At 65.1% G+C, this 57,671-nt stretch carries 51 protein-coding genes (2 of these 51 only partly in view); 29 read left to right on the top strand and 22 right to left on the bottom strand.

The window, feature by feature from the left end:
• The 3 genes from WC729_RS01685 to WC729_RS01675 all read right to left on the bottom strand — a co-directional run.
• A protein-coding gene (locus WC729_RS01685) for a CHASE2 domain-containing protein (RefSeq protein ID WP_372848888.1) crosses the window boundary here: on the bottom strand, positions 1–11 show its 5' portion. It extends 1,558 nt beyond the left edge of the window; 11 of the gene's 1,569 nt are visible here — the first part of the coding sequence; it begins with the start codon at positions 9–11; its stop codon lies beyond the left edge, outside the window.
• Positions 12–168: 157 nt separating this feature from the next.
• A complete protein-coding gene (locus tag WC729_RS01680) occupies positions 169–1,542 on the bottom strand; it encodes a class II 3-deoxy-7-phosphoheptulonate synthase (protein WP_372850975.1) in 1,374 nt (457 codons plus the stop codon).
• Positions 1,543–1,660: 118 nt separating this feature from the next.
• On the bottom strand, positions 1,661–3,091 hold the full coding sequence (locus WC729_RS01675; protein WP_372848886.1) for a carotenoid oxygenase family protein: 1,431 nt from the start codon (positions 3,089–3,091) through the stop codon (positions 1,661–1,663).
• 55 nt (positions 3,092–3,146) lie between these two features.
• Between WC729_RS01675 and WC729_RS01670 the strand changes: the two genes are divergently transcribed.
• Positions 3,147–3,731, top strand: a complete 585-nt coding sequence (locus WC729_RS01670) for a TetR/AcrR family transcriptional regulator (protein WP_372848884.1) — start codon at positions 3,147–3,149, stop codon at positions 3,729–3,731.
• Between the two features lie 67 nt (positions 3,732–3,798).
• Here WC729_RS01670 and WC729_RS01665 read toward each other — a convergent pair whose 3' ends face one another.
• Positions 3,799–4,503, bottom strand: a complete 705-nt coding sequence (locus tag WC729_RS01665; RefSeq protein WP_372848882.1) for a hypothetical protein — start codon at positions 4,501–4,503, stop codon at positions 3,799–3,801.
• Between the two features lie 37 nt (positions 4,504–4,540).
• Positions 4,541–6,136 carry a hypothetical protein gene (locus WC729_RS01660; RefSeq protein ID WP_372848880.1) on the bottom strand — a complete coding sequence of 532 codons (1,596 nt, stop codon included), beginning with the start codon at positions 6,134–6,136 and terminating at the stop codon, positions 4,541–4,543.
• A 247-nt stretch (positions 6,137–6,383) separates the two neighbouring features.
• Between WC729_RS01660 and WC729_RS01655 the strand changes: the two genes are divergently transcribed.
• Positions 6,384–7,424: a helix-turn-helix domain-containing protein gene (locus WC729_RS01655; RefSeq protein ID WP_372848878.1), complete on the top strand. Its 1,041-nt coding sequence runs from the start codon at positions 6,384–6,386 to the stop codon at positions 7,422–7,424.
• Between the two features lie 166 nt (positions 7,425–7,590).
• Complete coding sequence (locus WC729_RS01650) at positions 7,591–8,472, top strand: multiprotein-bridging factor 1 family protein (RefSeq protein WP_372848876.1); 882 nt, start codon at positions 7,591–7,593, stop codon at positions 8,470–8,472.
• An 84-nt stretch (positions 8,473–8,556) separates the two neighbouring features.
• Here the strand turns inward: WC729_RS01650 and WC729_RS01645 are convergent, their stop codons facing one another.
• Complete coding sequence (locus WC729_RS01645; RefSeq protein WP_372848874.1) at positions 8,557–9,768, bottom strand: histidine-type phosphatase; 1,212 nt, start codon at positions 9,766–9,768, stop codon at positions 8,557–8,559.
• 29 nt (positions 9,769–9,797) lie between these two features.
• Positions 9,798–12,350 carry a TonB-dependent receptor gene (locus tag WC729_RS01640; RefSeq protein WP_372848872.1) on the bottom strand — a complete coding sequence of 851 codons (2,553 nt, stop codon included), beginning with the start codon at positions 12,348–12,350 and terminating at the stop codon, positions 9,798–9,800.
• Positions 12,351–12,785: 435 nt separating this feature from the next.
• On the opposite strand from WC729_RS01640, the gene WC729_RS01635 reads away from it, so the two are divergent.
• Genes WC729_RS01635 through WC729_RS01615 form a run of 5 tightly spaced genes read left to right on the top strand, consistent with a single transcriptional unit; the run spans position 12,786 to position 21,115 of the window.
• Positions 12,786–14,900 carry a multicopper oxidase family protein gene (locus tag WC729_RS01635; protein WP_372848870.1) on the top strand — a complete coding sequence of 705 codons (2,115 nt, stop codon included), beginning with the start codon at positions 12,786–12,788 and terminating at the stop codon, positions 14,898–14,900.
• Positions 14,890–16,911 (top strand): tyrosinase family protein, encoded by a 2,022-nt coding sequence (locus WC729_RS01630; protein WP_372848868.1) that lies wholly within the window; start codon positions 14,890–14,892, stop codon positions 16,909–16,911. Before WC729_RS01635 ends, WC729_RS01630 begins: the two co-directional genes overlap by 11 nt.
• A 37-nt stretch (positions 16,912–16,948) precedes the next feature.
• Positions 16,949–19,603 (top strand): LodA/GoxA family CTQ-dependent oxidase, encoded by a 2,655-nt coding sequence (locus WC729_RS01625; protein ID WP_372848866.1) that lies wholly within the window; start codon positions 16,949–16,951, stop codon positions 19,601–19,603.
• A gap of 2 nt (positions 19,604–19,605) precedes the next feature.
• Complete coding sequence (locus WC729_RS01620; protein WP_372848864.1) at positions 19,606–20,022, top strand: hypothetical protein; 417 nt, start codon at positions 19,606–19,608, stop codon at positions 20,020–20,022.
• Positions 20,003–21,115: an FAD-dependent oxidoreductase gene (locus WC729_RS01615; protein WP_372848862.1), complete on the top strand. Its 1,113-nt coding sequence runs from the start codon at positions 20,003–20,005 to the stop codon at positions 21,113–21,115. The genes WC729_RS01620 and WC729_RS01615 overlap by 20 nt, the downstream gene beginning before the upstream one ends.
• Positions 21,116–21,118: 3 nt before the next feature.
• Here the strand turns inward: WC729_RS01615 and WC729_RS01610 are convergent, their stop codons facing one another.
• The 3 genes from WC729_RS01610 to WC729_RS01600 form a co-directional block, all read right to left on the bottom strand.
• Complete coding sequence (locus WC729_RS01610) at positions 21,119–21,925, bottom strand: DUF2189 domain-containing protein (RefSeq protein WP_372848860.1); 807 nt, start codon at positions 21,923–21,925, stop codon at positions 21,119–21,121.
• A 179-nt stretch (positions 21,926–22,104) separates the two neighbouring features.
• A complete protein-coding gene (locus WC729_RS01605) occupies positions 22,105–22,686 on the bottom strand; it encodes a hypothetical protein (protein WP_372848858.1) in 582 nt (193 codons plus the stop codon).
• Between the two features lie 52 nt (positions 22,687–22,738).
• On the bottom strand, positions 22,739–24,019 hold the full coding sequence (locus tag WC729_RS01600) for a hypothetical protein (protein WP_372848856.1): 1,281 nt from the start codon (positions 24,017–24,019) through the stop codon (positions 22,739–22,741).
• Between the two features lie 339 nt (positions 24,020–24,358).
• Here WC729_RS01600 and WC729_RS01595 point away from each other — a divergent pair, with 339 nt between their 5' ends.
• The 4 genes from WC729_RS01595 (at position 24,359) to WC729_RS01580 (ending at position 26,407) form a co-directional block, all read left to right on the top strand.
• A complete protein-coding gene (locus WC729_RS01595) occupies positions 24,359–24,706 on the top strand; it encodes a VOC family protein (RefSeq protein ID WP_372848854.1) in 348 nt (115 codons plus the stop codon).
• A gap of 179 nt (positions 24,707–24,885) precedes the next feature.
• Positions 24,886–25,593 (top strand): helix-turn-helix transcriptional regulator, encoded by a 708-nt coding sequence (locus WC729_RS01590; protein ID WP_372848852.1) that lies wholly within the window; start codon positions 24,886–24,888, stop codon positions 25,591–25,593.
• Between the two features lie 57 nt (positions 25,594–25,650).
• On the top strand, positions 25,651–25,869 hold the full coding sequence (locus WC729_RS01585; protein ID WP_372848849.1) for a DUF4287 domain-containing protein: 219 nt from the start codon (positions 25,651–25,653) through the stop codon (positions 25,867–25,869).
• 136 nt (positions 25,870–26,005) lie between these two features.
• Positions 26,006–26,407, top strand: coding sequence for a DoxX family protein (locus WC729_RS01580; RefSeq protein WP_372848847.1), 402 nt, complete (start codon positions 26,006–26,008; stop codon positions 26,405–26,407).
• Positions 26,408–26,503: 96 nt separating this feature from the next.
• Here the strand turns inward: WC729_RS01580 and WC729_RS01575 are convergent, their stop codons facing one another.
• From WC729_RS01575 to WC729_RS01545, 7 genes are all read right to left on the bottom strand, one after another.
• On the bottom strand, positions 26,504–28,480 hold the full coding sequence (locus WC729_RS01575) for a beta-L-arabinofuranosidase domain-containing protein (protein ID WP_372848845.1): 1,977 nt from the start codon (positions 28,478–28,480) through the stop codon (positions 26,504–26,506).
• A gap of 355 nt (positions 28,481–28,835) precedes the next feature.
• Positions 28,836–30,167, bottom strand: coding sequence for a hypothetical protein (locus WC729_RS01570; RefSeq protein WP_372848843.1), 1,332 nt, complete (start codon positions 30,165–30,167; stop codon positions 28,836–28,838).
• A 346-nt stretch (positions 30,168–30,513) separates the two neighbouring features.
• The gene (locus WC729_RS01565; protein WP_372848841.1) at positions 30,514–31,449 is read right to left on the bottom strand and encodes a D-2-hydroxyacid dehydrogenase; all 936 of its coding nucleotides are present in this window, start codon (positions 31,447–31,449) and stop codon (positions 30,514–30,516) included.
• A 392-nt stretch (positions 31,450–31,841) separates the two neighbouring features.
• Positions 31,842–33,275 (bottom strand): cysteine--tRNA ligase, encoded by a 1,434-nt coding sequence (gene cysS / locus WC729_RS01560; RefSeq protein ID WP_372848839.1) that lies wholly within the window; start codon positions 33,273–33,275, stop codon positions 31,842–31,844.
• Positions 33,276–33,440: 165 nt separating this feature from the next.
• The gene (locus WC729_RS01555; RefSeq protein WP_372848837.1) at positions 33,441–34,343 is read right to left on the bottom strand and encodes an intradiol ring-cleavage dioxygenase; all 903 of its coding nucleotides are present in this window, start codon (positions 34,341–34,343) and stop codon (positions 33,441–33,443) included.
• An 88-nt stretch (positions 34,344–34,431) separates the two neighbouring features.
• Positions 34,432–35,781 (bottom strand): sensor histidine kinase, encoded by a 1,350-nt coding sequence (locus tag WC729_RS01550; protein WP_372848835.1) that lies wholly within the window; start codon positions 35,779–35,781, stop codon positions 34,432–34,434.
• Positions 35,765–36,502, bottom strand: coding sequence for a response regulator (locus WC729_RS01545; RefSeq protein WP_372848833.1), 738 nt, complete (start codon positions 36,500–36,502; stop codon positions 35,765–35,767). Before WC729_RS01545 ends, WC729_RS01550 begins: the two co-directional genes overlap by 17 nt.
• Positions 36,503–36,719: 217 nt before the next feature.
• Here WC729_RS01545 and rpsU point away from each other — a divergent pair, with 217 nt between their 5' ends.
• From rpsU to galU, 8 genes are all read left to right on the top strand, one after another.
• Positions 36,720–36,926 carry a 30S ribosomal protein S21 gene (rpsU, locus tag WC729_RS01540; protein WP_034160206.1) on the top strand — a complete coding sequence of 69 codons (207 nt, stop codon included), beginning with the start codon at positions 36,720–36,722 and terminating at the stop codon, positions 36,924–36,926.
• An 87-nt stretch (positions 36,927–37,013) separates the two neighbouring features.
• On the top strand, positions 37,014–37,607 hold the full coding sequence (locus WC729_RS01535) for an FKBP-type peptidyl-prolyl cis-trans isomerase (RefSeq protein ID WP_372848830.1): 594 nt from the start codon (positions 37,014–37,016) through the stop codon (positions 37,605–37,607).
• A gap of 62 nt (positions 37,608–37,669) precedes the next feature.
• Entirely contained in the window at positions 37,670–38,278 is a 609-nt protein-coding gene (locus tag WC729_RS01530; protein WP_372848828.1) for an FKBP-type peptidyl-prolyl cis-trans isomerase, read from the top strand.
• A 125-nt stretch (positions 38,279–38,403) separates the two neighbouring features.
• Positions 38,404–39,810, top strand: coding sequence for a cytochrome ubiquinol oxidase subunit I (locus WC729_RS01525; protein WP_372848826.1), 1,407 nt, complete (start codon positions 38,404–38,406; stop codon positions 39,808–39,810).
• Positions 39,807–40,814, top strand: coding sequence for a cytochrome d ubiquinol oxidase subunit II (cydB, locus tag WC729_RS01520; RefSeq protein ID WP_372848824.1), 1,008 nt, complete (start codon positions 39,807–39,809; stop codon positions 40,812–40,814). The genes WC729_RS01525 and cydB overlap by 4 nt, the downstream gene beginning before the upstream one ends.
• Positions 40,814–40,933, top strand: coding sequence for a DUF2474 domain-containing protein (locus WC729_RS01515; RefSeq protein ID WP_372848822.1), 120 nt, complete (start codon positions 40,814–40,816; stop codon positions 40,931–40,933). Before cydB ends, WC729_RS01515 begins: the two co-directional genes overlap by 1 nt.
• Before the next feature lie 43 nt (positions 40,934–40,976).
• Positions 40,977–42,062, top strand: a complete 1,086-nt coding sequence (locus tag WC729_RS01510) for an acyltransferase family protein (protein ID WP_372848820.1) — start codon at positions 40,977–40,979, stop codon at positions 42,060–42,062.
• Between the two features lie 105 nt (positions 42,063–42,167).
• Positions 42,168–43,037: a UTP--glucose-1-phosphate uridylyltransferase GalU gene (gene galU / locus WC729_RS01505; protein ID WP_372848818.1), complete on the top strand. Its 870-nt coding sequence runs from the start codon at positions 42,168–42,170 to the stop codon at positions 43,035–43,037.
• A gap of 9 nt (positions 43,038–43,046) precedes the next feature.
• Here the strand turns inward: galU and WC729_RS01500 are convergent, their stop codons facing one another.
• Positions 43,047–44,045, bottom strand: a complete 999-nt coding sequence (locus WC729_RS01500) for an SDR family NAD(P)-dependent oxidoreductase (protein WP_372848816.1) — start codon at positions 44,043–44,045, stop codon at positions 43,047–43,049.
• A 131-nt stretch (positions 44,046–44,176) separates the two neighbouring features.
• On the opposite strand from WC729_RS01500, the gene rfbA reads away from it, so the two are divergent.
• On the top strand, positions 44,177–45,055 hold the full coding sequence (gene rfbA, locus WC729_RS01495) for a glucose-1-phosphate thymidylyltransferase RfbA (RefSeq protein ID WP_372848814.1): 879 nt from the start codon (positions 44,177–44,179) through the stop codon (positions 45,053–45,055).
• Positions 45,055–46,131 (top strand): dTDP-glucose 4,6-dehydratase, encoded by a 1,077-nt coding sequence (gene rfbB, locus WC729_RS01490; protein WP_372848812.1) that lies wholly within the window; start codon positions 45,055–45,057, stop codon positions 46,129–46,131. Before rfbA ends, rfbB begins: the two co-directional genes overlap by 1 nt.
• A gap of 623 nt (positions 46,132–46,754) precedes the next feature.
• Here the strand turns inward: rfbB and WC729_RS01485 are convergent.
• Complete coding sequence (locus WC729_RS01485; protein ID WP_372848810.1) at positions 46,755–47,192, bottom strand: hypothetical protein; 438 nt, start codon at positions 47,190–47,192, stop codon at positions 46,755–46,757.
• 594 nt (positions 47,193–47,786) lie between these two features.
• Here WC729_RS01485 and WC729_RS01480 point away from each other — a divergent pair.
• The 7 genes from WC729_RS01480 to WC729_RS01450 all read left to right on the top strand — a co-directional run bounded on the left by WC729_RS01480 (position 47,787) and on the right by WC729_RS01450 (position 55,866).
• Positions 47,787–49,079 (top strand): sugar transferase, encoded by a 1,293-nt coding sequence (locus WC729_RS01480; protein WP_372848808.1) that lies wholly within the window; start codon positions 47,787–47,789, stop codon positions 49,077–49,079.
• A gap of 38 nt (positions 49,080–49,117) precedes the next feature.
• Positions 49,118–50,359 (top strand): glycosyltransferase family 4 protein, encoded by a 1,242-nt coding sequence (locus tag WC729_RS01475; protein WP_372848806.1) that lies wholly within the window; start codon positions 49,118–49,120, stop codon positions 50,357–50,359.
• 31 nt (positions 50,360–50,390) lie between these two features.
• Positions 50,391–51,167, top strand: a complete 777-nt coding sequence (locus tag WC729_RS01470; RefSeq protein WP_372848804.1) for a metallophosphoesterase family protein — start codon at positions 50,391–50,393, stop codon at positions 51,165–51,167.
• A 204-nt stretch (positions 51,168–51,371) separates the two neighbouring features.
• A complete protein-coding gene (locus tag WC729_RS01465; protein ID WP_372850973.1) occupies positions 51,372–52,298 on the top strand; it encodes a UDP-glucuronic acid decarboxylase family protein in 927 nt (308 codons plus the stop codon).
• Between the two features lie 18 nt (positions 52,299–52,316).
• A complete protein-coding gene (locus WC729_RS01460) occupies positions 52,317–53,798 on the top strand; it encodes an oligosaccharide flippase family protein (RefSeq protein ID WP_372848802.1) in 1,482 nt (493 codons plus the stop codon).
• Positions 53,791–54,870 carry a glycosyltransferase family 4 protein gene (locus WC729_RS01455; RefSeq protein ID WP_372848800.1) on the top strand — a complete coding sequence of 360 codons (1,080 nt, stop codon included), beginning with the start codon at positions 53,791–53,793 and terminating at the stop codon, positions 54,868–54,870. Before WC729_RS01460 ends, WC729_RS01455 begins: the two co-directional genes overlap by 8 nt.
• 81 nt (positions 54,871–54,951) lie before the next feature.
• Positions 54,952–55,866, top strand: a complete 915-nt coding sequence (locus WC729_RS01450) for an NAD-dependent epimerase/dehydratase family protein (RefSeq protein ID WP_372848798.1) — start codon at positions 54,952–54,954, stop codon at positions 55,864–55,866.
• On the opposite strand, the gene WC729_RS01445 is transcribed toward WC729_RS01450, so the two are convergent.
• The 3 genes in view from WC729_RS01445 to WC729_RS01435 are tightly spaced (at most 2 nt apart) and all read right to left on the bottom strand, a layout consistent with a single transcriptional unit that may run on beyond the window.
• A complete protein-coding gene (locus WC729_RS01445; protein WP_372848796.1) occupies positions 55,863–56,699 on the bottom strand; it encodes a glycosyltransferase family 2 protein in 837 nt (278 codons plus the stop codon). The two genes, WC729_RS01450 and WC729_RS01445, sit on opposite strands and share 4 nt — an antisense overlap.
• Positions 56,696–57,277 (bottom strand): putative colanic acid biosynthesis acetyltransferase, encoded by a 582-nt coding sequence (locus WC729_RS01440; protein ID WP_372848794.1) that lies wholly within the window; start codon positions 57,275–57,277, stop codon positions 56,696–56,698. The genes WC729_RS01445 and WC729_RS01440 overlap by 4 nt, the downstream gene beginning before the upstream one ends.
• Before the next feature lie 2 nt (positions 57,278–57,279).
• Positions 57,280–57,671 carry the 3' portion of a glycosyltransferase gene (locus tag WC729_RS01435; RefSeq protein ID WP_372848792.1) on the bottom strand. It continues 784 nt past the right edge of the window, so the window shows 392 of its 1,176 coding nt (coding positions 785–1,176); its start codon lies off the right edge, out of view — the gene reads right to left on this strand; it ends in the stop codon at positions 57,280–57,282.

The raw sequence follows: 57,671 nt of genomic DNA, 5'->3' as shown, positions 1-57,671 counted from the left end.
CTTCTCCGCAATGCTGCAAAGAATCTGTTTCCGACACTGGATTTGTTGGCCCCCACCATACAAATTCCGAATCCCCAATTTCTTGGTTAACGGAACGCAGGCGACTCCACAACTTGGGTGGGGGCGTTATTTTCGAATAAGTCCGAAACGGATACTTCTCCGCGTCGTTTAGGCGGCGGCGCGACGTCTTTCCGCCATTTCGACATTGAGCATCTCCGCCAGCAGGAACGCGAGTTCCAGGCTCTGCCCGGCGTTGAGCCGCGGATCGCAATGCGTGTGGTACCGGTCAGCCAGCGACTGCTCGGTCACATCGACCGCACCGCCGGTGCATTCGGTCACATTCTGCCCGGTCATCTCGGCATGGATGCCGCCTGCGATGCTGCCTTCGGCGCGGTGCACCGCGAAGAAGCCGCGCACTTCGGCCAGGATCCGGTCGAACGGCCGCGTCTTGTAGCCATTGGCGGCCTTGATCACGTTGCCGTGCATCGGGTCGCAGCTCCACACCACCGGATGGCCCTCACGCAGCACCGCCCGGACCAGCTTGGGCAGGCCGGCTTCGATCTTGTCATGGCCGTACCGCGTGATCAGCGTCATGCGGCCCGGGATGCGCGCCGGGTTGAGCGTATCGAGCATGCGCAGCAGCGCGTCCGGCTCGAGGCTCGGCCCACACTTCATGCCGATCGGGTTGCCGATGCCGCGCAGATACTCGACATGCGCCGATCCCTCGAAGCGGGTGCGGTCGCCGATCCACAGGAAATGCGCGCTGGTGTCGTACCAGTCGCCGGTCAAGGAATCCTGCCGGGTCAGCGCCTGCTCGTACTTGAGCAGCAGCGCCTCGTGGCTGGTGTAGAAATGCGTCTCGGCCAGTTGCGGCACCGTTTCGGGGCTGATCCCGCACGCCGCCATGAACTCGAGCGCCTCGCCGATGCGATCGGCGGTCTCGGCGAACTTCTTCGCCCAGGGGCTGCGGCCCATGAAATCATGCGTCCAGCGATGCACCTGCGCCAGATTGGCGTAGCCGCCGCCTGCGAACGCGCGCAGCAGGTTCAGGGTCGCGGCCGACTGGCTGTACGCGCGGATCATCCGCTGCGGGTCGGGCGCGCGGCCCTCTGCGGTGAAGGCGATGTCGTTGACGATGTCGCCCCGATAGGCGGGCAACTCGACGCCGTCCTGCACCTCGGTATCGGACGAGCGCGGCTTGGCGAACTGGCCTGCCATGCGACCCAGCTTCACCACCGGCAGCTTCGAGGCATAGGTCAGGACGACCGCCATCTGCAGGATCACGCGGAACGTGTCGCGGATGTTGTTCGCGCTATGCTCGGCAAAGGACTCGGCACAATCGCCGCCCTGCAGCAGAAAGGCCTTGCCCTCGACGACCTTGGCCAGATCCGCGGTCAGGTTGCGCGCCTCGCCGGCGAATACCAAAGGCGGAAAGCTCTCCAGAGTCGCGGTTGCCGCGTCCAGCGCGGCGGCATCGGGGTAGGTCGGAAGCTGGCGGGCTTCTGCCTGAGTCCAGCTGTCGGGGGCCCATTTGGCGGCCATGATATGCGTCCAGTGATTGCGGAATTGGAGCGCTCCCATGCGGGAAAACGCCTTTTCCCGCAATCAAGGAAAACTTTGGGGGCGTTCCTCCCCGAGCAAGCTCGGGGAGGAGTAGGGGTCAGGCAGCCACCCAATTGCCATGGAACCCCGGCGGCACACGGTGCGGAATGCGGATGCTCGCCACCGGCGCGCTCCCGAAATCCTTCGCATCCAGGATCACCAGATCGGTGGTCTCGTTCGGTAAATCCACGACCAGCCCGATCATCCAGCCTTCGCCCTCAGCCGCTGTATCGGACGCGGGCACGAACACGAACTCGCCCGGATATTTGCCCTCGCCAAAATCATGCACGGTGCGCGCACCGGTCTCCAGATCGTGCTTCAGCAGGAAGCTCTCGCCGATGAACGCCTTGTCCGCATCCGGCAGGCCCATCGTCCAGGCATAGCGATAGGGTTGGCCGAAGCGCCGCTCGTCGGACCGTGGGAATTCCTGCGGCGTGGCGTCGATCGAGCGCCGTTCGACGGTCCCGGCTGCGGGATCGATCGTCCATCGCTCCAGCCCGCGCGACTTCGCGTCGGGCCCCTGCGCGCTGTCGGCGAACATGGTATTGTAGACGCAGGCATCCAGGATCACCTTGCCGTCCGCCGTGTCGAACGCGTTGGCGACATGAAAGATGTAGCAAGGATCGACATTGACCCAGATCGTCTCGTCGCCGCTCCCATTCCTCGGCAGCAAGCCGATCCGCGCCTGATGGTCCGGGTTCCAGCGATAGGGGAAGCTGTGCCCGCCGATCAGCGCCTTCATCGAGAAGGTCACCGGTAGGTCGAGGATCAGCACATAGCGCCCGGTGATTGCGCAGTCGTGGATCGACGGCCCGTGCTTCACGGCGATCGGCTCTTCGCGAGTCACCTTGCCCTCGGGCGAGATCACCACATGGCGCACGACCTCGGGGTTGGTCGCCTCATAGGCGATGGCATGCTGCTCGCCGGTCAGCGGGTCGAGATGCGGATGCGCGGTGAAGCTGCCCGTCAGCGTGTCGTCGAACGGGTTGTAAGTCTGCTCCTCCAGCGTGTCCGACAGCTCGACCGGATAGCTGCCCGCCTCGACCAGCGCAAAGGTGCGCCCACCGATCGCCAGCACATTGGTGTTGACCGTCTCCGACATGCCGTGCCGCGGCCCCGGCGCTGCGGCCACGCCCATCACGGCGGCGACCTTCTTCGATCGAATCCAGCGATTGCGATACCACAGCGCCTTGCCCTGCTTCACCGCCACGCCGTGCACCATGCCGTCGCCGGTGAACCAGTGATGGCCGGCGGGGTCGGGGTCGATCGGGTTCGGTCCGATGCGCAGGTAACGACCATCGAGCGCAGCGGGGATCGTGCCGGTCACGGGCAGGTCCTCGAGCGTCAGCTCCTGGCTCATCGGCTTGTGGATGCCGGTCAGGAAGGGATGGTCGGTCACCACCTCCAGCCGCTTGCGATTATACTCGGCGACCACGCCAATACCCTTGGTCACCGTGCTGCGGATTGCGGTTTCGATCATGCTTGCCATTATGGCCTCCACACCTCAAAGTTGACGGTGTTCACATTACGACTCGAAGGTAACAGTGTCAACATCTGAATCCGAAACGGCCAAAAAAGCCTATCACCATGGCGATCTGCGCGCGGCGCTCATCGAAGCGGGGCTGAGATTGCTCGAGACCCGCACTGCGGACGACCTGTCCCTGCGCGAGGTCGCGCGGGCCGTCGGCGTCAGCGCGACCGCGGTCTATCGCCATTTCCCGGACAAGGGCGCGCTCATGACGGCGCTGGCGGGAGAGGGGCTCGCCCGGCTCGCGGTGGCGCAGCATGCCGCGTCCGATGCGGCCGGCGGCGGAGTCGCCGGGTTCAACGCGACGGGCGCCGCCTATGTCCGCTTCGCGCTCGCCAACCCCGCGCTGTTCCGGCTGATCTTCGCCAATCCTGCCTCGGTCGATCACCAGCCGCACGATCATGAGGACGATGCGATGACCTTCCTGCGCGCCAATGCGGCGATGCTCGCGGAAGGGAAGGGCGGCGACGCGCAGATCATCGCGCTCCAGGCCTGGGCGCTGGTGCATGGCCTGTCGATGCTGATGCTCGATGGTCAGGTGCCGGTCGATGACGCGTTGATCGACCAGGTGATCACCGTGAAGGCACTCCACGCCACCTGACATGGCGGTTCCGAGGTCGAGACTCGCGCCGGATCGAGACGCAATTCACCCCGGCCTGACCGATCGCTTATTGCGGCTCCCGCTCGGGGGAAAAGTCGCGTGCCGGCGCATCGCCCTCCCATGGGCCGCTATGGCGTGGCTGCGGACCCGGGCCACCGCCCGGCGGGATCAGCGGATGCGGGTTAGCGCTTGGGCTCAATATGGCGGTGATCGCCTCGGCATAGCCGGACACCGAATCCTGCGCGCCGTCGATCGCCGGCTGGGCGTCGAACGGGACGGGCATGCTGCCGCGCAGGCTTTCGTCGCCCTGGGCGATGAGTTCGCTGCCGGTCATCGTCGCGATGAAGTCGCCGGCGCGCGGCGCGGGCGTTATCTGGTAGGTCGCCTGCCAGGTCCGGTCGACCAGGGTTCCGCTGCGCGACGTGGTATCTTCGCCGAACAGATGGAGGTTGTATTCGACATAGCAGACCGTGTGAGTCTGGACGGTCATGGTCGAACCATCCAGGGTCATCGTGCCCTCGATGCTGTAATTGTTCGTGCCGTTGGCGGACGACACATGCGTCGGGTCCTGGCCGCTGTCATAGGAATCGCTTTGATAATTCAGTGCCAGCCCGTCGGCGGTGCGGCTCCATACCAGGCCGGGGATGGGGGCGGTCGACCAGCCATAGCGTATCTGGAGGTCGCCCTCGGAGACCGACACGCTGCTCGTGAGAAAGGCCGGTTTCGCCGCCGAGAGCAGCACCGCCAGTGAAGTCCATTGTCCGTCGTTCATCGTTCCCGCCCCCGCTCGATGTGCGCTGCTTTCTGTCCTATTTTTTCGTCTCGGACAGGAAGATGAAGGAATAGTCCGCCGCATATTGCGGCTGCCCGTCGGCCCCGGCCTTGGTCACCTTGCGCAACCCGCCAGGGGCCGCGGCCTGCAACAGCGTCGGCGTCGCGATCGAGGCGAAGACATGGCAGTCCATGCAGCTGTTGGACTTTTGCTGGAAGGATTCAGCCGTCGTGTTCGCGACGATCTGCCCCGGCCCGCCGGCACCACCCTTCGGCGTCGGATTGCCCATGGTCAGCGGTACGCGCAGCCCAGGCCCCGGCGGCGGGTTGGGGACCATGGCCTGCGGCCACTGGACGTCGACCAGTCGGTAATAGTTGAACACCGATTTGGCCGGCAACTGGCTCCAGACAAAGGCGGTCACGCCGTTCGCCGGCTCGCCCACCGGGTTGATCCGGGTGATCTGCATCGGCGCCTTATAGGGCATGCACACGCCGCCCTTGCCGCACGGCACCGGCGGGACGTTATGCCGGCACTGATAGACCGGGTCCTTTTGCGGCGTGCACTTGGCATCGAAGAAGGTGTAGCCCGGCGATGGCCGCTGGTTCGGATTGGCCGGCAAGGCAGGGGGCGAGAAGCCGCCCGCCGCTTCGTCCGGGCTGTTGTCGATATGCTCGAACGTCGCCCATACCCAGGGCAGCTTCGGGAAGCGTTTGCGCGCGATATGCATCCCGACCAGCCCGACGGTCACCTGGCGGATCTTGCCGGTCGCCGGATCGCGAATGTCGGCGATGGCGGTCTTGTAGCGATAGTCGAGCGAATGATCCGCCGGCAGCGGCGTCCAGGATGCCTTGATCTCCATCGCGCCGACATTCTGGCCATAGGCGTGCGTCTTGCCGACACAGTCGGTGTCGTCCCAGCCATTCTGCGTACCGGCAGGGAAGTTCAGCCCGCCGCGGCGCGGCGCCGTCGGTGGCGCCGGCGGCGGCCCGTCCGATTGCGGCGTGCCCGGCTGCATCGCGCATTTCAGCTGGCCGGCGGCGGTGGTCAGGTCGAAGCCGGGCTGCTGGGTGATGTAGTCGAACTCGTCCTCGTTCATCATCACTTCGTAATAGGTCACATCGCCGCGCTGATTGGTCAGCCAATGGCCACCGCCGCCCGCCTGCACTATGTCGGAAAGATCGAGGCTACCGGTCTTTGCGATGCGGCTGAGCATTTTGATCGCCGGCCGCGGCGCCTGCCAGTTGGCCTTGAGCGAGGTCGTGTTGCCGAACACCTCGGCGGCTTCGTGATAGCTTTCCCACACCGACCGACCGAGGTTGCCCGGCACGCCGAACTCGGCCCATGTCGCCTTGGGATCGGGGAAGCCGTTCTTCGCCGGATCGGCGCGCCAGTTGAGCGCGATGAACGCCTGCCAGGCCGAGCAATCGACCTGGACCTGGTTGAGCCCGGGATTGCTCGGCAGCGCCGATGTCCCGTTCGGCGCCAGCGCTCCGCACGGATTGGCGACGGTCGCCTGGGGTCCGGGCGTCGGTTTGCTGTGGCAGCCGGCGAGGCCGATGCCGGCGACCGCCAGCGGCACGGCAAGCAAGGCCACCGGAAAGCGGCGATCGTCCCGGCGCGGGCGTGAAGTCATGATCCGTCTCCCCCTGAGCGCAGCGGCGCTGCCATCCGCGCCGGCCGAGCCTAATCTCCGCCGGATGGCGGTCAAGCATCGCGTGAATGCTTGGCGAAGGAAACGGATTGCCCTGCATTTACCGCCGCAATGGCAGCAATTCTCCCCGGCATCCCGGTTGGTGCCGATCCGGGCATTGAAATGCTTGACGATTTCGCTCTGAACGCTGACCCTCCGGCCCGTCGCGCAAAACGGGCGGAGGCACATCATGCACCAGAACGCCCAGCAAGGCGGGCTCAGGATCCCGCACAGCCTGTTGGAAACCACGCGCCTGAGCCCGGCCCGGGCACTGACTCTCTGGCGGGAGAGTATCGGCGCGCTGTACGACGTTCGCGCCTGTGCGGGCGAGGACTCGCGCTTCCACTTCCGCGCCGAGGCCTATCATTTCGGCGAGATCGTGCTGACCGCCTATCGCTGCTCGGCCCAGACCTTCGACCGGTCGCGCACGCGCATCGGGCGCGACGGGTTCGATCACATCACCCTGCAATTCTGCCTGTCCGGGCGGCACGGCCGGCGCGACGGATCGGGCGGCAGCGAGGCCGGGCCGGGTGATCTGTTCATCGCCGATCTCGCCCAGCCCCAGGCGACCGAGACGAGCGACTTCGACAGCCTCAACCTCACCGTACCACGGCGCCTCCTGGCGCCGCTGCTCGATGCGCCAGACGAACAGAATCTACGCCGCATCTCGGGTACGGCACCCCTGACGACGCTGCTCCGCAACCATCTGATCGGCCTGTTCAAGTCAGCCCCGGTGATGAGCGCGCGCGAGGCCGAGGCGGTCATTCGCCCGACCCTCACCCTGGCGGCGGCAGTGCTCAATTCGGAAACCCCGGTGGACGACGCCTCTGGCCTCGATCCGATCCTGACCGCCCAGATCCGCCATTTCCTCAGCGAGGGCGCGGCCAGCACGGCGCTGACCGCCGAACAGGTCGCCGCCCGGTTCGGCATCTCGCGGCGCAAGCTCAGCTATTTGATGGAGCCGCATGGCGGCTTCGCCTCGTGTCTGCGCGAGCATCGGCTCCATCTCGCCTTCACCATGCTCCGCGACCCGGCGCAGCGCGGCACCGCGGTCGCCGATGTGGCGCAACATTGCGGCTTTGCCTGGCGCACCAATTTCGCGCGCACTTTCCGCCGTCGCTACGGCATGACCCCGCAGGAGACGCGCGCGCTTGCTGCCCAGCGCCTGCCGGCGTTTCAGGGCGATGTTTCCGGCCGGAATATGTGGGAGTGGATTCAGATGCTCCGCTGACCCTCCCGCTCGGGGCTGGGCAGGGCGATACGGATGGTGCGCCTGCGGATACATCTCGCGGGTCGCGCGCGGCTATCGCTTGTCTCGGCCCCGCTGACAGCCATGACGGAGGACGGCGCGCATCGGGCAGCGATCGATGCAAACCGGGCAATGGGGACCACGCTGCATGCCTGAGCATTTTGCCGATCGCCTCAACCTCGGGCTGAAGGCCCTGTCCATGAGCCGCGGGCGCCTTGCGTCGGAGCTCGGGGTCGACAAGTCGCTGGTCGGCCGCTGGGCGTCGGGCAGCGTCCGCCCCTCGGCCTATAATCTGGAGCGGCTGACCCATTTTCTCGCGGAAAAACGCCCCGGGATGACCTTGCTCGACTGGGAACGCGGCATGGGGGATTTCGCGACTCTGTTCGGCGTCGAAATCGCCGAGCCATGCGTCGAAGCGGCCAACTCCACGCTCTCGGGCCAATTGACCGATCTCGTGCGCAACGCGATCGACTCCCGCGTCGAGGCCTATGAAGGCTTCTGGCGGACGACTCACGCCTCCGTATTCGAGCCCGGGCGCCTCTGCCAGCAGCACGGCATCATCCGGCGGGAGGGTGGCGGTGAGCTGCGCTTCGAGCTTGGCGCGAACGACATCCGCTATGGCGGATCGATGTTCCCGGTCGAGGGTCAGCTATTCGCCATCGCCAGCGACAGCGTGCGCCATGTGCCGTCCTTCCTCATCCTGAACGTTGTCGCCATGCCGAGGATCGCGCTGCTCGACGGCCTGTTGATCGCCGCGAGTAGCTCGCTCCGCATTCCCTCCGCTTATGCGATCATCTTCGAACGGATCGGCGATCTGTCCGGCGACCGCGAAGCTGATGACGCTCATGTTGCCACCCTGATGGCGCGGCCCGAATTCGTCGAGGACGATGCCGTGCCCGCCGTCGTACGGAGCCATTTGCTGCGCGATTTCGGCCCGAAGGCGGCCGAGCAGGGTGGCGAGATGATGCTCACCGCCCCGCTGACGCCCCGGCTGGCCCAGATCATTGCGCTGATGAACCGGCCGGAGTGAATACCGACAACGAACCCGTTGGGCGATGACGGAGCGCCGCCGCGAGAGGCCTGGTCGTCGGAAGATGATCTTGACGCCCCGCTGTCAATCGCTCGGCGGACCGTCCAGCTTCTTTTCGAAGGCGGCGAGGGTGCACAGCCCCTTCACGCCCAGCGCGACGCAGCCCGGGATCGGAAGCGCTGCTAGATAGGGTGGATTGTTCGCAAGCGGCCCGGCCGCCCGGATCTGCTCGAGCGTCTGCGATCGGTAGAGCGCCCGCACATAGAGCCCGCCCCGCCGATCGCGCAGCCGCTCCAGCACGATCGCGCCGCCCGGTGCGGGGTCGTCCATGGCGAGGCCTGGCACCGTCCAGTGCAGATCGAGCAGTCCGCCCAGGCTGGCGACATTGGTGTCGTGCCCGGAGAGCATGGTGACGCGAACCGACCCAGTCAGGCCCTCGCGGATCAGCGGGACGATCCCCCCCATATTGGCCGCCGCAACATAAGGCGGGCGGGCGAGCAGGCGAAACTCGAGCGCATGGAAGGCGGAGAAAGCCGCGATATCGCCCGCCCTGGCGCGACCCCAACCGACCTTGGGCGTCGGCTTGCCATCGGCATATTCAAGCAGCAGGATCTGCGCCGCGGTCGATGCGCGGTCCAGCGCGCCCGTCAGCTTGGGTCGCTTGCCCGGTTTCGCGCTGATCAGCCCGCTGGCCTCCTGCCGAACGCCGCATCCGGCTTTGTGCGACCCGCACAGCACCGCATCCAGCCGCGCGAGCAGCGGGCGATAGGGCGTCTCGACTGCCGCAATCCCGCCGCGTCCGATCGCGGCGCCGACGGCGGCATCGGCCCGTGCAGGATCGAAGGGCGCGCTTTCGTCGATCGGCGAGAAGATCGGGTCGCGTTCGTCCTGCGGCCGGTGCTCGCTCGCTACGTGGCAGCCTGGGGCGAGGGCCGCGATCCAGGCATCCGCGGTGGCGATGGTGCGCTGGTCGCTGTCTGCGATCACCCGGATCGTGCCTGCCGCCGGGCAGCCCGTGTGCGGCAACAGCCCCAGGCCGCGGAATCGCGCTCCGTCCCAGCTCCCGACTCGCCCGACCGCCACCGCGCCATGCGGTGTCAGCCAGCCCGGCTTGGTCGGCCAGTCGGGCCAGGTCTCGGGTGTGACCGCGGCTGGCAAGGGCTGGGCGTTGGTCGGCGGGCGGACCCCATGCCGCATCAGCAGCACCGCCCGATCGACCGTCAGCCCCGCCGGAAGCCTGTCGGCCGCGACCGTCGGCGTCACCGCCAGGGCCGCGCCCGCCAGTATTGCAGTCATCACCACAGGACGCACCATCGCCTTGCCTTCTAGAAGTGCAGCTGCGCACCGCCGCGGAACAGCCGCCCGTAATGCTCGCGCTCGACCAGGAACGGCGTGGTGCCGACATACCGCCGCCACGGCGCGTCGGTCAGGTTGCTCGCATCGCCGAACACCGTCACCTGCGGCATGATCTGATAGCTCACATGAAGGTCGAGCTGGCCGTTGCCGTCGGTGAATTGGTCCTTGCTCGAATCCGCGCCCAGCGTGTCGAGATAGGAAGAGCGGTAGTTGAAGGCGAGGCGTGCCGCGATGCCGTACTTCTCGTAGAAGATCTGCACGTTGCCGATGTCGCGCGACTGGAAGCCGAGCGGGATGTCGCCGGGGCGGACCGTCGGCGCCGTCGCATGGCCCCAGACATGCGCATAATTGGCCGACACGCCGAAGCCGCTCAGTGCGCCGGGCAGGAAGGTGAACTGGGTCTGCGCGTTGAACTCGACGCCGCTGATCGATTCCTTGTCGGCATTCATGTCCAGGCCGACATCGGCCGAGGCATAGGTCACGCCGGCATAGGTCGCATTGGTCTGGCGGCTGGAAAAGGGATAGATCGGGTCGTCGATTTCCTTGTGGAAGATGCCCGCGGTGAACAGGCTGTCGGACGACGGATAATATTCGATCGACGCGTCGAAATTCACGGCCTTGTACGGCTTGAGGTCGGGATTGCCGAGCGAGATGGTCGGTGGCGTGCCGTCCTCGACCACGACGAACGGCGCGAGGCTGGGATAGGCCGGACGGCCGATCGAGGTGGTCACCGCGCCGCGCAGGAACAGGTTGTGGGCTGCCTCGAACTTGGCGTTCAGCCCCGGGAAGACGTCGGTATAGCTGTTCTCGCCGAAGCTGTTGAACCCGTCGGCAAGGGTCGATCCGGTGTGGACGACCTTGGCGGCGGTGCGGTCGCGCGTATGCTCGACGCGCACGCCGGGAACGAGGGTTAGTGCGCCGAACTTGAGCGTCGCCATCACATAGCCGGCGGTGATCGCTTCGTGCACGTCATAGTCGCTCGACAGCGTGTCCGCGAGCGTGCCGACGGGGTCGATCGCGCCGACGCCCGGGTTGGCGTCGAAATAGCTCCGCGCCGCGTTGTAATCGATGCGCTCGCCGAAATGGAACATGTCGTCGTAGAAACCGGAATCGGCGGTGTAGGCGACATTGGTCAGCTTCCAGCCGGTCGCGCCGGCCTTGTAATCCTTCTTGTCCTGGTTGTTCGCCTTGTGCCGGTCGAGATATTTGAAGCCGGCCTTGATCGAGGAATCGTCGCCGATCCCGATCGGGTGACTGTAATCGACCCGGCCCTGCCACATCTCTTCATAGGCCTGGCGCGTTTCGAGATTATATTTGCTTAAGGAGAACTGCGACGGATCGTCGAACACACCGGCCGAGGTGCCGGTCGGCACCAGCGTGTACGGATCGGTGCTGCCGTCAAAGCTGGCGAGGACCTTGCCCTTGCCGGTGGCGAAGGTGAATTCGCTCCGGATCGGGTCGATCTTGGTGGCCTTGGTCCAGCCGCCCGACGCTTCCAGCGTGCCGCCGCCAAGCTCGAATTCGCCGCCCAGGGTGGCCGATTTGGTGTTGTCGTCTTCCTCGCGGTGACGGACCAGGATGGTGCCCGTGGCCTTGAGCGGCGTGGTCGTGAAATCGGTGACGGCGAGCCGGTTCTGGTCGCGCGTCTCATGGTCCTGGAACTTGGAATAGCTGGTGCGCAGGTACAGCTTCACGCCGTCCGCCGGGTGCCAGTCGAAATTGCCGACCACGCCCAGCCGGGTGCGCGTCAGATTATAGTCGCGCAGGCCGTTCCCGTCCGCGATCCCGCCATGCGAGAAATCCGCGGAGCCCTGGAAATTCTCGGATTCGATCGGGCGGCGCGAATAATTGACCGAGACGACGGCGCCGAACTGCTCGTTCGGCCCGAAGCGGCCACCGACCGTGCCGTCGAGCTCGTAAGGCGATTTGCCGTTGAGATCATAGCGCCCGACGGCGCCGCGCGCGTCGAGGAAGAAGGGCTTGGTACTGTCGAACGCGGTCTTGGTGCGGACATTCACTTCGCCGCCGATCGCATTGGCGTCCTGGCTCGGCAGCAGCGACTTGGTGACAGTCACGGCCTGGATCATCGCGGAGGGAAGATCGTCGAGCTTCACCTGGCGCCCGTCCGGCTCCGGCGCCGGCAGTGTCTGGCCGTTCAGGCTGACATTGATCAGGGCCGGGTCGATGCCGCGGATGATGACGTAGCGGCCTTCGCCCTGGTCGTTCGCGACCGACAGACCGGGCAGGCGCTTGATCGCTTCGGCGACATTCTGGTCGGGCAGCTTGCCCACATCATTGGCGCGCAAGGTCTCGACCGTATTGTCGGCATCGCGCTTCTCCGCGGCGGCGGCGCGCTGCGCGGCGCGCGTACCGGTCACGACGATGTCGGGCCCGTCGGCGGTGTCGGTAGCAGGCACCGTATCCTCGGCGAAAGCGGCGGGCGCGCTCACACCCAGCAAGAGGCCGGTGGCAAGCGCCGCGAGCGCCGGACGCGACAGAAGAACGGATCGAGCGATATGCATGGCAGCCCCCTTGGAAGAGGCCGCCCGTTGGCTGCGTCACGTGACACTTCGGTGTCAAAGATCGAACATGACAATTTTTTTAAGATCGCGTCATGCCAAGTTCATCGCGAGATGATGGGTTGAAAATTATCATATCGTGCGAACGGTCTGAAAAGAGGTAAAATATAGCGCCAATGACATTGGAAGAGCGCGACCGCCTTGATCTTGGTCTGATCTGAGGCAAAGCGGACGAGTTCCGGGCGATGAATGACGGTTGAGCGCCTGACGCGTGTCTTTTGCGTATCGCCCGGAGCATCCGATTCCCGGTCCCCGATATGGCTTCGGTTCCCTGCCGGATAGCGCCGTTCTGGCCTCAACTCGCCTCGACACGTCTCATCCGGCAACTCACAACATCTGGGTGGTTGGCCGATCCGGCCGAGACATGGAGGGGATGTCATGTCGCTATTCACCAGGGTTTCGCGCGTCCGGCTGCTGGCCGGCACCATCGGTTTCGGGCTGGCATTGGCCGCGATGCCAGCCAGCGGGCAGGATGTCCCCGACGACGACGTCAGCAACCCGCCCCTGCTGAAGGCGCGCGCCGAGCCGCCGCGGCCCCTGCTCGCGCTCGCCGTAGCCGCGACGCCGGAGGCCGCGCAGCCTGCGGAGCGTCGCGACAAGATCCTCGACCTGACCATCCAGTATCTCGACGGCCGAATCCGCAATCCGGCGAGCAAGACCCAGCATTTCGACAAGGTACGTCTGCGCAGCTATGTCGGCACCGACACCGACCCGAAGAACCCCTTCATCTCGCCGATGATCGAGGTGGTGCCGGGCGACACCGTCCGGATCGACCTGCACAACAAGCTCGATCCCGATCCGTCCTGCCTCAGCATGAGCGATCACAATGCGGACACGCCGCATTGCTTCAATGGCACCAATCTCCATACCCACGGCCTGTGGGTGAACCCGGCGGGCAATGGCGACAATGTGCTCCTGTCGATCAACCCGGGCGTCGATTTCACCTATGAATACAACATCCCCTCGGATCATCCGTCGGGCACTTTCTGGTACCACACCCACCGCCACGGTTCGACCGCGCTGCAGGTGTCGAGCGGCATGGCCGGCGCGCTCATCGTGCGCGGCAACCGCCTGCCCACCACGACGAAGCACGGCGATATCGACACCCTGCTCAGGGGCATGACCGAGCGCGTGCTGGTGATGCAGCAGATCCAATATGCCTGTCGCGGGCCGGCCCCGGCGCCGGGGAAGCTGGGTCCGATCAAGCAGACCAAGGAAGGCCGCTATATCTGCGACAAGGACGATGTCGGTGGGATCGAGGGCTATGATCAGTTCGGCCCCGACACCTGGCCGAAATCGGGCCGCTTCACCTCGATCAACGGCAAGGTGCTGCCCTTCTTCCGCACGACCCAGGGCAAGATCGAGCGTTGGCGCATGATCCATGGCGGCGTGCGCGACACGATCAGCCTGCAATTCTTCAAGCTGAAGCCGGGCAAGCTCAAGGCCGCGCTGCCGACGCTCACACCGGAAAACCAGAGCAAGGCGATCGCTGACCTGTGCAGCGGCACGCCGCTTCCCTACACGGTTGTCGCCGCTGACGGCCTGACCATGGCCCATGGTCAACAGACCAGCATCGCCACGTTCCAGCCCGGCTATCGCTACGATGCGCTGGTCGTGTTCCCCGAGGCGGAGGCCTATTGCGTCATCGATTCCTCCGCGCCGAAATCGGGCACGGTCAACGGGATCGAGGTCGGGCCGCAGCTCCTCGGCATCGTCCGCGTCGCCCCGGGTACGCCGGTGCCCGATATCGGCGACTATGTCCGCGATGCGCTGGTCGCGAACGCCAATCAGGCGATGCCCGCCGATGTGAAGCCCGCCGTGGTCGCCGATCTGACCAACGGGTTGAAATTCACCAATTTCACCCCGCATCCGGACATCGCCGATGACGAAGTGACCGGCAAGCAGGAGCTGACCTTCTTCATCCAGGTGCCGCCCAAGCCGCTCCAGTTCCAGGTCGGCAACACGCTCGATACCAAGGATGCGCAGCCCTATGATCCCAACCGCATCGATCGCAAGCTGACGCTTGGCGGCGTCGACGAATGGACGCTGGAGTCCCACTTCGTCAGCCATCCCTTCCACATCCACGTCAATCCGTTCCAGATCATCTCGATCAAGGATCCGATGGGCAATGAGGTCAGCACGCCCAATTCGGAGGACAAGGGCGACGGGGTTTCGGTCGATCCGCAATATCGGGGCCTCCAGAATGTCTGGAAGGACACGCTGTGGATCAAGAGCCTGATCGGTGAGGCCAACCCGCCGCCCCCCGGGTCGTCGGGCATCTACACGATCAGGATCCGTACCCGCTACGAACGCTATATCGGCGAATATGTGCTCCACTGCCACATCCTCGACCATGAGGATCGGGGCATGATGCAGAATGTCGAAGTGGTGGTGCCGCAGGTGCCCATCCGCAAGCCCATCGTGACGCCGCCGGGCGCGATTCCGCCGGGCGGGGCCGCCATGGATATGCCGGACCACAAGCATGACCAGTGACGAGGCCGACACCGACCTGTTCGGCTATGCAGCGGTGCAGGATATCCTGCGCGCTGCGGTAGAGGGGCAGGCGCGGCCCGCCGATCCGCTCGGCGATTTCTGGGAATTGCCGCTGCCGGCCTTCCTGGCGCTCCGCGTCATGGGGACGCCGCTGATCGAGCCCGCCCCGTCGGGTGGTAGCTGCTGCGGCGGCGGGAGCTCGGGACGCGGCGCGCGCTCCGGCCTGGTGCGCGGCTTGCGCGGCCAGAGCCCGTTCGACGGCACGCAATATCCGCGCCTGCCCTGGGGCGGAACGCCCGTGGCCGATGCCGATATCGACCGGATCGAGCGCTGGATCGATGAGGGCTGCCCGGGCGCCGTGATCGACTCGCTCGACCTCGGCGAGGTCGACCTGGCCGGCGCGAGCCGGATCGAGGTCAAGGGGTTGGCCGGCCCGGTTTTCGCCCCCGCCACCGATCCCGCCGCCTGGCGCTATCGTTCCGGCGAGCTGCGCCAGCGCATGGATATCGATGCGATGGGCGAGCCGCAGCTCGAACGGCTGCGCTACGCCTTTCGCGAAATCTACAACCTCAACAAATGGCCCGGCGACAAGCGCAGCTACAACAATCTCGCGCTGATCCACCAGAATCACTGCCAGCATGGCTGGGAACGCTTCCTTCCCTGGCACCGCATCTATCTCTACGAATTCGAGCAGGTGCTGCAGGATTTCTGCCCCGACGTGACGCTTCCCTGGTGGGATTTTCCGGCGCCGCGCTACTGCCCCGAGGATCCACCGAGCGGGGAACGCATTCCCCGCGCGCTGAAATGCTTCCTCACTGACGCATCGCTCGTTTTCCTCGCGAGCAAGGGCATCCCGGCAGACGGGCTGCGCGACATGGTGGGCAAGCTCTACACCAGCCTGCATGACTTCCTGGCCGCTGTTTCGGACGCGATCGGCCCCGACTACATCACGGGCGCCCCGCGCGAGCGGTTCATCGATGCGTTGCTCGAGTCAAATTCGCTCTGGTACCCGCTGCGCTACCCCGGCGAGTTCGGCCCCAAGCAGACGATCAACAGCCGCATCCATTATCATTATCCGACCGCCGCCGATCTCGACGAAATCCTGGCCCTGCGCACCTTCCGCGATTTCGGCGGCGGCAGCCTCTATGTCGACAGCTTCGGCTTCCTCGACCAGAACCCGCACAACACGATGCATATCTGGACGGGCGGCTTCAATCCCGACTTTCCCAAGCAGCCGCCCGAGGCGATGGCCGATCGCAATCGCGCGGTCAGCGTCGCGGGCCGCAAGTTCCACCAGCGCGACGATCTCTATTCCCAGCCGCCCACGGGCGACATGCTCAGCAACCTGACGGCCTCCTATGATCCGGTCTTCTGGCCGATCCACGTCAATATCGATCGGCTGTGGTGGCACTGGCAGCAGGAGCATCCCGAAGGCGTGCCGGCCGATCTCGATTCAGCGCTGACGCCGTGGAGCTATTCAGTGCGCGACACGCTCGACATGCACCGCTTCGGTTATGAATATGTGCGTGGCGGCTGCATCATCCCGGTGGGGCTGGGCAACACGGTCAGCCGTTTCGTCTCGGCCCCGGTTCCAGTGCCCGAAACGGTGGGAAAGGGTTTCCGCTCGGCGGAGGTGCGGCTCCACCGCGTGCCGCAATTGCCGCGCTCCTGCTTCATCCGCGTGTTCCTGAACGTGCCCGATGCCGATGCGTCGACGCCGCTCACGCACGAAGGCTATGCCGGCTATGCAGCGGTGTTCGGGCATGGCGACTGCTATGGCGGACCGGGGCATTGCGATTTGCCCGACGACCGCGGCCGCAAGTTCGACCTGCGCGAGCGCAGCATGAACACGCCGCGCAACCACCGGATCGACGTGACGCGCGCGGCACGCCGCCTGCTCGCGGCCGGGGCAAAGACGATCACGATCAGCCTGGTGGTGATCGACGCCTCCTATGAGGAGGACCGCGAACTGCTGCGGCTCGACGGCGTGTCGCTCAACTTTCTCGACTGAACATTGGCGCGCCCGGGCGGCGCGCGGGGAGATCAGAATGCCGGCGCCATCGGTCTATCGCATCCATCCGGCCATCGGCATCGCCCGCCTTGGCGACAGCCCGGACAGCTTCTGCATCTCGCCCGAAGGGCCCGCGCGCCTGCCGATCGAATGCGACGGCGCGGGCAATCCGGTCCACAAGGACGAATCCACCAGCGCGTCCTTCAAGTTCAAGGATGCCGAAGGGCGGATCAAGCGCCAGGCCGCGCGCTTCCAGATCTATGTCTATGATGCGAAAAACCCGGACGGGAAACCGCTGCGCATCGGCGACGCGATCGAGGGCGGGGGCAACCAGGGCACGCTGGTCGACATCCAGTGGCGCGTCCAGCTCGCCAACAAGAAATCGGCCTGGTTCACCTTTGACGGGCTGCGCGGCGAGACCGGCTATCCGCCGGGCACGCCGCTGCGCAATCCGAAGGTCACCGATCCCCAGGCCCGGCAGAAGCTGATCACTGATCCTGGACCCCAGGGGGTGGATTGCGGATCGACCCGCAAGGCGAGCTTCAGCCGTGACGGCAACCCGATGTACGCGGCCAACTTCCCGCCGACCGGCATGCAGCCGCACGACATCGACACGCTGGGCGATCTGCTGACGGACGATCTCGGCCGGCTGCTGGTGCTGGGCGGCCACGGCCGCAGCGGCTGCTATCTCACCGGCTTCGGCCATCCGCGCATCGACCAATATGCCAATAGCGACGGCTGGTTCGACGACATTTCCGATGGCCCGGTGATGGCGCGGCTGGTGATGCACGCGGAGAATGTCGACGCACTGCGCTATATCGATGTCGAATATCCCGCCTGGGTGGTGGTCGGCTATCCGCGCTATGCCCCGCAAGTGCTCGACATGATCACGCTCGAGGACGTGGTCGAGGACATGTCGATCCGCGAATTCGCGCACCGCACCGACATGTTCGGCACGGCCGGCACCTTCGCCAGTCCCGAAAAGATCGATCCGACCGACCAGGCGGCGCTGCTCCACTGGAAGGCTGGGGCGGTCGAATGGAATGCGGCCTATCGCCCGTGGTTCTGGCGCGACATCTGGCCGATCCTGTTCCGCGCCGACGAATTCTCCTATTTCAGCAACATCCTCCAACAATCGAATTTCCCGCACAACCAGACGACGCGCGGGTCGTTCGACCCCGATCAGCTCTGCCGTCCGCCCCGGGTGGCGCCACGCCAGCTCGCCAGGAAGCAGCGGGCGGCGCTCGAGGATCATGTGTCGGGCCGGCTGATCGAGGCGGCGCTCGAGCCGAGCCTGATGCTGCTCGATGCGACCCAGGCACCCGGCGCCGCCGCCGCGGCCGAAGCCGTTGCGGGCCCACTGGCCCAGGCCGCGGCGCTCTTCGCCGCTGCCGTCTGCCCGCCCGAATCCGGAGAGGACGCGGCGGTCTATGCCGCGCGCTGGCACGCCGTCCACGCGGAGAATGCGGACCTCCCTTCAGTCGTCTATGCCGAGGCGAAGGCAGCGTTCGACGCCGCCATCGCCGCTGCGGTCGCGACCGTCGCCGATGCCGTGCCCAGGGCGAAGACCATGCTGCTCGTGCTGGGGCGCGGCACGTCGCGCCAGGAACCGGCCGTGCCCGACCGCCAGCAGGATCCGGACGAACCGATCGAACTGGTGCTGCAGCGGCTCGGTTTCGAGCACCGCGCCGGCGTGCTGCTCGACCGGGCGCTCGATCTGGCCGCCGCCGAGGCCGTCACCGATCCCGGCCGGCCCAAGCGCCAATATCTCTTCGACCTGCTGCGCAAGCCCGGCGAGGAGAATGTCTTCCGGCTCGACGGCAACCCGGCGACGCGGACCTATCATCTCCCGTTGATGCCGCTGCTCGCCGGCGACAACCCGATCAACAATCAGGCCGTCAGCAAATTCCTGCGCCTGACCGACACGCAACTCTTCGTGCTGCGGCAATGGGCGAACGGCATCTTCATCGATGAGGCCGAAGCTGGCTTCGCCCCCAGGCCCGACCCGTGGCAACCCTACGCCGGGTGGGTCGCGCGCACCGGCCGCGATCTCGATCGCGGCGTGCTCTCCAACCTGCTTGGCGGTGCCTTCTGCCCGGGTGGCGAGACGACCTGGATCATCCGCAACCCGGCGATCTGGCGCGAGCCCTACCGGCTCAGGGCCGATCCCGAATGGTATCCTTTCCAGCTGACCGCAGCCCAGCAGAACGCCAATAAATGGGGTCCCGGGCTCGGCGAGGAAGGCTATGTCGCCTATGCCGGCGACCCGCTGTCGCTGGGCAGCAATTTCAAGGTCGGGCTCCAGCCGGGCGACCTCACCAAGCTGTCCGGCCTGCCGTGGCAGGCCGACTTCAACGAATGCTCCACCCAGACGATCGACGTCACCTATGAGGAGTGGAATCAGCTCTACCCGGACAGCGTCGGCAACGATCTGCTCGTCAAGGAACAGCGCGTGTGGGACACGCTCTGGTGGCCCGCGCACCGGCCGATGCAGGTCTTTTACCCGGTGTCCGGCGGCGGCGATCCGCAGATGCGCAACTGGGCGCGGGGCATCCCGCAGACGCTGGCCGGCGACCTGAAGATGGTCACCGAATGGTCGAAGCTCGGCTTCGTGGTGCGCAACGACGGGGCCGGCATCGATGCGGCATCGCCATCCTACAAATATATCTGTGTCGAAGATTCGGAGGAGTGATCATGGGAAACCTGTTTGCCGGCGATTGGACCTATCGCAGCCTCATCAACGATCCTGACGTGCAGACCGACTTCAAGGATCTCGAATTCGGCCGGGGCACTTTGTCCTTCACCGAGCCTGTACCGGGCGAGCTCGGCGGCACCATCGGCGGGCCGGGCTGGTCGCTCGCGCTGCATGGCAGCACCGGCTATGGCTCGCCGGCGCAGATCCGCTTCCAGGGCAAGGGCGTCGTTGGCGGCGAGCAATGGATCTATGATTATATCGGCTGGCTGGTGCCGGTCTGGCCGAACAGCACTGACCAGCTCCAGACCGCCGCGATCGTCGGCTCGGTGACGCGCACCATTCCCCATTCCGGGAGCGGGGGCAGCACGCATCCGGCCGGGGTTGTCGCATCCTTCTATGCCGTCCGCACCAGCTGAAGCACCGCTCACCGCCGATGTCGCAATCATCGGCGGGGGCCCGGCGGGCGCCGCTGCGGCGCTGACGCTCAGGCGGCACGCGCCCGGATTGCGCGTGCTGATCCTGGAGGCAGGCCGTTACGATGCGCCGAAGCTCGGTGAGGTCCTGCCCGCGCTTGCCCGCGGGCTGCTCGACCAGCTTGGGGTGATGCCCGCCTTCGCAGCGGCCGGGTTCGTCCCCGGACGAGCGGTCGATTCCGCCTGGACCGGCGAAACGCTGATCGAACGCCCGAGCATCTTCTCCGCGCACGGCGCCGGCTGGCAACTCGACCGCGCCCGCTTCGACCGGTTGCTCGGGGCGGCGGCGGCCGCAGCGGGTGCTGACCTGCGCCTCGCGACGCCCGTGCGATCCGCCACGGAGACCGCCACCGGGTGGCGCCTCGACCTGGCCGATGGCGGCGCGGTCGAGACCCGGCTGGTCGTCTGGGCGACGGGCCGGCGCTGGCGGCTGGCACGCTCCTTCGGCACCGCCCTTCAGGCGGGCGAGCCGTTCGCCGCCTATGCCCGCTTCTTCACCGGCACGACCGGCGATTCCCGCATCGTCATCGAGGCCCGGCCGGAAGGCTGGTGGTACAGCGCCGACCTGCCCGGCGCCCGCCGGGTCGTCGCGTGCATGACCGATCCCGACATCGCGGCCGGTCTCGGCCTGCGCGAGGCCGAGAGCTGGCACCGCGCGCTCGCGCAAACCCGCCACATCGCCCCGCTGGTGCCGCCGGGAGCCCGCGCGGAGCAGGCGATCGTGCGCGCGGCCGGCACCGCCACGCTCGATCGCGCTATCGGCCGGCGCTGGATCGCTGCGGGCGACACCCTGTTCGCGGCCGATCCGCTCTCGTCGCGCGGCATCGTCCATGCGTTGCGCTCGGGCATCCTCGCCGCCTATGCGGCCGCCGACACGCTCGACGGGCGCGGGGAGGAGGCGGCCCGCCGCTACGCCCTGATCGCGGCGCACGGGGTCACCGACTATCGCCGCGCCCTTGCCGATCATTACGCCGCCGCCGCCCGCTGGCCGGATGCCCCCTTCTGGCAACGGCGGATGGCGGCCATGGCCGCCTGACGGTTAGTCCGGCGCGCTGCGATCGACCAGCCGGGTATAGAGATGCCAGCTCGCATAACCGAGCACAGGCAGGACGACCGCCAGCCCCATGAACAACGGAATGCAGGCAAGCGCGAGCAGCACCGCGACGATCAGTCCCCAGATGGCGATCTCGACCGGGTTGCGCCGCGCGGCGCGTAGCGAGGTCTGCACCGCCGCCACGAAATCGACCGGCCGGTCGACGAGCAGCGGGAAGGACACCACCGTCGTCACCAGCGTGATCGCGGCGAAGAGGAAGCCGGCCAGATTGCCGAACAGGATGAGCTGCCACCCCTCGGACGTGGTGAACAACAGGCCGAGAAAGGTCGCGAGGTCGGCCGGCTGCAGCATGCCAAAGGTTTCCTGATAGATCGCCCAGGCCACTCCGATCCAGGCCAGGAAGAGCAGGGCGAGGAAGATGCCGAGCGCGGCGATCTGCGCCGCCGACGGTCCGTGGAACGGATCGAGGAAATGCGCCCAATGCGCGTCCCGCCCTTCCTCGCGCCGCCGCGCCAGTTCGTAGAAGCCGACCGCGATCAACGGACCGAGCAGCGACAGCCCGGCGATCAGCGGCAGCAGCAGCGGAAACAGCCTTTCCCCGAGCGTCACGCCGGCCACGACCAGCATCAGCACGGGATAAAGGACGGCGGCAAGGATGATGTCGCCGCGTTTGTCGAGGAAATCGGACCAGCCCTCGCGCAGCGCCCAGGACAGGTCGGCGCGGCTGATCTCGCGCACGACCGGGGGCTGGAACGACGACGCGGCAGGCGTGAAGGGGGCAATGGCAACCATGACGAGCCTCTCCTGGCGAGGCAGAGCGGGCCGCCGCCCGTCTCGCGTTCAAGTCACTCAGTGGCCTTTGATGCGGCCACGCGGCCCTGAGGACATGGTACGCCTTTGTGGGACGGATACAAAGCATCAGCGCGCGCTGGTGGTCTGGCAGCGGATCGTGATCGTGCGGGCCGCGATACCTAGTCGTCCGTCTCCAAGAGTTCCCCGTACATGGCATGCAAAAGCATCAGCACGAACAGCGACAGCGCGCCGACGATAAGAATATAGGCCGCAACGAGGAGCAGGTTCTTGAGTATGGCTGCGAACGCGAGGCGCAGCCATGAGTCGGCACCGGTGAATTCGCCGAAGGAGATCGCTCGCCCGCTCCCGCGCACCGACACAAGGCCCTCGCGGCAAACATCGGGATCGATCCAGCCAATCGTCCGGCGGGCGGGGCATTTGCGGAGATGTGGCCAAAGTTTCCCTGGATTGACCAGCGACCAGGAACACCAATTGGTCGGTGTACTGGCCAGATCGATGACGCTGGCCTCGCTTGCGCAGCGGGCCTGGGCGAGCGTCATCTTATAGCCCGAGAACACCACACCATTTCTGGAAGGTTGGAACTCGCGTCGCAAGACAACGCTGACACGGCGAGGGGGCGGCCCGTCGCTACGATCGTCGATCACGCGTTGCGCGCGGAAACTGCCGTAAGCGTGGCGAAGATCGTCGGCGGATTGCACCAGCACCAGGACGGCTACGGCAAGAACGAGCAGGAGAAACACCGCTCGCCGGAAAGCAAACGAGATAGGGCGGTCCGGCGTATGCCACCTTAAGCTATTGGCCATCGGCGCTCTCGCCGGCCCGCCAGTTCGACCTTACAAATGCGTGGAATTGCGGCTCCGTCCAATAGCCGATATGCGATCGCAGTGGGTCGGAGATGTAAGGCGAAACGCTCTCGATGCACGTCGCCATTGGAGGCAGGTCCAGGCGCGCGCCGACGCCGTCGTATTTGCGATAGTAATTGAGCCAACGGAACGCGGCGCGTTCGCTCGCGTGGCGGATAATTTCGCCGACCGTCCCCGGAATCAAATGATCCGGGAAGATCCGCTGGAACAGGCGGGAGATGGGTGAGCCGGCGGTCACCAGAGTGACCGCAGAGAATCGGCCGGGGGAGACACGATCCATGAGAAAATCTGCCGCGATCACGGACCCTAGGCTATGCCCGATAATAACGAGCGTTGCCGTCTCCCGGTCGGGTTCCGCGCTGGTTACGTGCGCGTCGAGGGCATCGAGGATGCTGTTCCTGTAACGAGCATCGGAGATGTAGAGCAGGACATCGAGCATAAGCTTGAGGCCGGGCGCCAGAAACCGCGACACGATGAGCGGCGCCAGCAGGAACGCCAGGATGAGCAGGCCCATCACCTCGAGCCGCCAAGTGTGAGAGGGTAGGATCAGTGCTATCAGAAAACAGGCTCCGCCGACCAGGTAGAATGCGGCCAGTATCGCGCTAATTGGATTGTCATGCGCCCGCCGATTGATCAAGGCCATGTAGAGATAGAAGACCACGATTATGGGCCGCAGGAAAACGATCAGTAAGTGCATTGCTCTCGACAGAGTTCCGACACCTACCCTCATGATCAATGACAGTATGACCAAAACCGCCGCACCAGCCAATATCGTGAAGTAGAGCGAGATATAGGCGCGGGTCATGTGCAAGAGGCCAAGATCCCACTTGGCCTCTGAGAAGCTGTAGAAAAGGCCGATGAACGCAATGATGGGCACGAGCCACAGCACGAGTGTAGAGAACAGATCGCATATGTCGATGACGAACTCGATCAGGTTGATCCAGAGCGATGGCCGCTTGCCCTCCCACTGCGGTCTCAGCCGTGCGGTCCCGTCGATCGACCGGAAGAGTTTTGAAAGCTGATCGAAGGAAAGAGTGTCGCTGTAGTCGGCGGCGGCAATCACATTCCAGTTTGCGTCGATCGATACCTGGTTCTGCGCAAGCTTGAGCATGTCGAGGGCGGGCGCAAGGTCGCCGACCTTGGCAAAGCCGATGCCGTGAATGAGCACGACTATCGTTCGCGAGGCCCCTTCGCCGGTCGCATCAGACACCAGTGTTCGCCCCCGATGTTCTTCGATGGGGCCCGAGCCAATGGTCAGCCGATCAGGTCCCCGTCATTCAATCAATTACGTCAGCATACGGCCATTCCGGAATAGGCGGTAGGCCTTGGTTGATTTCCTGTGCAAGCGAGCCTGAAAGTCATTGACGGCCGATACCTCGGGTCCGGTTCGAGGGAACGTTCTAACCGGCCTTGGCGGCCGAAATGTCGGCGATTGTCCCCGGACAAACCCGTGGTCGTAACCGCAATGTGGACTTGCCGAGGTTGGGCAGAGTCAGCACATACCTCGGCAAACAATAACGTCTTTCTGATCATGAGGATTCGTTCAGCGATGGCTGTTACCAGAATCATTGCGAATCTCTCAGCACCGGACCCGGTGGCGCTGGCGAAATTTTACGCGAAGGTTTTCGAACTCGATCTACCCTTTGACATGGGGTGGATCGCGTTTCTGAATAAAGAAACGACCCAAAAAATCGAGCTCCACACCGCTTCCGAAGGAGGCTCAGGCACGGAATTGCCTGTCATTTCGATCGGCGTGGAAGACCTCGACGCAACCGAGGTCGCGGTTCGCGCTGCCGGAGCTGAGGTCGTATACGGCCCGGTCACGGAAGCCTGGGGGCTTCGCCGTTTCTTTTTCCGTGATCCAGCCGGTAATCTCATCAATGTTGTCGATAGCTGAAGGCTCTGAATTACGGTGACAATGCATTTAATCAAGGCGGGAGAATCGACTGCGCCCAGCTGAGCAATTGAATGCACTGTCGCCGTAATCTCAAAGCTCGGTTGCGATGCAGTCCTTCTTCCGCTCGTCGCCTCTCGCGTATAACCAGGCACGATGCGCTGCGCTTTCCGGATGCCTGCATGCTGATAGAATTTGATCACAGGGAATCGGACTCGCTCTATGTCGAGCGCATCTGGCGCAGCAGGAGCCGCCAGGGCGGCGTCTTCCTCTCCATGGCGGAGAGCAGCATCGAGCTGGTCTTCACCAGGCTGCCCGGATTTTCGGCGGCAACGCTCAGAGGCCCGGTGTCCAGAGGCGGTCCGATCGAATGCCCGCCCCACGGCGAATGGGTGGCCATTCGCTTCCGGCTGGGCGCCTATCTGCCGCAATTCCCGACCGCGTCCTTGATCGATCATCAGAACGTCCAGCTGCCGATGCTCCCCGATGGCCGGTTCTGGTTTTCAGGACAGGCCTGGGAAGTCCCGAGCTATGACAATGCGGAGGACTTCGTCGCGCGTCTGGCGCGGGCGGGAGTCATCGCGCTGAGCCATGCGACTGACGCCGCGATCGAACGCGATCACAGTCGGATGAACCAGCGCTCGGTGCAGCGCCATTTTCGCCGCGTCACGGGCATGACGTTCAGCACCTATCAGCAGATCCGGCGCGCGCGCCATGCGGCCGCCTTGCTGATGGACGGGAGCTCGGTCCTCGATGCGACATTCGACGCCGGCTATTTCGATCAGGCGCATCTGACCCGTTCGGTCAGGCATCTGATCGGCACGACCCCGGCGCGCCTTGCGCGAGAGCGGCCGCAATTGTCGTTCTCGTACAAAGAAACGGGCGCCTGATCGGATATTCGACGCTCGCACCCGCCACGATGGCGAGCGAATCGAAGGAGCGCGGCCATGAGTTTTCAGGCCTATCTCGACAATATCCAGACGAAGACCGGGAAGACGCCGGACCAGTTCCGCCAATGGGGCCTCGATCGAGGCTTTTCGACGGCCGAGGGCCTTGCGGACGGCGTGAAGGCGGGCGCTATCGTTACCGCCTTGAAGGACGAATTCAGCCTTGGCCATGGTCATGCCATGGCGATCGTCGCGCTTCTCAAGGGCAAGAATAGCTAGGGCACGCTCCACCCCATTTCCATCAATCCCACCGAATAGTCATGGCCGCAACTCTGCGCGGTCATGCGCTCACGGCCGCCGTCCCGGCATTCGTTCGGGCGAGCGATATCCCGCAGCTTCAAGACAAGGAAAGACGATGACGAAATCTGGTTCTGCACGCACGGCCGGCTATGTGATGAGCGGCCTCTTCATCGCCTTCATGCTGCTCGATGGCGGGATGAAGCTGGTCCCGCTCGATGTGGTCATCCAGGCAACCGTGGGGCTCGGCTATCCGCCGGAGCTTGCCCGGCCGCTTGGCGTGATCGGACTGCTGTGCACCGTGCTCTACGCCGTCCCGCGAACCTCCGTGCTCGGCGCGATCCTGGTAACCGGCTATATGGGCGCGACCGCCGCAACGCATCTGCGCGTTGGCCATCCGCTCTTCACGCATATCCTGTTCGGCGTCTATCTGGCCATCATCGCCTGGGGCGGCCTTTTCCTGCGCGACCCCCGTCTCCGGGAATTGCTGCCGTTGAGGTCGCCTCAGCAGGAACGGTAAGGCCGAATTACGACAATTGCGGTGACGGTGCAGGTGATCTCACCGACGCGCGAGCGTCGATGCAGCTGCACTTCGGCACATCCGCTAAACACCGCGTCACCCGATCCGCCAATAGGTGGCATATCGCTCATGCGCGATCCGGTAATAGGGAACGAGCCGGATCGGCCGCTGCTCGCTGTCCGCGATGGTGAAGGACAGGGGTTTGTCCGTCGGCCGCACCTGCCGCGCGATGGTTTCCGGGTCCCCGGCGAGCCGCGGCGGCACGAAGGCCGTGTCGTTGTACGCCCCGTATTTGCGTTCGTTGACTATTATATCGGCGCCCGGCGCGAGGCCCTCCTTGCCCAGTGCGCCCGCGAGCACGACCGGGCCGTAGGTGAAGGCGACGATATCCGGGGCTGACGGCAGCGGTACGGCGGCAACCGCCATGGTCAGCGCCATATCGACCACATCGCCGTCCTGCCATGTCCGGTCCACCTCGATATAGGAACCCGGGCGATCGGATTGGGCGACAATGGTGCCGTTGACGCGAACGCTCGCCGTGCGGCTCCACTTCGGGTGGCGCAGCTTCAGCGCGAGCGCCAGGGGGCGGGCGAGCTTCCACCGCAGCCGGGTCGTCGGTTCCTCGGGGAAGGCGGTCGTCTGCGTCACGGTCGCGTCCTTGTCTTTCCACGAGAGCACAGATGGAATGAACAGGTTCACGAACAGCGAGCGATCGTCCCTGAAGTAGATCGAATCGCCATATTTCGCATGATTCTCCATGCCCGTGCCGGTGCAGCACCAGAAGGAGTCGATGGGTGTGGAGTAGAGCTTCATGTAGCCCGGTCGGGCGCCCTGGAAATAGGTCACCATCCCGCTGTCGGGATCCTGCGAGGCGAGGATCCCGTTATACAGCGTCCGCTCGTAGAAATCGGCATAGTCCGCCTGCGGATCCTGCAGGAACAGCATGCGGGTGAGCTTGAGCATGTTGTACTGGCCGCATGTCTCGGAGCCTTTGGCCGAGAAGACATGCTTGTCGAAATCGGCGACCGGAAAGAAATGCTCCAGGTCGCCATGGCCGCCGCTCGCAAAGGACCGGCTATGCGCGACCGTGCGCCAGAAAAAGGCGGCCGCATCCCGATAGGTGGCGTCGCCCGTCGCCTCATGGACGCGCTGGAAGCCGATGATCTTGGGGATCTGCGTGTTGGCGTGCAGTCCGTCGAGATGATCGCGCGACCTGGCGAGCGGGGCCAGGATCGCCTTGTGCGAGAACCGCCGGGCCAGAGCGGCATAGTCCGCATTCCCGGTCGTCAGATAGAGATCGGCCATGACCTCGTTCATCCCGCCATGCTCCACATCGAGCATGGTTTCGAACTGGGTGTCGCTGAGCGGTCGGGTTGCCACCACGGCCCAGTCGGCGAAGCGTATCAGGACCCCGCGCGCCGTGGCGCTGCCGGTCAGGTCGTTCGCATCGCGCAGGCCTGCGAAAAGCTTGTGCAGCGTATACCACGGCACCCCCGATACTTTCTCGCCGGCGATGAACGCGGCGACGATCTTGGGTCCCTCCGGAAAGGCGCAGAGCAGGCCGGTCCCGCTCTTTTTCTGGCACGTCGCGAGCTGCTCGACGATATAGTCTGCCCGTTGCCTGAAGCGGCGGTCGCCGGTCGAACGATACATCAGCGCGCAGCCCGACAGCAGATGGCCGAGCGTATGGCCCTGGCAATGGATATCGGCCCAGATCGCCTCCGATTCCCAGCCGCCATAGACGGGTGCCTTTGGCTGGAGCCCGGCATTGACCAGATAGCCATGGAGCAGCCGGTCGGGATCGAGCGAGAGAAGATAGGCGCCGGTCCGCTGCTGCGCCACGAGGAAAGGGCTGTCCAGCAGCGTCACATCGGCAAGGTCGAAGGGCGCGAGGCTCGGCGGCCTGGCAGCGGGTGCCACCGCGTCCTCGACACCGGCCGCGAACAGCGGGACCGGCGTCAGGGCCATCCAGGCGGACATCAGGCCCGCTCCGCCGATCGGGGCCATGAATGCGCGCCGCGACGGGCGGCCAAGCGCATGGCGCGCGCAGCACGGCGCGCGATTGTCTTCCATATTCACCTCTCCACCCGGTCGGACGCGCCGGCTCGATCCCCGGCGTAGCGGCACTGGACCGTCGCCATCGGTTATTAACTCAGACATTATGAGGGCTCGCCGCGCGAAAGTCACGGCGCCTCGCCAGGAAAAATTACCGGAGCTGCGCGGTTCCGCCCCCCGCAGGGCTTCGCAAGGAGCCGGCCGTCGGCAGGCTCGGCCAGGCGGCTGCCAAGGCCGCCTGCGGACTGGGTTATGCGGAATTACGGAATTACGGTGACAGTGCATTTAATCCAGCAAGGCAGGAGAATCGACTGCGCTCAGCTGAGCAATTAAATGCACTGTCACCGTAATCTTGTCACCGTAATCTCAAGGATTATTGACCGTTTTTCGTGACGGTCCTCAGTGTCTTAATGAATGCGTCGATATAGACATGTTCTGGAAAATCGCTGCCCAACCGTTGCCCCAGTAAACGGCGCACGCCTTCCATCGAGTGCTGTTCTATGGTCCGGCGGGACGCCATATGCCAAATCGCGGCGAGGCCGCCGCGCGGCGTCGCCTCGGCTGGAAGATAATCGAATATGGCGCCAGCATCCGAATAGCCCAGGAAGCGCGGCGGCACATGCGGCACCGGGTCGAGTGGACGCAGATAGACATAGCGTGGCAGTCTGCTCGCCCCGGCGCGGGTGGCAAAACGGGGAGAGGAAAAGAGGTAGGGTATCCGTACGCGGTGCCGCTCAGGCCAGGTTTGCGCAAGGATGCTCGCTACCGCGCCGCCGAGCGAATGCCCGGTGAAATAAAGCGATCCCGTACTGCCGAGCTTGTTCTTGAGCAGCTCCATCGCCCTCTTCGCCTCGTCATCGAAGCCGCGATGATAGAAGCCGTGGCGGGCATGGTTCTTGAACGCATCGAGATTGATTCCCCAGTCCCTTACCGCGGCGGTGCCACGGACGGCCACCACGGTGAAGGAGGGGAAGCGCAGCACGACGTACACATAAAGCTCCGTAGTGACTACCTCGGTGGGGATGTCGAATGAGCCGAGGAGCTCCCTCAGGTCCGGCGTGATGGAAAGGTGCCGCAGAAACATCTGGGCGATGCTTGGCTCGAAAATGCTGTAGCGGTCACAGGATTCCAGTTCGCCACTGTCGAGGTGCAGATAGGTCAACTCTGACAAGCAACTCATAATATAGGCTTTGCGATCGTCCTTGGCGTCATCGTCCCACGAAAGCCCTGGCGTGTTGATCAACGAGAACAATTCGGAGAGAGGAGACGAGGCCCGTAGAATCGAGCGTAATTCGGCTGTATCGATCGGTGCGCTCTTCGGCAGGTGTTGCTTGAACGGATGGGGGGGAAGGTTCTGCTCGGGAAAGCGCTTTCGCGACATGGCCCATCGCAACAATGACCAATATGCGGCTAGCTTCGCCTCTCTGTCAGCGAGGTCATTTTCCTTCTGCCGAAATTCATCCAAGAGAGCTTCTTTGTCGCTGTCCTTGGCGTCCCTCAGTTCTCTCCTCCACTGGGCCGCCTGAAAAATCGACGCGTGGATGGCCCGATTGACGGTCCTGGGAATATCTTCGCGCGCATTCGCGGCTGTCAGCATCTTGTCGAGAATGAAGCGCAGCTCAGATAATGACAGGAGGTCGGAGGATGCCCCTGTGGTTTTGAGAAACTCATCTTCGATCACGCGAAGTGCAGTGATCGCGGTCATTATTTCCGATGCTGAGATCATGATCGGTCCATCTCAGGAAGATGTTTGATGCCTTGGATCGTGCGCAACCGATGCAGCAAAGTCTAGCAAATTGCCTTTACACGACCATTCATCGGTTCGGCTCATGATAGAGCAAAAATCATAAATACATAAAGCAACGGTGATACGCGCGCCGCGCTTCGGCCTCATTGCGAATTGATATTTTGCGAAATTTTTCGCCTCGAAGCGCGATGGCCAGCCTTTCAGCTACTATATATCCAGGCCGCCTTTCGATGGGGCACTCTCAGCGGCACGCCAAGCTCAGTGCAAAGAAAGCGGCTGATTCTTCGCCCGCCCTCGCCGACCCTCAATACCCCGCGTCGAGATCCACCACGTTCCGCATCTCCCGCCCCGCGAGAAACGCCTCCAGATTCTCCAGGAACAGCGCCGCCGCCCGCTGGAACATCTTGGTCTGGCTCCGCCCCGACAAATGCATCGTGTGGATCGTGTTCGGCGCATCCCATAACGGATGCTCCGGCGGCAGTGGTTCCGGGCTTACCGTGTCGAGGAACGCGCCCGCGATCCGGCGTTTGGTCAGCGCCTCGATCAGCGCATCCTGATCGACCATGTCGCCGCGCGCGATGTTGATCAGCCAGGCGCTCGGCTTCATCGCAGCCAGCTCGCCCGCGCCGATCAGCGCTTGCGTCTCTCCGGTCGAGGGCGCCGCCAGGATCACCCAGTCGTAATCGCCGATCCTGGCGACCCACGCGTCGGGCGTCAGCGTGCCGTCGCGCCCCGATCGCGTCACGCCGGTCACCTCGACGCCGAACGCCCTCAGCCGTTCGCCGATCAGCGCGCCGATCGTGCCGTACCCGACGATCAGTGCCCTGGTCTCGAACAGCTCGATCTGCCCCGGCGGAGTCAGCGTCCATTCGTGCCGGTCGGCAATGCGCACCACTTCGTCGAAGCGTTTCGCCGCGGCGAGAATCCCCATCACCGCATATTCGGCGACCGCCAGCGCGTTGATGCCGGTGCCATTGGTGACGATCGTGCCCTGCCGGCGCAGCGCGGGCAGGTCGAGGAAATCGATCCCGGCCAGGATCGTGAACAGCCATTTGAGATGCTTCGCGCGCAGCACCGCCTCGCCGATCGTGCCGGTGCGCTGCATGTCGACCCAGGCGATGTCGGCATCGACGATCATCTCCATCGCGTCCTCGCGGCTGGCGAACCACTCGACATCGAGTCCCGCGGGCAGCTTCGGTTCGAGCAGCGGACGGGCAAGGGCAGGGAGGACGGCTTTCATCGGGGCACCTCTCATGGCCCCGGATGAGCTTCCGGGATCGCAGCCGGTTCATGCCGCGCGGGTCCCGCCGCGACAAGCCCGGCAGCCACGCCGGCGGATCGATTCAATGCTCCGCCGGGAGCGCGCAGGGGACGGCCGGGCAAAGGCCTCCATCGCCGGCGCCCCCGCTCTTTGATATCGTCGATGATTGTTGGACTTTTTTCGCGGTATTTTGTCGCGGAACAGGGGAAAGTTTCGGCTGTTCCGTCGCGATTTTACCGCTGTTATGCGATAACAGGGAAAACGTCTGTAAGACGTTGCAAAGCGGCCGGAAATTGGCACCGAAAATCCAACATAACAGCGGAAAGAAAAAATACGCTGCATTGCGCGAGTCGTGTTGGAGGTTTTGGGGCCTAGAGCGTCGGCTTCCAGTCCCAGCCCAGCGGGTCGCCGTCCATCACCTCGACGCCCGCCGCCGCCAATTCGTCCCGAATCGCGTCGGACTGCGCAAAGTCCTTCGCCGCCCGCGCTTCCTTGCGCTCGGCCAGCCGCGCCTCGATCGCCTCGGGCGAAATCGCCGCACTCGCGGGCTTCACTCGCAACGCTTCCCGCGTCAGCGTGGCGAGCTTCAGCCCGAGCACGTCGTCGAACACCGCCAGCGTCTTGAGCCGCGTCGCCGGCGACAGCTTCTTGTCGCCGAGCATCTCGTCCAGGACTGGCAAGGCGCGGGGCGTGTTGAGATCGTCGGACACGGCCGCATCCAGCGCGTCGAGATAGCGCGCCGCATCGCCCGTCTCGGTCCCGTCGCTCCGGTCGCGAAGCGCCTGCGCCGTCATCACCAGCCGCTTCAGTCGGGTGGAGGAGGCAGCCAGATTCTCGCCGCTGAACTCCAGCTCGCTCCGGTAATGCGCGCTCAGGCACATCAGGCGATAGGCGAGGGGGTGGATGCCCGCATCGATCAAGGTCTGCAGCCGGGTGAAGTCGCCCGACGACTTGCTCATCTTGCCCTTCTCGCGCTCGACCAGGAAGTTGTTGTGCATCCAGATCGTCGCGCCGGTGTCGGCGCAGTCGCAATGCGCCTGGTTCTGCGCGATCTCGTTGGGGTGGTGGATCTCGCGGTGGTCGATGCCGCCGGTATGAATGTCGAAGCTCGCGCCGAGGAAATGCTGGCTCATCACCGAGCATTCGAGATGCCAGCCCGGCGCGCCGCGGCCCCAGGGCGATTCCCACTCCATCTGGCGGTTCTCGCCCGGCGGGGATTTGCGCCAGATCGCAAAGTCCTGCGGATGGCGCTTGCCGGCGACCGGATCGATCCGCCCCTCGCGCTCGTCATCCGCGACGCGCGCGAGCCGGCCGTAATCGGGCACGGTCGAGACGTCGAAATACAGGCCGCTCTCCAGCTCGTAGCAATGCTGGGGCGCGATCTTCTCGGCAAAGGCGATCATGCCCTGGATATGGTCGGTCGCGAGCGGGAAGTGAGTCGGCGTGCGGATGTTGAGGTCCGCGATATTCTCCTTGAACGCGGCGGTATAATGCGCGGCGATATCCCAGATGCTCTGCGCACTGGCCTTGGCTGCCGCCTCCATCTTGTCGTCGCCGGCATCCGCGTCGGAGGTCAGGTGGCCGACATCGGTGATGTTGATGACATGGGTGAGCGGATAACCCTTCCAGGTCAGCACCCGGCTCAGCGTGTCAGTGAAGACATAGGCGCGCAGGTTGCCGACATGGACGTAATTATAGACCGTCGGCCCGCACGAATAGACGCGGACATTGGCAGGGTCGATCGGGCTGAACGGCTCGAGTGAGCGAGTCAGGCTGTTATACAGAGTGAGGGGCGTGCCGGTCATGCGCGCCGCAATAGCGGGCTGCGGCCATCGTGCAAACGCCTCGCGGCGACAGCCCGCCTCCGGACCCTCGGACCGGAGTCCTTGAGCGGAAGGGGCCCCGGCCAGCGAGGGATGGGCCGGCCGGGGCGGTGCGGCGACAGGCGCGCGCCGCACCATCTCGTGGCGCTAGCGCGCGATGCCGATGGTCGCCGTGCCGGTATAGCCTGTGCTCGTGCTGCCGGTCAGGGTCGGGGTCATCGCGGCGATCTGCGCGCTGCTGTTGTCGCCGAATACATTGTCGCTCGCGATCGAGATCGCCGCGAAGTTCGTCCGGCTCGACGGATAGGTCGTCGTATCGGCATAGACCGTGGTGCACGCGGCCGAAGGCAAGGCGAGCTGCGATGTCAGCACCGCATAACGGCCGCTGGTCGCTGCCGACAGGCTCGAGAAGACCTCGAAATGGATATGCGGCCAGCGCCCCGAATAGCAGCCGGGGAAGATCGTCGTGAAGGTGACCTGGCCGTTGCTGTCAGTCACCTGCACGCCGCGCAGATAGCTCTCGGTCGGGGCGGTATAGAGCGAATAATTGCCGCTCCGGTCGCAGTGCCAGAGATAGACGGCATAACCGGCCAGGGGTGCGCAGGCGCTGTTCACGTTCACGACGGTCAAGGTGATATCGACCCGGACACCGCCCGCCACCGTCGTGGTACTGATGAAGCTCGACCTGATGTCGCTGCGCACGATCCCGCTGACGGTCAGCGCATTGGAGGTCGAGCCGCTGGACGTGTTGGTGCCGTCGGCGGGGTAGGGGCCGTTGGTCTCGGTCGGGTCGGCGATGCAGGTCCCGCTCGATGTCGGCGTCGGTGTCGGCGTGGGCGTCGGGGTTGGGGTTGGGGTCGGAGTCGGCGTGCTGCTCACCACGGTGAGGCTGTCGCCGGTCGAGCCGGAGCTGCCGCAGCCGGCGACCAACGCGGCGGTGCCGGCCCCGGCGAACCATTTGAGCGCGCGGCGGCGCTCGACCATCGCCGCCATGACCCGCAGATCATGTGCGAAGCCCCGGTCATGATCGTCGTCCTGATGATGGTCCATGATTGTCTCCCTCGATGTGTCGGGAGGCATTTGGAGGCCGAAGCGCACCGCGATATTTCGGCGGTTCGCGCGTTTGTTGCAGGATGTTTCAGCGCGCCAGCGGCAGTCGCACCAGCACCCGCCCGCCGCCTTCATGGCTGCCCAGCGAGACGGTGCCGCCATGCGCCTCGGCGATCGACCGGACGATGGCGAGGCCGAGCCCGGTGCCGCCCGTCTCGCGGTTGCGTGAGGGGTCGCCGCGCATGAAGGGCTCGAACAGCCTGTCGGGCGGGGAGCCGAAGCCGGGGCCGGCATCGTCGATCCGGATCTCGGCAACCGCGCCGTCGATCCGCCAGGACAGCGCCGCACTGTCGCCATAGCGAACCGCGTTCTCGACGAGATTGCCGAACAGTCGCCGGAGCGCCCCCGGATCGCCCCGCACGATGGCGCGCTCGCCATGCTCCAGCGTGGCCCGCGCTCCGGCCATGCTCATGTCCTCGACCAGACTGTCGAGCAGGCTGCCTAAATCGATCCGCTGGTCCGCGCGCTCCCCGACCTCGTTCCGTGTCAACCGCAGCGTATCGCCGAGCATCGCGCGCATTTCGTCGATATCGGCGGCGGCGCGCACCCGTGCTGCCTCGGGCAGCTGCTCGATCCAGAAGGCGATACGCGACAATGGCGTGCCCAGGTCATGGGCGATCGCCGCAAGCATCACGGTGCGGCCCTCGGCGTCGCGCGTCAGCCGCGCGTGCATCGCCGAGACGGCGCTGGCCAGGTCGCGCACCTCGGTCGCGCCGCCCTCCGGGATCGGCCCGAGCGGCGCACCGACGCGGGCGGCGGCGGCGGTCCGGCCCAATTGGCGCAGCGGCCGGGAGATCGCCCGGGACAGCAGCCAGGCCGGCCCGGCGAGCAACAGGATCGCGCCCAGCACCGCCAGGAACATGGTGAGCTGCCAGTGGGAGACGAGGGGCCGTGCCTCGGTCCGCACCACGCGCCAGCGCGCCTTGTCGACCGCGCCGATGGTGAAGCCGCCGACCACCGCGCCCGGCGCGAACACCATCCGTTCGTCGCGATAGGCGACGACCCGGCTTGACGGCAGGCCGATCGCGGCGGCGACCTGCTCCGCCAGCTCCCGATCCGGCTGCTCGCCCCGGCGCGGTGTCGGGGCGGTCGTCGCCATGCCGAACGTCAGTCCGTGCGGCGGGCTCAAGCTCATGCGCGGGGCGCCCGGGCGGGGAGGGGGCATCGGCCCCGGCGCCGGGATCATTACGGTGCGGGCAAGCGGTTTCCCGGTCCTCAGCATATGGGCGATATCGTCCATCATCTGCGGCGCCGGGCGCGGCGGCGGGCCGACGAAGGTGATCGCGACGAAGGCGGTCGCCATCACCGCCACCGCGCCGATCACCAGCGCGAAGATCGAGACGGCGATCGAGCGCGGGCGGTTAGCGGCGGGCGACATCGGCGACGAACATATAGCCTTCGTTGCGCACCGTGCGGATCAGGTCGTCCGCGCCGCTTCGTTCGAGCTTCCGCCGCAGCCGGCTGATCTGCACGTCGATCGCCCGGTCGAAATGCTCCGTGTTCACGCCCCGCGAGAGATCGAGCAATTGGTCGCGGTTGAGCACGCGCCGCGGGTTCTCGACCAGCGCGAGCAGCAGGCGGAACTCGCCGTCGGACAGGTTGATGACCACGTCGTCGGGGTCGATCAGCTCGCGCCCGACCGGATCGAGCCGCCAGCCGGCAAAGCGCCACCAGGCGCGGGCCGGGGCGGGGGCGCGGCGCTCCCCGAGCTGGTTGCGGCGGAGCACCGACCGGATCCGGGCGAGCAGCTCGCGCGGATTGGCTGGCTTCGCGAGGTAATCGTCCGCGCCCATCTCGAGCCCGACGATCTTGTCGACCTCCTCGCCGATCACCGACAGGATGATGACCGGCGGGCTGGTGTCGCGATCCAGGCTGCGCAAAATGGACAGGCCGTCCTCGCCCGGCATCATCACGTCGAGCACGATCAGGGCATAGTCGCGAATTGCCATGGCCTCGCGCATCGCCGCGCCGTCCGCCGCGACATCGACCAGATAGCCATGACTCGTCAGGAACTCGGCCGTCAGCTCGCGGATACCGGGGTCGTCGTCGACGACGAGGAGGCGGGTGGCGAGGTCCACGATATCGGCTGTCTCTTGCATCCGCTGGCAGTTGATATCCACGCGTATCGCCTGCATTGCAGCGCTGCAATGAATCGAGGATTGCGCGGCCCTGTTGCGCGCCGGCAACACCTCGTGCCCCCGTCGCCGGGGGCATTTCGGCTTGAAAACACCCGTCTCGCCTGATAGGGGCCCTCCCACACGGCGCAAACCCATGTTTGCGACGACCTATTTCTATTGACCGGAGACCTGCGGGTTTATGCAAATCATCGTTCGCGACAACAATGTCGACCAGGCGCTGCGCGCCCTCAAGAAGAAGCTGCAGCGCGAGGGCGTCTATCGCGAGATGAAGCTGCGCCGTCACTATGAGAAGCCCAGCGAGAAGCGCGCCCGTGAGCGTGCCGCTGCTGTCCGCCGCGCCCGCAAGCTGGAGCGCAAGCGGCTGGAGCGTGACGGGGCGCGGTAAAACCGCCGGCGCGGAGGGCTGACCTCCGCGCTTCCTGTCTTCTCAATCCCGGCCGCCCTTTCCGGCGCCGGTTAAAGGTGCCCGACGATGTCCACGATCACCGCAGTGCCGCTTCAGCCAACGAAGCGTAGCGTTCTGGTGTATCTGTGGATCGGCATCCTCGTTGCGGTGCTGGGCGCCGGCTGGCTGGCGATGCGCGGCACCGAGCAGGTCGTCGCGCTCAAGGGCTCCAACGCCCAGTTCCTTTCCTGGAACAAGACCCGCTCCGGCGTGGTCGAGACCGCGTCGGGCCTGCAATATCAGGTGCTGAAGCCCGGCGAGGGCCCCCGGCCGACGGCGACCGACCTCGCCGGCGTGATGTATATCGGCAAGCTGCGCGACGGCACCGTGTTCGACGCCTCGCAGCAGCCTGTGCCGTTCCCGCTCTCCGGCGGCGCGGTCCCGGGCTTTCTCGAGGCGCTGAAGCTGATGCCCAAGGACGCGAAGTACCGCTTCTGGCTGAAGCCGGAGCTGGCGTACGGCAGCCAGTCGCCCGATCCGACCAAGATCCCGAACGACTCGATCCTCATCTTCGATGTCGACATGCTCGGCTTCATGCCCGAGGCGGTCTATCGCCAGCGCATGATGCAACAGCAGCAGATGCAGCAAATGCCCCAGGGCGGCCCGCCCGCGGCGCCCTGATCCGCTGATCCCTTTCCAGCTGCCGCGCGGGTCCCCGCGTCGCGGCACTCAGGAGCCTCCCGATGGCCACCATTCCCCCGACTACCAAGAAGCCGTTCGACGCGAAGCCGATCCTCTATGTCGCGCTCGGCATCGCCCTCGGCGTGCTGGCCACGCTCGGAACGATCCAGGGCATGGCCTGGTGGAAAGTGCAGAACGAGCCGTCGGTGGTCTTCCTCAAGAAGAACCGCAGCGACAAGACTGTGGTCGAACTGCCCTCGGGCCTGCAGTACAAGATCATTACCCCGGGCAAGGGTGGCCCGAAGCCGACTGACACCGACGTCGCGCTGGTCAATTACGAAGGCAAGCTGATTGACGGCACCACCTTCGACAAGTCGCAGCAGCCGACCCCGATGAAGGTCAATGAGGTCGTGCCCGGCTTCTCCGAAGCGCTGAAGCAGATGCCCAAGGGCTCGAAGTACCGCTTCTGGATCAAGCCGAGCCTCGGGTACGGCGACAAGGTGACGGGCCCGATCCCGGCCAATTCGGTGCTGGTGTTTGACGTCGAGCTGCTCGATTTCCTGCCCGAGGCAGTGATCCGCCAGATGCAGATGCAGCAGCAGATGCAGGGCGCGATGCCCCCGGGCGCTGGCGTGCCGCCACCGCCGGGAGCGCCCGCACCGAAGAAGTAAGCCCAGCATAAGCCGTCCGGCTTCACCGGACGGCTGTGCTTCGGGATAGATCGACCTGGGCATTCGGTCCACTTGCCCCAGGGTCGGATCGGGCGCAGACCTGAGCGAACCAGGGGGAAGCGCCCATGTTCGATGCTATCGATCCGATCGTGCTGGCCCGCGCTCAGTTCGCCTTCACCGTCAGCTTCCATTTCATCTTCCCGTCCTTCTCGATCGGGCTGGCGAGCTATCTCGCGGTGCTCGAGGCGCTGTGGCTGCGGACGGGCAAGCAGCTCTATCTCGACATCTTCCGCTTTTGGCTGAAGATCTTCGCCGTCACCTTCGCCATGGGCGTCGTGTCCGGCATCGTCATGTCTTATCAGTTCGGCACCAACTGGGCGGTCTTCTCCGACAAGGCCGGGCCGGTGATCGGCCCGCTGATGGCCTATGAGGTGCTGACCGCCTTCTTCCTCGAGGCGGGCTTTCTCGGCGTGATGCTGTTCGGGATGGAGAAGGTCGGGCGCAAGCTGCACTTCGCCGCCACCTGCCTGGTCGCGGTGGGCACCGCCATCTCCGCCTTCTGGATCCTCTCCGCCAACAGCTGGATGCAGACCCCGGTCGGCTATGCGATCAACGCGCAGGGGCAGTTCGTGGTCGCGGGATCCTGGGCGACGGTGATCTTCAACCCGAGCTTCCCCTATCGTCTCGTCCACACCGTGATCGCCGCGTACCTCACCACCTCGCTGGTCGTCGGCGCAACGGGCGCGTGGCACCTGCTCAGGGACAGCAGCGATCCGCATGCGCGGAAGATCTTCTCGATGGCGATGTGGATGGCGGCGCTCGTGGCGCCGATTCAAATCCTCGCCGGAGACCAGCATGGATTGAACACGCTCGAACACCAGCCGGCGAAGGTCATGGCAATGGAAGGTCATTATGACAGCCACCCGGACGGCGCCCCCCTGATCCTGTTCGGCATCCCGAATGCGAAGGAGAGAAGGATCGACTATGCGATCGAGATCCCCAAGGCCGGGTCGCTGATCCTGAAGCATGATCCGAACGCGCCGCTCGCCGGGCTCGATACCGTCCCGCAGGATCGCCAGCCGCCGGTCGGGATCATCTTCTGGTCGTTCCGCATCATGGTCGGCCTCGGCCTGGCGATCTTCGGTCTGGGCCTGTGGAGCCTCGTCGCGCGCTGGCGGCGCAAGCTCTACGACTGGAAATGGCTGCACCGGGCAGGCGTGCTGATGGGCCCGGCGGGCTTCATCGCCGTCATCGCGGGCTGGGTCACTACCGAGGTCGGGCGTCAGCCCTGGACGGTCTATGGCCTGCTGCGCACGGCGCACAGCGCCTCGCCGCTCGCTGCGCCGGCCGTGGGTGCCTCGCTGATCGCCTTCGTGCTGATCTATTTCGCGGTGTTCGGGGCCGGCGTTTGGTACATCCTCCGGCTGATCGACAAGGGGGTCGAGCGTGGTGAATCCGAGCTTGGCGATGCACCGATCCGGACGGCGGGCATCGTCCCCGGCCCTGCTCAGCGTGGCGGAGAAGCGTCATGAGCTACAATTATGACCTCGCCATGATCTGGGCTTTCCTGATCGCCTTCGCCGTCTTCGCTTATGTCGTGCTCGACGGGTTCGATCTCGGCATCGGCATCATCTTCCCGGCCTTTGGCGTCGGGGAGGAGCGCGATGTGGCGATGAACGCGATCGCGCCGGTGTGGGACGGCAACGAGACCTGGCTGGTGCTTGGCGGGGGCGGGCTGATGGCAGCCTTCCCGCTTGCCTTCGCGGTGCTGATGCCGGCCTTCTATCCGCCGATCATCGCCATGCTGCTCGGGCTGGTGTTCCGCGGCGTCGCCTTCGAGTTCCGCTGGCGCGATCCGCGCCATCGCGCCTTTTGGGATGTCGGCTTCACCGCCGGGTCGATCGTCGCCGCACTGGCGCAGGGCATCATCCTCGGCGCGCTGCTCCAGGGCGTGAAGGTCAGCGGGCGAGGCTATGGCGGCGCCTGGCTCGACTGGCTGACGCCGTTCAGCCTGCTGACCGGCGCCAGCGTCCTCGCTGCCTATGCCCTGCTCGGCAGTTGCTGGCTGATCGCCAAGACCGAGGGGCAGGCACAGCAACAGGCCTATCGGCTAGCCCGGCGCTACGGCGTGATCACCTTGATTGCCATCGCCGCAGTCAGCGCCGCGACGCCGTTCCTGGCCCATGACTATCACACCCGCTGGCTGACCATGCCCGGCATCCTGCTGACGGCGCCCGTGCCGGTGTTGGTCGCGGTCCTCGGCTGGATGTTCTGGCGTGCGCTGGGGCAGGGCGCGCAGTCAGCACCCTTCCTCATCGTGCTTGCCCTGTTCGCCCTGTGCTTCGTCGGGCTGGGCATCAGCATGTATCCGTACATCGTGCCCGATAGGCTGACGATCTGGGACGCCGCCGCGCCGGAGAACGCGCAGGTCTTCATGCTGATCGGTGCTGGCGTGATGCTGCCGCTGATCCTCGGCTATACCGGCTGGGCCTATTGGGTGTTCCGCGGCAAGGTCGGCACGCACGGCTATCATTGATGCAGGCTGACACGGCGCCTTTATGGAAACGGCTCGCCTGGATGGCCGGGATCTGGGCCGCCAGCGTCGCTGCATTGGGTGTCGCGGCGAGCCTGCTCAGATGGTGGCTCAAGGGCTGAGACCGCCTTTCTCCGCCACTGACGCCGTGCTACCGCACCATGCATGGGGGAACGACAGATCGACGGCAAGGGCGATGGGCATCTCGTAAGGCTCGAGGTCCTGCGCTTTCCGCTCATCGTGCTGATCGTCTATCTCCACGCCTGCGGCGTCACCGCCAATTTCGCCGATGGCGCGCGCGGGCTGGCCGATGCGAGGGTCGTCGAAGACGTTCAGGTCTTCACCGGATCGATCTCGCGCATCGCGGTCCCGCTGTTCTTCCTGATGTCGGGCTTCCTGTTCTTCCGCGGCGTGCACTTCTCCCTGGCGACCTATCGCGCCAAGCTGCAGGCGCGGGCGCGCAGTCTGCTGCTTCCCTTCCTGTTCTGGAACCTCGCCCTGCTCGCGCTGGTCGCGGTTGCGCAGTCGGTTCCCGCGCTTGCGCCGCTTTTCAACGGCCAGAACCTCGCGGTGCGGAGCATGTCGCCCTTCCAGATGGTCGATGCCGTCTTCGGCTTCACCCGCTACCCGATCGCCTATCAATTCTGGTTCATCCGCGACCTGATGATCCTCGTCATCGCGTCGCCGCTGATCTGGGCGGCGGCCCGCTATCTTGCCAAGCCGACGCTGATCGTCCTGCTCTGGGCATGGGTGTTCGGTCGCTGGCCGTTGCTGCTGCCGGAGGGCGAGCCGGTGCTGTTCTTCTTCGTCGGCGCGATGGTCGCGATCCGGGGCGGCTCGCTGTTCGCGGTCGATCGGATCAGCTGGTGGATCGCGCCGCTGTTTGTGCTGGGGCTTTGGGGCTTCTATGCGAGCCATCAGACCGGCTGGATGAACTTCCTGCTCCGGCCCGCCATCGCGATCGGTGTCGTGATGGCGCTGAAGGCAAGCCGCTGGCTGGCGGAGTCCGACCGCTGGCGCGATCGCCTGGTCCGGCTCGGCGCAACCTCCTTCTTCGTGTTCGCGGTGCATGAGCCGCTGGTCACGATCGGCAAGAAGGTCGCGTACCGCACCTTTCCGATGACCGCGGAGAACCTGTTGGTCGTCTATGCCGTGCTGCCGGCGCTGATCGTCGCCTTTGCGCTTCTGGCCTATTGGGTGCTGCTGAAGACGATGCCGGGCCTGCTGCGCTTCGTCACCGGCGGCAGGTGAGTTCGACGCATCGGCACTTCCCTTTGCCACGGCGCCCGACTAGGGGCGGACGCGTAGAGTCCGTCGATACGACACCGTCATTTCCAGCTTCAGAAGAGAGACAGGATGCCGATCAAGCCGCTGCGTAAGGCCGTGTTCCCCGTGGGTGGTCTCGGCACGCGTTTCCTGCCGGCGACCAAGGCGCTGCCGAAGGAAATGCTGCCGGTCGTCGATCGTCCGCTGATCCAGTACGCAGTCGACGAGGCGCTCGAGGCAGGGATCGAGCAGATGATCTTCGTCACCGGTCGCGGCAAGTCGGCGATCGAGGACCATTTCGACATTGCCTATGAGCTCGAGACGACCATGACGCATCGCGGCAAGTCGCTCGATCTGCTGCACCAGACGCGCCTGAAGCCCGGCGCCGTCGCCTATGTCCGCCAGCAGGAGCCGATGGGCCTTGGCCATGCCGTGTGGTGCGCGCGCGACATCGTCGGCGACGAGCCGTTCGCCGTGCTGCTCGCGGACGACTTCATGGTCGGCAAGCCCGGTTGCCTCAAGCAGATGGTCGATGCCTATATGGAGGTCGGCGGCAACATGATCTGTGCCCAGGAAGTGCCGGAGGACCAGACCCATATGTACGGCGTGATCACGCCCGGCGCCCGCGACGGCGCGCTCACCCAGGTCAAGGGCCTGGTCGAGAAGCCCAAGCCGGGTACCGCCCCCTCGAACCTGTCGGTGATCGGCCGCTACATCCTCCAGCCCGAGGTGATGCGCGTGCTCGAAACCCAGGAAAAGGGTGCGGGCGGGGAGATCCAGCTGACCGACGCCATGGCGCGCATGATCGGCGATCAACCGTTCCACGGCCTGACCTTCGACGGCCGTCGCTATGATTGCGGCGACAAGGCGGGGTATGTGCAGGCCAATCTGGCCATCGCGCTGAGCCGCGAGGATATCGGCCCCTCGGTGCGTGCCTTCGCGGTCGATCTGCTGCGCTGAAGCTCGCCCTCAGAGGCCGTGGTAATCCCGGTACCAGTCTACGAATAAGGGCACGCCGGTATCGAGCGTGGTCGACGGCTCGAAGCCGACGTCGCGCTGGATCGCGCTGATGTCGGCATAGGTGGCGTAGACGTCACCGGGCTGCATCGGCTCCATGATCTTGATCGCCTCGCGGCCGCACGCCGCTTCGATCAGCGTGATCAGCCGGCCGAGCCCTTCGGCGCGGTGGTTGCCGATATTGTAGATCGCGTGCGGCGCCACACTGCCGCCCGCCTTGAGCGCGCCGTCATCAAGCGGCGGCTTGCGGACACACGCGACCACGCCAGAGACGACATCGTCGATGAAGGTGAAGTCGCGGCGCATGTCACCGCCGTTGAACACGCGGATCGGTTCGCCGGCGAGGATCGCCTTGGTGAACAGCCACATCGCCATGTCGGGCCTGCCCCAGGGACCATAGACCGTGAAGAAGCGCAGGCCGGTCTGCGGCACGCGATAGAGATGCGCATAGGTCTCGCTCATCAGTTCGTCCGCCTTCTTGGTGGCGGCGTAGAGCGAGAGCGGATGATCGACCCGGTCCTCGACCCTGAAGGGGAGCTCGGTGTTGCCGCCATAGACCGACGACGAGGACGCGTAGACGAGATGGTCGGTCTTGCGGCTGCGGGCGAGCTCCAGGATGTTGAGGTGGCCGGCGATGTTCGACGCGGCATAAGCGCGGGGGTTCTCGATCGAATAGCGCACGCCGGCCTGCGCACCAAGATGGACGATCCGGTCGAACGTCACATCGGACAGGGCCTCGTCCAGGCTGCCCTGGTCGGAGAAGTCGACGCGGATGAACTGGAACCGGTCCCCGCCATGTTCGGCGAGCTGCGCGAGCCGCGCCTCCTTCAGTGCGACGCTGTAATAGTCGTTGAGATTGTCGATTCCGATGACGGAGTCGCCGCCCGCGATCAGGCGCCGGGCCACGTGAAAGCCGATGAAGCCGGCCGCGCCGGTCACGAGAATACGCATCAGGTCGTTTGCTCCCCGCGTCGGGGCCTAGGAAGAGGCGCTCTCGTTGGCAAGCGCTGGTCGATGGACGGATCGCTTTAACCATTTGCGGTTATCCCGGTCCGCTGAATGTTGAGGCCTGAGGGAATCGTATGAAGGGTATCATCCTGGCGGGAGGCGCCGGTACGAGGCTGTACCCGGCGACGCTCGCGCTGTCGAAGCAGCTTTTGCCCATATTCGACAAGCCGATGATCTATTACCCGCTGTCCGTCCTGATGCTGGCGGGGATTCGCGACGTCCTGATCATCTCCACACCTCGCGACCTGCCGATGTTCCGCCTGTTGCTTGGCGACGGCGCGGCCTTCGGGATCAACATCTCCTATGCCGAGCAGCCCGAGCCGCAGGGCCTGCCCCAGGCATTCCTGATCGGCGCGGACTTTCTCGCGGGCGAACCCTGTGCGCTGATCCTCGGCGACAACATCTTCCATGGCGATGGCCTGGGCGCGAAATGCCGCGCGGCGCATGCCGCAGCGGAGGCGGGCCGGTCGACAGTGTTCGCTTATCAGGTCACCGACCCGGAACGCTACGGCGTTGTCACCTTCGATCCGGCGAGCGGACAGGCGCTGGCGATCGAGGAGAAGCCCGTCGCCCCCAAATCGACCTGGGCGCTGACCGGGCTGTATTTCTGCGAAGCCGGGGTCGTCGATATCGCCCGGGGCCTTACGCCGTCCGCGCGGGGCGAACTGGAGATCGTCGATGTGCTGAAGGCCTATCTCGCCGAAGACCGGCTGGATATCGGGCGGCTGGGCCGGGGCTATGCCTGGCTCGACACCGGGACGCATGACAGCCTGCACGACGCATCGTCCTTCGTGCGCACGATCGAGCGGCGCCAGGGGATCAAGGTCGCCTGCCTCGAGGAGATCGCGCACGACCTCGGCTATCTCGACGGCGGTGCGCTGATGGCGCGCGCGGATATGCTCGGCAAGACGGAATATGCCTCTTACCTGCGCCAATGCGCATTGGCGGCGTGATGGCGACGGCTCGCGACACTGCCGGCCCCGGGCCGGATCGCACGGTACTGGTCACGGGCGGCGCCGGCTTCATCGGCTCGGCGCTGTGCCGGCATTTGATTCGCGGTGGACACACCCGCGTCATCAATCTCGACAAGCTGACCTATGCCGGCTCGCTCACCGCATTGGCCGAGGTCGAAAGCTCCCCCCGTTACCGATTCGTGCAGGGCGACATTGCCGATCGCTCGCTGGTGGCGGCGCTGCTGCGCGATGAATCGATCGATGCGGTGATGCATCTCGCTGCGGAGAGCCATGTCGATCGGTCGATCGACGGCCCGGCCATCTTCATAGAAACCAACATAACCGGGACCTTCCACCTGCTCGAGGCGGCGCTGGACCATTGGCGGTCGCTGGAGGGCGAGGCGAGGGCGCGGTTTCGCTTCCACCATATCTCGACCGACGAGGTGTTCGGCGATCTGCCGTTCGACGACAGTCGTTTCAGTGAGGAATCGCCCTATCGCCCATCATCGCCCTATTCGGCGTCGAAAGCGGCGGCGGATCACCTCGTGCGGGCTTGGCACCACACCTATGGGCTGCCCGTCGTCCTGTCGAACTGCAGCAACAATTACGGGCCCTATCAGAACGCGGAAAAGCTGATTCCGCTGACGATCACCCGCGCCATGCGCGGCGAGACGCTGCCCGTCTACGGCAACGGCGCAAACGTCCGGGATTGGCTTCATGTCGACGATCACGCACGCGCGCTCGAAACGATCATGCGGAACGGCGCCCCGGGCGCGAGCTACGCGGTGGGCGCGCGCGAGGAGCACAGCAATATCGCCGTGGTCGCGGCGATCTGCGATCTGCTCGACGAGCGGGCGCCGCTCGTCAGCGTGCGATCGCGGCGCGACCTGATTCGATTTGTGACGGATCGGCCCGGTCATGATCGCCGCTACGCGATCGACCCTGCAAAGATCGAGCGGGAGCTTGGCTGGCAGTCGGAGATCCGGTTTACCCCGGGCCTGGCGGCAACGATCGACTGGTATCTGCGCGAGGCCGCCTCCGCCGTCCAGCCCCCCGGCACATTCCTTCGCGCTTGAGGTGGATGGGCGCTGGCTGGAGAGGCGGGCCGGCCCGGGAAGCCGAAGCGCGATCCATTCGTGCTGACGGAGAGCCAATAGGCGAAGCGTTTCGGGAACGTGTGTCGAGGGACTTCAGCGTGCGGGAGCGCCATCGACGATAGATCACGCGCTATGCGTCAACATCTCCGCGAGTCCCGTGCGCCATATTGCCCGATGTTGCTCTTTTCATTATAATAGATTGATATATAATGATATTTTGCGTATCGTGTCGCCGATATCGCAACCTGAGATATGGGACATAGTGGTGTCCCATATCTTCCGCTCGTGCCCACAGAGCCGTCGCTGGCTGTGATTCAACCATGAGCCGCTATCTGGCATGTTGTTCTTCGCCAGGTCTGTCCCGGCTTGCTCTTTCTTATTGTCGCAACTGGATTGCCAAGGGCCACGCGCGCACGGACCCTGGCGCATGATCAAGGCTACCTGCACGCCGCTGATATATGCTCGATCCTTCAGGCACTCAGGAGACGAGCCGATCGACCTTGGTTGCGCGGGTTCGGTACGGCGCTCCACCGGGCAGGGCCCATACGAAAAAGGGCCGGACTTTCGTCCGACCCCTGATCTTCTGTTCGTTGCTGCAGCGCTTACGGGCTGGCAGGCTTCGAATCGTCGTTCTTGAAGGCGAAGTACGCGCCGAGGCCAGCGGCAATGATGCCGAGACCAAGAACGACGCCGCCGCCGCCACCGCCGCCCGAACCTTCGTCGCTCGAAGCACCGTCCTGAGCGAACGACTTCGGAGCGGTCGCGCAGCTCGACGCGCTGACCGAAAGCACCGAGGTCGGCGCCAGCGGAACGTTGCAGCCCGGGAATGCAACCTGTGCCTTCGCCTGACCACGAGTCACGACGCGATCACCAGCATAAAGCGACTGGCCGACGCTTGCCGGGATCAGCTTGCCGTCACGCGAAACGAACGTACCCTGGCTCGCTGCCGTCAGCTTGCCAACCGACTGCTCGGCACCGGCAAACAGCGGTGAAGAAAGGCTCGCCATCACAATGGCGGCGGTTACCCGCGAAAATCTCATATCAGTCTCCTCCTGAACCGCTTGGAAGTAGGCTCACGACTTGGGATTAGCGTTAAGCCCGGATTTTGTCCACCCAAAACGTTCGCATTTGCACAACTATCTCGTACTGATGCGGTAACACCACACCGCGCAAAAGGTTTCACATAGTAGCGCGCGGGGCCTTATGTCGTTTCTATACCAAACAAAAGGTTAAGCCCTATCGGGGGCTCTCCCCGGCTCATTCGGCTGGCCGCGGCGCGGAACGTCCCGAATCAAGACATGGAAGCTGTTCGACGCCATTGTGCGATTCGCCTGAGGGAGCCCGCGGACCACGTCGTTACGAGAGCGAATCAGGCCGGATCGGCATGTTCTTGTCGCGGTTGCAAGGCGGGAATGATAGACGGGCCTGGTGGATCGACCGACGCCGACGCGATCCGCGCCCTTTTTGCGGGGAATATCTTCGCACTTGCGGGAGGTGACTGGATTTGGCCGAAGATTTGGATCAAGGACAACGGGCACGGCGCGGCGCATGATATTTGCACCGCATCCGCGGGTATTCATGGCTGGAGCGGCACGATGACGATTGTTTCGGGGCGGCGGGATCGAGCCTGATTCATGCTGATGCAACGCAACCTCTCCAGCCTTGTCGGCAACGCGCGATGGATTTCGTCGTTGCGGCTGCAATTGTTCGTCGAGATCCTGCTGGGCGTGCTGCTGCCGCTCGTCGCGCGCTACGGCCTGCATTCCAACTACGATCACCACCCGTCGGCGCCGGCGAGCTTCGTCCTTTCCTTTTTCAGCGTCGTCAGTGCGACATTGTTGTCGCGACGGATCGGCGGTTTTCCGGGTACGCGTACTTTCATTTACGTGTTGCCGACATTCTCCATGTCTTTCGGACTGGCGATCGTGACCGCCATCATACTGCACCTCGACTATAATCGCACGGTTCTGGTCGCAAGTTTCACCCTCAGCGTCGCCGTGGCCTATGCTCTTGCCTATCTCAGCGCCCGCCGCGCAGTCCGGCGGTTCCATGTCGTGCCGGGCGGTAGGACGGGCTTCCTCGAGGATATCGAAGGGGCGGAGTGGCTGCCCCTGACTCAGCCGGCGGTTCCGGTCGGGCGCGATGTGATGATCGTCGCCGACCTCCACCATGATCTGGAATCGCCTTGGGAACGAATGCTGGCCCAGGCCGCGATCAACGGAGTGCCGGTCTATCATGTGAAGCAGGTCCGCGAATTGCTCACCGGACGCGTGCAGATCGAGCATCTGTCGGAGAACAGCTTCGGTTCGCTCCTGCCCAATCTCGCCTATCGCAAGCTCAAGCGGCTGATCGATCTCGCGGCGTGCCTCGTGGTGCTGCCGGCGCTGGCGATCGCGATGACGATGATCGCCCTTGCCATTCGCCTCGATTCTCCCGGCCCCGTCTTCTTCCGCCAGCAGCGTATGGGCTATCGCGGGCGCTCGTTTACGATGATAAAGTTCCGCACCATGCGGCCGCGCAACGACGAGGCCGATCAGGATGCGCGGCGCAAGAGCGCGATCACGCGGGCGGATGACGACCGCATCACCCGCATCGGCCGGTTCCTGCGCCGCACGCGGCTGGACGAACTGCCGCAGATCCTGAACATCCTGGCGGGCGACATGAGCTGGATCGGCCCGCGGCCGGAGGCGATGGATCTGTCGACCTGGTACGAGGCGGAGATTCCCTTCTATTCCTATCGTCACATCGTCAGGCCGGGCATCACTGGCTGGGCTCAGGTGAACCAGGGTCATGTCGCCGATCTCGCCGAGATCAACATGAAGCTGCAGTACGACTTCTTTTACGTGAAGAACTTCTCGGCCTGGCTCGACGTGCTGATCACGATGCGGACCGTCGTCGTGATGCTCAACGGCTTCGGCTCGAAATAGCTTTTTCCATGGTTTCCGATTCTCCAGGACGCGATTCCGTGCGCGAAACCGCCGGCCGCCGGGTGGTCTTCGTCAACCGCTTCTACGCGCCCGATCATTCGGCGACCGCGCAGATCCTGACTGACCTTGCCGAATATCTGGCGGGGCAGGGCTGGGCCGTGGAAATCGTCACCAGCAGGCTGATCTACGGTACCGCGGGCGCCAGCCTGCCGTCGCGAGAGCGGATCAACGGCGTGACGGTCACGCGGGTGGCGACGGTCAACGGCACGAACCTGGGGCTTTCGGGGCGGCTGTTGGCCTATCTGACCTTCTACCTGAGCGCCGGCTGGACGCTCCTGCGCAGCCTCCGTGCGGGCACGATCGTCGTCGCCAAGACCGATCCGCCCCTGATCGCCCTCGTCGCCCTTGTCGCCTGCAAGCTGCGCCGCGCGCGGCTGGTGAACTGGGTTCAGGATCTCTATCCGGAGGTCGCTATCGAAATGGGCATGAGCGGGTTGCGCGGCCCGGTCGGCGGCGTGCTGGGCGCTCTGCGCGACGTCGCGCTGCGGCATTCGACGCTCACCGTCGCGATCGGGCAGCGCATGGCCGATCGGATCGCGCGGCGCGGCGTGGCCGCCGACAAGATCGTCACCATCCCCAACTGGAGCGACGACGAGGCCATCGCGCCCTCCGCCTCGAACAGCCCGGCACTACGCGCCGAGTGGGGGTTGCCCACCGACGCCTTCGTCCTCGAATATTCGGGCAATCTCGGCCGCGCGCATGAGGCCGATACGCTGCTCGCCGCCGCGGGGCTGCTCGCGGATCGATCCGATATCTGGTTCCTGTTCGTCGGTGGCGGTCACGCCCAGACCGAACTGCGCCGCAACGCGGTCGCCGCGGGGCGTGAGCGCTTCGTCTTCCAGCCCTATCAACCGCGCGCGCGGCTGTCGGAGAGCCTCGCGGTCGGCGACGCCCATTGGCTGTCGCTCCGGCCCGAATTCGAGGGCCTGATCGTGCCGAGCAAGGTATTCGGCATCGCCGCCGCGGCGCGGCCGATCGTCGCGGTGTGCGATCCCGGGGGCGAGGTACCGTCGATGATCGCCGGTCCCGGCGCAGGGGTGACGGTGGCGCCGGGTGACGCGACCGGCCTTGCCGCTGCGATCGCCGGGCTGGCGGACGACCTGGCGGCGTGCCGCGCGATGGGCGACCGAGCGCGGACGATGCTGCAACAGGGGTATCGGCGCGGTACCGCGCTGGAGCAATGGGCGCGCGCGCTTGAGACTCTCGTCGCGCGGGGCTAGCTGCGGCTATAAGGCACAAAAGGCTCGAATGATGTTCTCGCGTTTCAGGCAATCGCGCGCCAGGCGCAAAGCACCCGCTGAATGGCACGGCCCGTCCGGCGCTCGCGCGTATGCGATCGGGGACGTGCATGGCCGGCTGGACCTGCTCGAACGCATGATCGCGACGATCGATCGCGATCGCCACCAGAGCGGCCGCGCGCGCGACTATCTGATCCTGTTGGGCGACCTGATCGATCGCGGCCCCGATTCGCGCGGCGTGATCGAATTCCTGATGCGCTTGCCGTCGGACGGGATTCGGCCGGTTTTCCTGATGGGGAATCATGAGGAGATGATGCTGCGCGTCTTGGGCGACGAGCCCGAGGCAGTGCCGCAATGGCTCACCTATGGCGGCTATGAATTCGCGCAAAGCTATGGCGTCGAGGTCGGGCGGCTGGCCGCGCTTGCACCGGCCGAGGCCGCCCATATGATTCGCGCGGCCATCCCTTCGTCTCATCTCAGCTTCATCGAGGGGTTCGCCGACAGCTTCACCTTTGGCGACTTCCTGTTCGTCCATGCCGGCTTGCGGCCGGGCAAGTGCCTGGCGGACCAGGATACGCACGACCTGCGCTGGATTCGGGACGAGTTCCTGAACGACGACAGCGACCATGGCTGCATGGTGGTGCACGGCCATACCATCTCGGCCGAACCGGAGGAGATGGAGAACCGGATCGGGATCGATACCGGGGCCTATCAGACCGGTATCCTGACCGCCGTGCGGATCGAGGGTGCGAAGCGGCGCATGATCAGCGTCGACGAGCGCGATCTATGATGCAGGTTAGCGCATACTGTGCACGCGCAGCAATTTTTGTGCGTGTGCGGTCTGGTGCGACAGGGTTTGAGCCTGTAGCAGCGAGGTAATTCGGTCCAGATCGGGTAAAACGGCGCCTCGGGGCGTCGCCCGAACACAAGGCCTGTTTCACAAGGCGGGGGCATCACGGACGTGGCAAGACTGTACAACAGCCGTAGGCGCATCATGGTCACCGGTGGAGCGGGGTTCGTCGGCTCCCACCTGATCGATCGACTGCTCGAGCGAGGCGACGAAGTGCTGTGCGTGGACAATCTGTTCACTGGCACGAAGCGCAACATCGACCATCTCGCCGGCCATCCGCGCTTCGAGTTCATGCGCCATGACGTGTGTTTCCCGCTCTATGTCGAGGTCGACGAGATCTACAATCTCGCCTGCCCGGCATCGCCGGTCCATTACCAGCACGATCCGGTCCAGACGACCAAGACGTCGGTGCATGGTGCGATCAACATGCTGGGTCTCGCCAAGCGCCTGCGCTGCAAGATCTTCCAGGCCTCGACCAGCGAGGTTTACGGCGACCCCAGTGTCCACCCGCAGACCGAGGCCTATTGGGGCAACGTCAATCCGATCGGCATCCGCTCCTGCTATGACGAGGGCAAGCGCTGCGCCGAGACGCTGTTCTTCGATTACCACCGCCAGCACGGGCTTGAGATCAAGGTCGCGCGCATCTTCAACACCTATGGCCCGCGCATGCACCCGGCCGACGGTCGCGTGGTCTCCAACTTCGTGATGCAGGCGCTGAACGGCGAGCCGATCACGCTGTACGGCGACGGGCAGCAGACTCGCTCCTTCTGCTATGTCGACGATCTGGTCGCCGGCTTCATGGCCTTCATGGACACGGCGCCCGAGGTGTCGGGTCCGATCAACCTGGGCAATCCGGTCGAGTTCACCATCCGCGAGCTGGCGGAGCTGGTGGTCGAGATGACCGGGTCGAAATCCGAGCTGGTGTTCCGTCCGCTGCCGCAGGATGACCCGATGCAGCGCAAGCCCGACATTACCCGCGCCCGCGAGACGCTGGGCTGGGAGCCGTCGATTCCGCTGCGCCAGGGCCTGGTCAAGACGATCGAATATTTCTCCGAGCTGCAGAAGGGCTGAGGCACAGCCGCCACCAGCATGGCAATTCGCCGCAACAGTTTCGTCAACCTGACCGGTAACCTGGTCGGCCTAGTGCTGTTCGCGGCGCTGACGCCGCTGTACTTCCACGTCATCGGCAGCGAGCGTTACGGCATCCTGGCGATCATCTGGGCCTTCCTCTCCTTCTTCGCGGCCTTCGATTTCGGCATGGGGTCGGCACTGACCTATCGCGTGGCGAGCGAACTGCGCGGCGATGTCGCGCGCCAGTCCACATATTTCTGGACCGCGCTTTCGATCAGCCTGCCCGTCGGGCTGGCCACTGGCGGGGTCCTGTTTGGTCTGGTCGGCGGCGGCCTCGGCAATGTCTTCCATCTGACCGACGCCGTCAGGGTCGAGCTGTTCCACTCGGCACCGACCCTGCTGGCAATCGGCGCGTGCACCGTCCTGTTGTCGACTGCGGGCGGGCTGTTGCGCGGGCGCGAATATTTCGTGACGAACGCGGTGCTGGCGGCCCTCGCGCTGGCGCTGTCGATCCTGCTGCCGGTGCTCGCCGCGCTGTTGATCTCGCCCTCGCTCGACATCTTGATCCTCGCGACGCTTGCCGGGCGGGTGATCATCGTGGTGGCGACGATCGTGATCGGCCAGATCTTCCTGCTTGGCGGTGCGCGGCCAGGCGTGTCGCGCGAAGCGGCGCGGTCATTGATCGGCTACGGCGCCTGGTCGTCGGTCGGCGGTGTGATCGAGCTGACGATCTCGTCGGCCGACCGCTTCATCCTCGGCGCCGTCGCCGGCCCGGCAGCGGTCGGCTATTATTCGGTGCCCTCGAGCGTGTTGGCGCGGGTGATGATCTTCCCCACCGCCATCGGCGGGGCGGCGCTGCCGCAGCTGGCGGCCCGATCGCCGGAGGAAGAAGCGATCCTGGCCCGCAAGATCGTCAAGATGGTGACGATGATGACGCCCTGCTTCGTTGGCGGCGTGTTTCTTGCCGAGCCCTTTCTGCACCTGTGGATGGGCGCAGGCTTCGCGAAGATCGCGACCCTGCCGATGCAGGTGCTGCTGCCCGCCTTCTGGCTGGAAGGGATTTCCGCGATCCTGTTCTACCGCCTGCTCGCCCAGGGCAGGCCGAAGACGAGCGCTGCAGTCGTGGCGATCATCCTGCTGCCCTATTGCGCGTTGATCTATTATCTCGCCGGCATTTGGGGCGTCGTCGGCGGGGCTGCCGGCTATCTCGGGCGCAACATCATGTTCGTGATCGGGCGGTCGACCGTCACCCATGCCTGGCGCATGCTGGTGAGCGCCGCCGGCCCGGATTTCCTGTTGCTGCTGGTAGCGCTCGGCACCTGCCTGTTCGCCTTTCCCGCGCAGCCGCCACTGGCCGTCGCGGTTCTGGTGACCGGCGCCTCGATCGCGCTCACCCTGAAGCGTCGCCCTCCGGAGTTCGACAAGATGGTGCGTGATTTCGCTCGTCGTATCGGCATTCAGAGGCTTTTGCCCGCCGCGGGAGGCGGTCACGATGCCTGAGTCCCTTTCGATCCTGCTGGTCGGCTACGCGCATGGCGAGGGCGGGGTGACGACCCATACTCATTGGCTGGCGCATGGGCTGACGCAACGCGGTCACAAGGTCCGCGTTCTGTCGCCCGTACCGCCCCGGGATCTGCCGGAAAGCCCGTGGCCCGATCGCGGTTATGCGGTCGACCATTATGGTGGCGCCAAGGACATGCTGCGGGGCTTTGCCGCGTTGGGCAAGGACCGGTTCGACGTCGCCGTCGTGGCCGGCACCGGCTGGAAGGCGATGGGCGGCGTTCTGGCGAACCGTCGGATCAAGCGGCGCATTTTCTTCGAGGTGATGAGCGGCGATGCGATGGGCAAGGTCGATCCGCGGCGCCTGGTCCACGCGGGTTTCGACGCGATCGTCAGCCTGGCGACCGCCGTCCAGGACAAGGTCTGCAGTGAATTCCACTGGCGCGGCAAGCGCACCATCATTCAGGCCTTGCCCGAGCCGCTCGAACTGCTGGCGACCATCCCCGACCGCGGCGTGGTCGCGCCGGCGGCCGGCAAGATCCGCGCCGTCTATTTCGGCCGGATCGTCCCGCACAAGGGCGTGGGGTTCCTGGTCGAACAATGGGCGGCGCTGTCGCCCTATCTGCAATCGGTCGACGTCTACGGCACGGGCGACGAGCGTGCCGTGCTTGAGCCGCGCATTGCCGAGCTTGGCCTCTCGGACGTGATCCGCTTTCATGGGCGCTATCCGGACGGGCAGGCCTATGCCGATCTGTTGCAGCAATATGACCTGCTGCTGCTGCCGACCGTCGGCCTGGAAGGCGGGCCGCTCGTATTGCTCGAGGCAATGGCCTGCGGCACGCCATTCGTCGCGAACGGCATGGGTGGCGTGCCGGATTTCGACAATCAGGATTGTCGGGTCAGCAAGCAAATTTCCGGCTTCGTGGCGGAGGTCGCCGATATCGCGGGCGCGATGGCGGCCGGGCAGATCGACGGCTCGCGGCTGCAGCGCCACTATCACGACAATTTCTCGTACGAAGTCCTTGTCGGGAAGTGGGAGAGCTATTTCCGTTTCCTCGTGAACGGCAAGTAGGCCGCGAGCGATTATTTTGCTCGCAATCTCCCCGTGGTTGGAAGAAACGCTGCCTTCGGCATGTCCAGAGGGTGATCGGCAGTGAAGCAGGCGGCGGTACTCGGGGCAGCAGGCTTTGTCGGCCGTCACACCGCCAGGGCGCTCGCCGGCGCGGGCTATGAGGTTGTCGGCATCGGCCATGGCACCTGGCTGCGCGACGAATGGCGCGACTGGGGCCTGCGTGAATGGCATGTCGCCGATATCGGCATGGAGGCGCTGCTGACCTATGCCGGCGAGCCCGAGATCCTGGTGCAATGCGCCGGCAGCGGCTCGGTCGCCTTTTCGATGACTCACCCTGCGCAGGATTTCCGGCGCAGTGTCGACTCGACTCTGGCTGCACTCGATTTCGTTCGGCTGCATGCGCCGGAGTGCCGCTTCGTGCTGCCCTCCAGCGCCGCGGTCTATGGCACGGTGGAGCGTATGCCGATCGGCGTCGCCGATCCGCTCCGCCCCGAATCGCCCTATGGCGTGCACAAGACGATCGCCGAGGATCTATGCCGCTCCTATGCGCGCACCTTTGGCGTGCACGCGGCGATCGTGCGGCTGTTCTCGGTCTATGGTGTCGGCCTGCGCAAGCAGCTCCTGTGGGACAGTTGCGTGAAGCTGACCCTGGGTGAGGCGCGCTTTGCCGGTACCGGCGAGGAGCTGCGCGACTGGCTCGACGTGGAAGATGCCGCCGCGCTGCTTCTTGCCGCGGCGGGTCGGGCGAGTGCCGACTGTCCCATCGTCAATGGCGGCACCGGCCAGGCGGCAAGCGTCCGCACCATCGTCGAAGGGCTGGAGCGGGAACTCGGCGTTGCCATCCCGCCGGTCTTTTCGGGCGAGCGACGGAGCGGCGATCCGATTGGCTATGAGGCCGATATCGGCGATGCGTTGGCCTGGGGCTGGCGGCCCGAACGATCACTCGCGGATGGGCTCGCTGCCTACGCCGCCTGGTTCCTGGCAGAATCGCGTTAGGTGTCGCCGCGAGCGCCGATGATCTTCAGGCGAATCTCGTAGAAATAGAGCAACTTCAGAAAGGCGTAGTGGAAGCCCGCTGCGCCATCGAGAAAGCCGAGCTTCAGGAAATAGGTTCCGGCGAAATAGGCCGGCGCGAACCACCAGCGCGATAGATTGCGATATTTAGTCCGCTGGCGCGGCGTCAGCGCCGCCCAGGCGGCATCACCCCGTGCCATCAGATCGGCATGCCGCTTGGCTTCCCAGCTCGCATAGGCATTGTGGCGCCCGAGATAATGGTCGATCCCACGATAATCGAGATGATCGATCGGGGCCGCTATCTCGCTGATCTGCCCGTCGAGCACGGGATGCTCGTGCACCTCCATATCGAGGTTGCTCCAGCGCTTGTCGTCGATCCGCTCATATTGGCCCGCGCCGACGCGGAACAGCGCCAGCTTGCGCTGCGGCACGCCGTGTCGAAGCACGCGACCCATGAAATGGTTGGTGTAGTTCAGCCAGAAGCCTGCGACCGCCACATCGGCCGTGCCAAGGGCCTGGCGCAGCTCGGCGACGAATTCCTCGGTGACGCGCTCGTCCGCGTCGAGGAACAGCACCCAGGGCGTGGACGGCGGATGGTTGGCCAGCACCCAGTTGCGCTTCTTCGGAAAGTCTCCCGACCAGTCGAAATCAATCCAGCGCGCGCCGTGCCGGTCGGCGATGGCGCGGGTGCCGTCAGTGCTGCGCGAATCCACCACCCAGGTCTCGGCGAAATCGCCCAGACGCGAGAGACAGGCCTCGAGGTTCTTTTCCTCGTTGCGGGTCGGCACCACCACCGTGATCGGCAGCGCCGTCATCGTTCGCCGACCTGGCGGGCGGGGTTACCCGCGACGATCGCGCCCGCCGGCACGTCACGTACCGCGACGGCACGCGCAGCCACGACCGCGCTGGCGCCTACCGTCACATCGGGACCGATAAAGCAGTCGGCGCAGAGCCATGCCTCGTCGCCGACCGTGATCGACGAGCGGACCAGCGGCATCGTGGGGTCGCGGAAATCATGAGTGCCGGCGCAGAGATGGGCGCCTTGCGAGATGGTCACGCGCTCGCCGATCTTCATGACCGAGAGGTTGTAGAGGATCGCGCGGTCGCCGACCGAGGACCAATCCCCGATCTTCAGATTGGAGGGCATGAAGATTCGCACCGTCGGATAAATCTGGCAGTTCTTGCCGATCCTGGCGCCGAACAACCGCAGCCAGCTTGCCCGGGCACCGTAGAAGGGCCGTGGAATGGCGCGGAAGACCAGCTTGCCGAGGCTCCAGGCGATCCGGGCGCGGCGCTCGGCCGGCGAATAATTGGAGACGCGCCGATTCGCCTCGATGTCGAGGCCCGGGGGAACACCCGATATCGGCTGGGAAGGGTCGATCTCCTCGGACATCGTCAGTCGGCGACGTGATGGGGGCGGGGTCCTCGCCCCGAAAGCCAGGTGAACAGCCCGATATGCTGATCGACGATACGCTCCCAGGTGAAACGTTCCTCGACCAGACGCCGGCCCCGCTCGCCCGTCTCCGCCAGCGCCGATGCCTGGTCGAGGTGATAACTGAGGGCGGTCGCAAGCGATTCAGGCGCGGTCTCGATGCGATACGCACCGCCCGCGACAAAGCCTTCGGGAATGTTGCAAGCGTGAGTCATCAGGACCGGTTTACGATGCGCCCAAGCCTCAAGAACCGTCATCGGCATCCCTTCGCTATAGGAGGGAAGGATGAACGCATCGCAATTGGCGTAAGCGTCCTGCTTTGCCGATCCGAAGAGGCCGCCGGTGAATTCGACAT

The sequence above is a fragment of the Sphingomonas sp. genome, assembly GCF_041661825.1.
GTDB lineage: Bacteria > Pseudomonadota > Alphaproteobacteria > Sphingomonadales > Sphingomonadaceae > Sphingomonas.
Note: the sequence above shows the minus strand (reverse complement) of the source record. Positions and strands in the feature narration are given on the sequence as shown.

Coding starts and splice junctions, on each gene's coding strand:
- WC729_RS01500 (WP_372848816.1), bottom strand. CDS start 44,045: ATGCGTATTCTCGTGACCGGCGCGGCCGGCTTCATCGGCTTTCACGTG.
- WC729_RS01480 (WP_372848808.1), top strand. CDS start 47,787: ATGCTGATGCAACGCAACCTCTCCAGCCTTGTCGGCAACGCGCGATGG.
- WC729_RS01460 (WP_372848802.1), top strand. CDS start 52,317: ATGGCAATTCGCCGCAACAGTTTCGTCAACCTGACCGGTAACCTGGTC.
- WC729_RS01595 (WP_372848854.1), top strand. CDS start 24,359: ATGGCTGTTACCAGAATCATTGCGAATCTCTCAGCACCGGACCCGGTG.
- WC729_RS01675 (WP_372848886.1), bottom strand. CDS start 3,091: ATGGCAAGCATGATCGAAACCGCAATCCGCAGCACGGTGACCAAGGGT.
- WC729_RS01485 (WP_372848810.1), bottom strand. CDS start 47,192: ATGAGATTTTCGCGGGTAACCGCCGCCATTGTGATGGCGAGCCTTTCT.
- WC729_RS01625 (WP_372848866.1), top strand. CDS start 16,949: ATGCCGGCGCCATCGGTCTATCGCATCCATCCGGCCATCGGCATCGCC.
- WC729_RS01575 (WP_372848845.1), bottom strand. CDS start 28,480: ATGGAAGACAATCGCGCGCCGTGCTGCGCGCGCCATGCGCTTGGCCGC.
- WC729_RS01545 (WP_372848833.1), bottom strand. CDS start 36,502: ATGCAAGAGACAGCCGATATCGTGGACCTCGCCACCCGCCTCCTCGTC.
- WC729_RS01635 (WP_372848870.1), top strand. CDS start 12,786: ATGTCGCTATTCACCAGGGTTTCGCGCGTCCGGCTGCTGGCCGGCACC.
- WC729_RS01660 (WP_372848880.1), bottom strand. CDS start 6,136: ATGACTTCACGCCCGCGCCGGGACGATCGCCGCTTTCCGGTGGCCTTG.
- WC729_RS01615 (WP_372848862.1), top strand. CDS start 20,003: ATGCCGTCCGCACCAGCTGAAGCACCGCTCACCGCCGATGTCGCAATC.
- WC729_RS01580 (WP_372848847.1), top strand. CDS start 26,006: ATGACGAAATCTGGTTCTGCACGCACGGCCGGCTATGTGATGAGCGGC.
- WC729_RS01665 (WP_372848882.1), bottom strand. CDS start 4,503: ATGAACGACGGACAATGGACTTCACTGGCGGTGCTGCTCTCGGCGGCG.
- WC729_RS01515 (WP_372848822.1), top strand. CDS start 40,814: ATGCAGGCTGACACGGCGCCTTTATGGAAACGGCTCGCCTGGATGGCC.
- WC729_RS01550 (WP_372848835.1), bottom strand. CDS start 35,781: ATGTCGCCCGCCGCTAACCGCCCGCGCTCGATCGCCGTCTCGATCTTC.
- WC729_RS01455 (WP_372848800.1), top strand. CDS start 53,791: ATGCCTGAGTCCCTTTCGATCCTGCTGGTCGGCTACGCGCATGGCGAG.
- WC729_RS01555 (WP_372848837.1), bottom strand. CDS start 34,343: ATGGACCATCATCAGGACGACGATCATGACCGGGGCTTCGCACATGAT.
- WC729_RS01645 (WP_372848874.1), bottom strand. CDS start 9,768: ATGACTGCAATACTGGCGGGCGCGGCCCTGGCGGTGACGCCGACGGTC.
- WC729_RS01535 (WP_372848830.1), top strand. CDS start 37,014: ATGTCCACGATCACCGCAGTGCCGCTTCAGCCAACGAAGCGTAGCGTT.
- WC729_RS01585 (WP_372848849.1), top strand. CDS start 25,651: ATGAGTTTTCAGGCCTATCTCGACAATATCCAGACGAAGACCGGGAAG.
- WC729_RS01570 (WP_372848843.1), bottom strand. CDS start 30,167: ATGACCGCGATCACTGCACTTCGCGTGATCGAAGATGAGTTTCTCAAA.
- WC729_RS01465 (WP_372850973.1), top strand. CDS start 51,372: ATGGTCACCGGTGGAGCGGGGTTCGTCGGCTCCCACCTGATCGATCGA.
- WC729_RS01530 (WP_372848828.1), top strand. CDS start 37,670: ATGGCCACCATTCCCCCGACTACCAAGAAGCCGTTCGACGCGAAGCCG.
- WC729_RS01440 (WP_372848794.1), bottom strand. CDS start 57,277: ATGTCCGAGGAGATCGACCCTTCCCAGCCGATATCGGGTGTTCCCCCG.
- WC729_RS01680 (WP_372850975.1), bottom strand. CDS start 1,542: ATGGCCGCCAAATGGGCCCCCGACAGCTGGACTCAGGCAGAAGCCCGC.
- WC729_RS01650 (WP_372848876.1), top strand. CDS start 7,591: ATGCCTGAGCATTTTGCCGATCGCCTCAACCTCGGGCTGAAGGCCCTG.
- galU (WP_372848818.1), top strand. CDS start 42,168: ATGCCGATCAAGCCGCTGCGTAAGGCCGTGTTCCCCGTGGGTGGTCTC.
- WC729_RS01630 (WP_372848868.1), top strand. CDS start 14,890: ATGACCAGTGACGAGGCCGACACCGACCTGTTCGGCTATGCAGCGGTG.
- WC729_RS01590 (WP_372848852.1), top strand. CDS start 24,886: ATGCTGATAGAATTTGATCACAGGGAATCGGACTCGCTCTATGTCGAG.
- cysS (WP_372848839.1), bottom strand. CDS start 33,275: ATGACCGGCACGCCCCTCACTCTGTATAACAGCCTGACTCGCTCACTC.
- rfbB (WP_372848812.1), top strand. CDS start 45,055: ATGGCGACGGCTCGCGACACTGCCGGCCCCGGGCCGGATCGCACGGTA.
- rfbA (WP_372848814.1), top strand. CDS start 44,177: ATGAAGGGTATCATCCTGGCGGGAGGCGCCGGTACGAGGCTGTACCCG.
- WC729_RS01525 (WP_372848826.1), top strand. CDS start 38,404: ATGTTCGATGCTATCGATCCGATCGTGCTGGCCCGCGCTCAGTTCGCC.
- WC729_RS01610 (WP_372848860.1), bottom strand. CDS start 21,925: ATGGTTGCCATTGCCCCCTTCACGCCTGCCGCGTCGTCGTTCCAGCCC.
- rpsU (WP_034160206.1), top strand. CDS start 36,720: ATGCAAATCATCGTTCGCGACAACAATGTCGACCAGGCGCTGCGCGCC.
- WC729_RS01620 (WP_372848864.1), top strand. CDS start 19,606: ATGGGAAACCTGTTTGCCGGCGATTGGACCTATCGCAGCCTCATCAAC.
- cydB (WP_372848824.1), top strand. CDS start 39,807: ATGAGCTACAATTATGACCTCGCCATGATCTGGGCTTTCCTGATCGCC.
- WC729_RS01655 (WP_372848878.1), top strand. CDS start 6,384: ATGCACCAGAACGCCCAGCAAGGCGGGCTCAGGATCCCGCACAGCCTG.
- WC729_RS01470 (WP_372848804.1), top strand. CDS start 50,391: ATGTTCTCGCGTTTCAGGCAATCGCGCGCCAGGCGCAAAGCACCCGCT.
- WC729_RS01445 (WP_372848796.1), bottom strand. CDS start 56,699: ATGACGGCGCTGCCGATCACGGTGGTGGTGCCGACCCGCAACGAGGAA.
- WC729_RS01565 (WP_372848841.1), bottom strand. CDS start 31,449: ATGAAAGCCGTCCTCCCTGCCCTTGCCCGTCCGCTGCTCGAACCGAAG.
- WC729_RS01510 (WP_372848820.1), top strand. CDS start 40,977: ATGGGGGAACGACAGATCGACGGCAAGGGCGATGGGCATCTCGTAAGG.
- WC729_RS01640 (WP_372848872.1), bottom strand. CDS start 12,350: ATGCATATCGCTCGATCCGTTCTTCTGTCGCGTCCGGCGCTCGCGGCG.